This window comes from Hyphomonas oceanitis SCH89, assembly GCF_000685295.1.
GTDB lineage: Bacteria > Pseudomonadota > Alphaproteobacteria > Caulobacterales > Hyphomonadaceae > Hyphomonas > Hyphomonas oceanitis.
The window spans coordinates 1-41,071 of sequence record NZ_ARYL01000033.1; the positions used below are offsets into that span (position 1 = coordinate 1).

Below are 41,071 nucleotides of genomic sequence, written 5' to 3' on the forward strand. Positions count from 1 at the left end.
GACGTCCAAGTCCTTTCCTGACGACGAAAGAAGCAGCCGCCTATTTGCGCATCACGGTACGCACGATGGAGAACTGGCGCTGGTCGAACAATGGACCGAAATACCGGAAGCATGGCGGCACCGTCGTCTATCATGTCGATGACCTGAACGACTATTCGACCGTGTGGAACCGCGCGCGAGGATCAGGAAATGGCACGTAAATATTGGGCACTGAAGGCGGATTTAGTCGCATTTTCGAAAGAAAAGCGAATATCTTATTCGAGCGATGGGCGGGGCAATTCATGAGCCTTCGTGCAGCATTCTGGAGCGGGATTTCTGTGATTGGAGTGGCATTGATCAGTCTCCCAGCGACCGGGGTTTTACCGCCGCTCCTGCTTTACAATCCGAGCGAAAGTGCGCCACTTGGATGGTATCGCGTCGAACCTTTTAGCGTGATCTCGCGCGGTGATCTGGTTGTTTCGCACCTTCCGGAAGACGCTTCGATGTTTGCTGCGGAGCGGGGTTATTTGCCGTCTGGTATTCCCGTCATCAAGACCGTCCGGGCGCTAGAAGGGGATACGGTTTGTGCGGTCGACGGTGAGTTACTCATCAACGGGACGCCAGCTGTCCGCCTGCTATCGGACGATAGTCTGGGACGCACTCTGCCGTCGCCCTGGACTGCCTGCAGGCAGCTTCGGACGGGCGAGGTGCTGCTCCTTTCTGGTCGCACAGCGGACTCTTTTGATGGTCGGTATTTCGGAACTGTTTTGGAGGCGGACATTCTGGGCACGGCGATCCTACTGAAAGACGTTGATTTGGCTGCGGAAATTGGTGGTCAGGAGCGAATTGATGGCGAATTTGATTGCAAGATAAAAGCTCATGGAGCCAATGAGGGGTTATCGCCTTGTCTGCACATCGATTTTTATGGCTCCACAGATACTTACGCAGCTCTGTGGTCTGATGGAAGCCTCAATAAGGACAACAGGTTGGCATGGTTCCATGCGCGCAATCTTGCCTGTTTTCCGCCGGATCGGCCCGAATGAGCATGCCGCCGGACAATCCTTTCACCCCAAGACCTGGCAGGATTCGTTCCGCCGGTTTAGGGGGACGCACGAAGACGTACCTGACGCGCATGACGAAAGCGCTGTCGTCGGCTGGCGGCGTCAGGCGGACCACCCTGCCCGCCCGGCCCCGCACCGGCCTGCGCGGCGGACAGAGACGCGTGATCGTCAAGGCACGCATAGTGCGGATGTCGGCTTCCAGTGCAGCGGCCCTGGCAGCCCATATCGGATACATCCGGCGCGACGCGGCGCTGGAGGCGAAGGATCGCGGGAAACTCTTTGACGCCATGAGCGAGGATGCCAACGCATCAGGTCTGGTCAAATCCATCACGGATGACCGGCATCATTTCCGGTTCATCGTGTCGCCCGAAGACGGGACCGAAATGGCTGACCTAAAGCCGTTCGTTCGCGACTTGGTTTCGCAGATGGAATCTGACCTTGGCACGCGGCTCGAATGGGTCGGCGCAGTGCACCATGATACGGGACGGCCGCATGCGCACCTGGTCATCCGCGGACGCCGAGACGATGGCTCGGACCTTGTCATGCCACGGGCGTATATTTCCCATGGGATCCGCGAGCGTGCCGAGGACCTGGTCACGCTGGAGCTCGGCCCGGAGACAAGGCTTGAACAGGAGCGGAAACTCCAATCGGATATCGCTGCCGAGCGTGTGACGCGGATCGATCATTTTATCGCGCGTCAGGTAAGTCCCGAACATGAGTTCCGGTTGAAGGAAAGCCCCTCGCACTATCGCACGCTCCATGCCGCCCGGTTGCGGACGCTGGAGCGGCTTGGGCTCGCCCAGAAACTCGGTGCTGGACGCTGGCAGATGCGGGAGAGCTTCCGCGACACGCTGAGGGGGCTTTCTGAGCGCCACGACATCATCAAGACGATGAACCGCGCACTCGCGGGACGCGAGGACCGGCGGTTGGATGCGGATGCGATCTTCGACAAATCCGATCCGGACGGACGAAGTGTGACGGGTGCGGTTCTACAGACGGGTCTCACCGGTGAAGCCCATGAAAGGGCCTACGCCATCATCGACAGTCTCGATGGCCGCGCGGTTTTTGTGGAGCTAGGTGTCGCGGGCGAAGTGGAGGAAGTAAAGCGCGGGGCGATCGTTACCGTGTCGCCGTCAAACCTTGAGCCGAAAGCATCGGACATCACGATCGACCGGATTGCGCGGGCGAATGCCGGGATCTATTCGGCGAGCCTGCACCAGGCCGATGACCCGCGATCCAGTCCGGAATTTGTTGCGGCGCATGTGAGAAGACTGGAAGCCTTGAGGCGCGCCGGTCATGTTGAGCGGACAGCCGAAGCTGACTGGAAAATCCCACCGGACTATCTGGATCGCGCGAAAGCGTACGAACGGGCACAAGCACGGTTCAGATCAGCGCAACTGCTCGTGCGATCTGAGCTTGGGCTGAAGGATCAGGAATCTGCGCTTGGTGTAACCTGGCTGGATGAGACGCCTCCTCCATCCGGTGTGCCGATTGGGTTTGGCGAGGAGGTCGCTGAGGCGCAGGTCAAACGGCGTGCGTTTCTGGCGGGGATTGGAATGAAGTTGGAGTCGGGCACTGGGCTTTCTGCGGCACAGAAGTCCGAGCTGTTGAAGCGCGACCTGACACAGGCTGGACGGACGTTGAGTGAAAAGATCAGGAAGCCGTATTCGCCGGCGCCCGAACGTGGTCGTGTCGATGGCACCTACCGCGAGCCCGTGTCGCGGGTGAGCGGGAAGTTTGCGCTCATTGAACGGCAGCGGGATTTTACGATTGTGCCTTGGCGGCACGTGCTGGAGAAGCGGCGTGGGATGGCGGTGTCTGGGCTGGTGCGTGGGGGTAGGATTTCGTGGACGCTGGAGCGCGGGATTGGAATGGCGGATTGATCTCAAGAGCGACGTGCAACCCGGTCAAGCGGCGTCTTGCGAGATCGTTTCACGGGTGCGCTATTCAGTCTCCTCGCGGAGCCTGAATCCATTGCTGGCATCCACACTGAATATTCGCGTCGGCACATAAAGATACGCATAGACTGCAGACAAGCGTTTCCGGAAACGGATATCATTTGAAACAATCGCATCACACAGGCTGCCATAGGCGGCATGGCCGAGATCCGATTGACTTGAGATGAATTTGTCGGACCGAGAGAGTTTCTTGTCGGACTGATACCCGATCAGGTTTAGAATCAGCATCATGCTCCTGACCTTGTCTGGGATGGTGTAGGGCTTGCCTGTAAATGGGCTCTCTCCCTCGACATTGCAAAAGGCCTCGAATGACCAGCCGCGCACCGTGTCATTGGTCGACTGGATGAGCGCCCAGATGCGTTCGATCACTTTGTCACCCTTAATAGAATTCAAGGTTTCCATGTCGAGACCAAGATCCCGCCGGAAATCTACACTCGTTACCTGCCTGCCGTTTGGCTGGAGATTTGTTGCCAAGGTCTTGGCTGTTGATGAGAGCGCGCCGGATGCCACGGAAATGATAGAGTCATGCAACTGGTCGAGGAGCTCCCGGAATGCCGCAGGCAGGTCAATCTGGTCCAGCTCGCTCTTCCACGCCCTTTGCATCTCTCCCACTTGGGCGGCAGAAATATCGGCATAGGAGCGATCAGCCTCGCCTCCGAACAGCTTGTGAAGGACGCCAAGGCCCTGAAGGTCGGGTGAGGCGAGCAATTGCTCTTCGAGCGTTACCCGATAGCGCTGTTGTGGACTCTCGACCCGGATCTTGAATCGGCCCGTCGGCCTCAACCGGTCATCCAGTTCGTCGAAGACGCGCGCCGTCACGAATTTGGAGAGATTGCCGAGAAACTCTGGCGCGAGTCCCTCTGAGCGCATAATCTCATTCATGGTCTCATTGGAATACACAAGTACGACCGTGTCGCGCCAGGCAGCAAAGGCCTCTGACTGAATAAGCGCCTCAAGAGGTGCCCCCAAAATGTTCTGGTCGACATAGATAAGGGGACGTGGAAGGCCGGATGGATTATCTTCTGCCATGATGACTGGTTTAGGGCCGTTCTCTCGAGATTGCGATCCGGACAGCTGCACGACGTTTACGACCAGCCGATTCAACTCTTCCGGCTGCGGGCTGTGTGATGTTCCCGCGTATGTCTTCAAGACGCTCACGCCAGTCCTCAGCCTCGGCAACATAGGCTTCTGTGAATCGGGCTTGTCAGGCAGGCCCAGAGCCTCAAGCGCGAGCAGTACCGTATGGCCCATCACTCAGGCTGCAAGATGAAGTCCGGAATGCCGCACTACGATCAGATGCTGGGCGGCGGCCTTCATCACCGTCTGGTCTTCGTCAGATGGGATGGATATTGCGAAGTTCCAGAGCCCGCTCTGTGAGGGCGCTGGCAATCTCCTGAAACAGCACTTTCGGCTACGCCGCAGCGACCGACACCCTGACCGCTTCATCCTGAGTACACGGAAAGCTGATCATCATCATGCCCCCTCCAATGGGATGGTCTTTTAGGGCGATTCCCTTCAGAGAAGGAGCTGTTTCTGGCCGTGGTGCGATTTGCGGACCGGAAGCGGCAAATCCTTAAGGATCTGCCTGCGGATTCAGCCATTCGGGCTATCTGAATATCAAAGGAGCCTCCGGGGGGTGACCGTGAAGCGGAATGACTTTGTCGACCTCGACCGCCGGTTCGAACCGGTTGGCGAACGCGACCGCAGCGAAAGCGACGGGGCAGGTCTCGGCATGTTCCTGCAGGACTCGGTTACCGGCCTTGCCTGGCCGGACGTGCTGGCCCTTCGCGCCGTCGTCATTCTGGGCCGTGCAGGCTCAGGCAAGACTAGGGAACTCCTGCATCAGCAGCAACGCCTTTCCGAAGAGGGCAATGCCGCCTTCTATGTCAGGCTGGAAGCGCTCACAGTCGGCAGCCTGGAAGCGGCACTAGGTGAGAAAGGCGATCCTGAATCTCTCGAGCAATTTCGCAAGTGGAAGCGCAACAAGGCCCACGGATACTTCTTCCTCGATGCCCTCGATGAAGCGCGACTGCCCCGCGGTCAGAACGGCATCGTCCTTGATGAGGCGCTGACCGCCTTCAAGCGTGCCATTGGAAAAGCCCGGAACCGCACATCCCTCATCCTGTCCACGCGCGGGAGCGAATGGCAGGACGAGACCGACCGGCCAAAATTGAAGGACCTCCTGGTTTGGCTGAGCGAGAAAGATGAAGACGCGTCGAAGGCGGACGGCGAGGATGGTGGGGGGCCGGGCGATACGGATGCCTTCGAAGCGGGCCTTGCAGACGCGCAGACGGATCCGGCAGACCTGAAAATCCTCGCTCTGTCTCCGCTGAGCCGCTCCCAGCTCATGAAGCTCGCAGGAGCGCAAGGCATAGACGCCGCAAGCTTTGTCGCAGCGGTCGAAACTGCAAAAGCCGTTGTGCTCGCCCAGACGCCGCTGGAAGCGCGCATGCTCATCGATGTCTGGAAAGGCAATCTCGATGCGGGCCTTCCTGGTGCCACCGGATTTGATAGCCGGCGCCGTCTCTTCAGGCGGGCGATTGACTATGCTCTTCGCCCACGATTGGATGCCGAGCGGCGCTCGGATCTCAGCCAGCCTGCTGCCATGGAAGGCCTGCAGGCTCTTGCTGCGGCCTGCACTTTGAGCGGAAAACGCGACTTCTCGCTTGCAGCCCATGACGCAGCCTGTCTCGATTCTCACTCAATCCTAGGCGCGCTCAGTGATGAATGGACGGATGCCAGCATCCGTCAACTCTTCAGCTATGGTTTTTTCGATCCGGCCTCTGCTGGCCGCATCCGCTTTGCCATCAGGGAAATCCAGGACTTCCTGGCAGCAGAATTCTTCAACCGCGCCATAGACAATCTCGGCGGCAATCTCGAGCCCATCTCGCCCCTGCTAGGCGAGTTCCAGACCCGCAAGCATGTCCCGCCGGATCTTTTGAACTTCTTCGGATGGCTCGCCACAATGAACCCGGCTGCAAGGCGGCTTGTGATCGACATCCACCCGACCCTGCTCATGGAAACCGGCGATCCCAGCCTCTACAGCCTCGACGAACGGGCCGGTGCCTTAGTCAGCCATGCAGCACAATATGAAACCCAGGTCTTCCGGGGCGAACATTTCTATCGCAACGACCTTGAGGCCTTCGCCCATCCGGACCTTGCACCCACGGTCGCAGACTTGCTCTCCTCGGTCACCTCACGCGAACTTCGAGAAAATCTTGTCGAACTCGCCCGCCATGGCAATATGGAAAGCATTGTCGGCCTGCTCTGCGACATCGCCTGTAACCCCGATGAAGCCCGCCAGGTCAGGACCGAAGCAAATCTCGCCCTCCAGGCGTTTGGCCCCGATAACCTGCACCAGCGGGTCCGCGACAGCCTGGTCGATGACATTGCCGCATCAGGGCAAATTGACCCGGAAGCAGCTTCGACCTGGAATGGCTGGCTCCTCTCGGGTCTCGGCTTCGTGGCGCCTGGCCTCGGCGCGATGAGCGACGTGATGGCCTATCTTGAACACCTCGCCCGCGAGCCACGAAACCTCGCATCGGCGAGCGGCTATTTTGCTGGCGATCTTGTCGCTACGGCGAAGCCAGCCCTGCCGGGCGACTGGCTCGGCGCCCTGCTCGACCTCATCATCGATCCGACAGCAACCCGGGACAATCACCTGCCTGTGCCCCTACCCTCGCGCCTGATGTTGCTCCAGCCGATATCTGATCTTGTCCTTAATGAGCTGCGTGAGGAAGGCGGTACACCGCCCTCGGCAAATCTCCTGAAGGCCGTAGAACTCTTCTGCGGACTCTCGCACCGCGATGGCAGTTTTGCCTTCTCGCAGAGGCTGAGTGAGATCGCAGCCCGGCTGCGCGCGGCACCGGAGATCAAGTTTGCCCTGCTGCGCCAGCGTCTCCACCTTGTCAAACCGGACAGGATCTGGGCCTATGAAGCTATCGCCTCGCTTACCCTGACCGACCGGAGAGACCAGGAAGGTCTCTGGACGACAGACGATATCATGCGTGCCCTCGACGAGGCCGAAACGGCTGAAACGAGAGACGAAATCCGGACTTGGTATGCGATTGCCCGGGGCCTCATTGGCGATGCCAGCCCGTTCACGGACCGGAAATCCGTCTTCAAACGGTTGAAGCGGTTCGAGCGCAGCAGCAATGACCCTGAAATCCGGCGCTATGCCCCAAAACGGCCAGAGGTCTGGCATCGGGCAAAGTACAGGTTCGTGCATGCCGGCGGCGGGCGCAGGCTCAAGCGGGCGCTTCTGGACAGGGTTTTGTGGCCTTGGCGGCAGGTTCGCCGCGCATGGCGCGTGCGCCGGATCCTGCCAGCGATCCGGTCAGGGGCTCACCTCAATTTTCTCCATACCGCCATGTTCGAAGCAACGCGCAATAACGAAGCCTGGAGCGTGCGGACCGTGCTCAGCCATATCGCGGAGACCGATGGCCGCATGGCCCGGAATGCCGCGGTAGCTGGTTACCGCGCCGTATGGCGCAGCTTTGACCCGGCCAGGCTGACCCATGCCGATGGCTGGGCCATTGCCGATGTCGCCTATGCCGGCCTGCAGCTGGACCGCATGTCCGGCGACCTTCTCCATGACGGGCCGGAAGCGGCCCGCTGGTGCGTGATCGCCCTTCTCAGCGAACACCGCAAGCTCCCCGACTTGGCGGGTCACTTCCTGCCCGCACATGACGCGGTCATTCGGCAGACTCTTGAGGCTCCGCTCCGGGAGGCGCTCGCGGCAAAGCCTCATCCCCAGAACATTCCTAACCGCCTCGTCTCCGCGCTTGCCTACGGCCCTGGCCCGCTCAAGGACGCCGCAGCGCCGCTTATCGCGAACCTCCTGACCGAACAGCCCATCATCCATACTGACGATCTTGCCTATCTGCTCTCCATCCTCCTGAATTGCGGTCAGGCCGATCAGCTCAGCCAGGCCTTCGTGCGCCGTCAGTTTGCAGAGGCCGCCGCAGAAGGCCAATATATGCGGGCCTGGGCCTGGCTTGAATTCCTATTCAGGACAGATCCGGATGAAGCCGTCCGCACGCTTGACCCTTGGACGCGCCATGTCTGGCCGCAAGATGGGACAAGCCCCTTCCTAGGCTTCATTGCCAACTATGGCAGACTGATGAACCGGTCACGTGAGGACCGCGACCGGCAGGCCGATGCCCTTCGCGCATCAGCCGCGGCGCTTGGCGTCCTTGTGCGGCTGGCCTGGCTTATCGCCCCGCCAGAAACCGATATTCGGCATGAAGACGTCTACTCTCCCGGCACGCGCGACAAGGCGGGTGAGCAGCGCCGTCACTGGACAGAAGACCTAGTCGGGCTGGCGAGTGAAATGGGCTATCAGGAACTCCTCCGCCTTGCCGCCCTCCCTGAACTTGCCGGCCAGCGCGACGTCTTCCTCTATCATGCCGAACGCCTCGTCAGGCTGGGAGCCAGCCGGCACCTCATCGGCAGTGAGGACATTCCACGCCTCATGTCCGGGCTCCGCGCCATTCCGCACACACGCGAGGAATTTGCGGCCTATGTGAATGGCATTCTGGACGGCCTCCTTGAGCGTTTTGTGAACTCCAACCATGACGAGGCGCGGCCCTATCGCAGGCCGGATGGAGAGCCTACCGAGCGGGATGAGGCAGATTTCCGGAACTGGCTGAGCGCGCGGCTGGAAGAAACCGGCCACGAGGTCTTCTCGGTCACGCGGGAGCCGGAAACCGCGGGTGAGAACAGGACCGATATCCTTGTCACGGCGAGACGCGCCGAGCTTGGCTGCGTGGTGGTCGAAGTAAAGCTCGCCGACCGCTCACACTGGTCCGGTGACGCACTTGTGCTCACACTGGAAACACAGGTGCGGGACAAATACCTGCGCGAAGCGGAGAAGCATGCGGGCACGCTGGTGCTGCTGAACACGAGAGGACCGGCGTTCAGGAAACGGGTTGGTGGGAGGCTCGTTGGGTTTGGGGCGTTGGTCGAGGCGTGCGAGGCGCATGCAGGCACGCTTGGAGGTGACAAGCGGTACAAAGTGCTTGCGCGGGAGATTTGAGGAGGCCGGGTTGTTCCATCAGATTTCATCACTGAGGCTGCTCTCGAAATTTGAGGGCTTCAAATGGAAAAGCCTTTCTGAGTAAGCCCCATTCAAAATGATCTGTGACGTTGCCGGGCTTATTCCAAAACACAAATATCCCGGACGCGCTTTAACATAGCCACTGAATTTTCTTGTCCCTACAAATTCTCCCCAATACTTCACTTGCACCGCTCGGCTGTTCCCGAACCTTCAGAATACCCCACATATTTCCCCCAATTCCCTCTCTGGAGACTGAGAGGCTGATTGGTCAGGTTCTGTGTCATGAAACATGGCACGCACCTCTTCTGGCAGATTATACTGGTCTTGCTCGTCGTCCTGGTAGCGCTCTGGTGCGCAACCGAGTGGACGGCCTGGTCCCTTGACTGGTCGCCTCGGCTGGGTGAGCCGCTCTTCGTTATCCTGGGCATGCCGGTCTATGTGCCCTGGGCCTTTTTCGGCTGGTGGTATTCCTTCGATGCCTATGCGCCGGATGTGTTTGAACGGGGCGGGATGATCGCAGGGTCTGGCGGGATTGCTGCCATCGTGATCGCGGTGACCGGATCGATCCTGCGGGCCCGGTGGGACAAGCGGGTTTCGACTTTCGGCTCAGCGCGCTGGGCTGAGAGCAAGGATCTCCGCAAGTCCGGACTGCTGAAGCCAGCCGGCGTATTCCTCGGCCAGGTAGAGGGTGCGTACCTGCGCCATGACGGGCCAGATCATGTCATGGCCTTTGCGCCGACGCGCTCCGGCAAGGGCGTGGGTTTAGTTGTGCCGACGCTCTTGTCCTGGCCGCATTCGGTTCTGGTGCATGACATCAAGGGCGAGAACTGGCAGCTGACCTCCGGCTGGCGCTCGGAGTTTTCACATTGTGTACGGTTCGATCCGACCGATATTGCCTCGGCTCATTTCAATCCGCTGATGGAAGTGCGCCGAGGCCTCAATGAAGCCCGCGATGTCCAGAACATTGTCGATATCCTCGTCGATCCGCGCGGTGTCGTCGAAGAACCAGGGCATTGGGTGGACAAGGCAAAGTCCCTCCTGACCGGCGCCATCCTGCACGTCCTTTACGCCGAGCCTGAGAAGACGCTCGCTCGGGTCGGCACATTCCTCGCCGACCCTGATCGTACGTTCCGGACGACAATCGAGATCATGAAGCGGACCAATCACCTCGGCACGAATGAAGCGCCACGCGTTCACCCGATTGTCGCGACCAAGGCAAGAGAAATGTCTAACCAGACTGAAAACGAGCTCTCAGGCGTGCTCTCCACGGCCTTGCGCTTTCTCGCCCTTTACGCCGATCCGGTCATTGCCGAAGTAACGTCGCGGAGCGATTTCCGGATTGATGACCTGGTGTCGGGTGATCGGCCCCTGTCGCTCTATCTCGTTGTACCGCCTTCGGATCTTTCGCGCACAAAACCGCTCATGCGCCTTATCCTGAACCAGGTGGGCCGACGCCTGACCGAGCATCTCGATGTCAGTCCATTCAAGGTCTCGCGCAGCAAATCGCTTGTGGCGAATATTCTTGGAGCCTGCGGGCTGCTCGCGCCTCTTGTGTCGGTGGCCGCGCCGAAATCCCGGCGGCGGGTCCTGTTCATGCTGGATGAGTTCCCGGCCCTCGGAAAGCTCGACTTTTTCGAAAGCGCACTGGCTTACATGGCTGGCTATGGTCTCAAGGCCTTCCTGATCGCGCAGTCGCTGAACCAGATCGAGAAGGCCTATGGCCCTTCGAACGCCATTCTCGACAATTGCCATGTCAGGGTCGCCTTCGCGACAAATGACGAGCGCACGGCGAAACGGATATCCGATGCGCTCGGCACCAAGACCGAACAGCGCGCCATGAAGAATTATGCAGGCCACCGGCTCGCCCCCTGGCTGTCGCACAAGATGGTGTCGCGCCAGGAGACTGCCCGCCAGCTGCTGACGCCAGGCGAAGTGATGCAGCTGCCGTCCGACCAGGAGCTCGTCCTTGTCGCGGGTTCCCCGCCCGTGCGGGCGCTGAAGCTTCGCTACTATGAAGACCGGAACTTTACCGAACGCCTTAAAGAAGCACCGGGTGCAGCGGCCTGTATTCCGGAGGTACGGGAGAATGACTGGGGCAGAGACGTTCGTACCATCCATGAGGGCCTGATGCAGGCTGACGATCTGGGGCCGGAAGCCGATGGCCTGAGCCGGCGACAAGCGCGCAGTGTGGCTGAAGACCGGGCCCGCTCTGCCGGCCCCGTGAAGTCCGGGGGTTTGCGAGCGAGAACGCGCGCTCCCCTGCAGGCCAGTCTCTTCGATGCGCTCGTACAGGCCGACAGTCTCGAACAGGCGACCGGCATTGACCTGAAGGGGAATGGCGAATGAAACCCCGCATCCAGCCCTATATCTCGCCAGAGAACTATCACTCGCTCAAGGCCATGGCCAAGCGCCCGGGTCTTTCTGAAAGCGTCATCGTTGACCGGGCGCTGACGGCCTACAGGGCGGGCGAAGCGGATAACAAGCGTGAAGCCGCCATCAATCGCCGGCTCGACCGGCTGACGCGCCAGTTCGGGCGGATCGAACGGGACAATTTGGTCCTTGCCGAAACGCTCGCGACATTCGTCCATTACTTCCTGACCGTGACCCCGCCTGTTCCGGCCAACCAGGTGGAAGCCGCCCGGGCCAAGGGGGACCTGCGGTTCGATCTCTTCGTGCGGCAGGTCGCTGAAGCCCTCCGGTCGGGCCAGCGTATTCTCCAGAATGCCGTCGAAGACGTGACGGAAGAGGCTTCCGGATTTGATGGCGAGTCCGCCTCTGAACGTATGGGCGAGGTGCGGGCCGATGCGTGACGCGACAAGCCTGACACGGACACGCGCCATGCTGGTGACAGCGCTGGGCAGCGAGATCGTCGCGGCACTGGATGATCCTGCCGTTGTCGAAATCATGATCAATCCGGATGGCAGGCTCTGGGTCGAGCGGCATGGGAGCGGACGGGCCGAGTCTGGTGCGATGTCTTCCGCCGACAGCGAGCGTGTTATCCGCCTGGTCGCCAGCCATATGGGCCGGCGCGCAGACGTGGGATCGCCGATTGTTTCGGCCGAGCTGCCTATGGGTGGCGAACGGTTCGAAGGGGTGTTGCCGCCGGTGTCCCCCGGGCCGTGCTTTTCGATCCGCAAGCCGGCAGGCCGGGTGATCGCGCTGGATGCGTACGTCGCCTCAGGTGTGATGGCCGCCCACCATGCCGAAGCCTTGCGGCGAGCCGTGCTGGACCGCGAGAACATCCTCGTGGTTGGCGGCACGGGCTCGGGCAAGACGACGCTCGCCAATGCGCTGCTTGCCGAGATCGCGCGGACGGGTGACCGGCTCGTCATCCTTGAAGATACGCGTGAGCTTGTCTCAGCAGCACAAGATTCCGTGCAGCTGCGCACGCAGCCAGGCTCTGTCACGCTCGCAGACCTTGTCCGCTCGACCCTGCGCCTCCGGCCTGACCGGATCATTATCGGCGAAGTCCGCGGCGCCGAAGCGCTCGACATGCTGAAGGCGTGGAATACCGGTCATCCGGGCGGCATTGCCACGCTGCATGCGAATTCCGCCCACGGCGGTCTCTCCCGGCTCGAACAGCTGATCGGAGAGACCTCTGCCCAGGTGCCGCATGATCTCATCGCCGAGACGATCGACTGCGTCGTCTACATCTCGCGGCGCGCCGGCCTGCATCGTGTCGAAACGGTCGCGCGCATGAACGGTCTGGGACGCGAGGGATACGACCTCGTGCCCGTCCAGCCGGACCTCCAGCTCGTCCTGCCGAGCCTGCCCTTTTCTGAACCGCTTCTCTCAACCGCACCTGAAAGGACACATCCGAAATGAACAGAAACACAATCAAGGCCCTGAGCCTGACGGCGATCACCGTGGCGCTCGCCTTTCCCGCCCATGCGGCCGGGTCGGGCATGCCCTGGGAAGCTCCGCTGCAATCGATCCTCGACTCCATCGAGGGCCCGGTCGCCAAGATCCTTGCGACCATCGTCATCATCCTGACCGGCCTGGGTCTTGCCTTCGGCGAGAGCGGCGGCGGGATGCGCAAACTGTTGCAGATCGTGTTCGGTCTCTCGATCGCCTTTGCCGCGACCTCGTTTTTCCTGTCCTTCTTCTCCTTCGGCGGCGGGGCGACGCTCTGATGGCTGACACGCGCCCCCTGCCCCATGGCTATAGCGTACCGGTGCACCGTTCGCTGACTTCGCCGATCCTGCTCGCCGGCGCGCCAAGACTGGCCACCATCGTCAATGGCACATTGGCGGCGGCGCTTGGACTGGGCCTCCAGCTCTGGATTGTCGGGCTCGTCTTCTGGATTGTCGTGCAGGGGATCTGCGTATTTGCCGCCCGGCGCGATCCGCAATTTACCGATGTGCTGATCCGGCACGTCCGGCACAGGGGCTATTACGCATGCTGAACCTACGTGAATATCGCCAGCGTCCGACAAGCCTGGCAGATCATCTCAAATGGGCCTGCCTGATTGCGCCGGGGATTGTCCTCAACAAGGATGGCAGCCTGCAGCGCACGATCCGCTATCGCGGACCCGACCTTGAAAGTGCGCCCCCCGAAGAACGGGTCGCCGTCACGGCGCGCATGAACAATATCCTGCGCCGGTTCGGATCGGGCTGGGCCCTGCACATAGAAGCCGACCGCAGGCCGTCCGTTACCTACCCGGAAAGCACCTGGCGCGACCCGGCAGCCTGGCTGGTCGATGAGGAACGCCGGGCGGCCTTCGAAGAAGACGGACGGCATTTCGAAACAGATTGCTACCTGACCCTCACATGGATGCCAACGGCCGACCGGACAGCCCGGATCGAGCAACTCTTCATCGACGATCCCGCAGATGCCCCGGCGGCGTTCTGGAGCGAGCATCTCGCCCATTTCGAAACCGAAACATCCCGGGCGCGCGACATGATGGCGGATCTCATGCCGGAGGCGCGGTTCCTGGATGATGATGAAACGCTGACCTATCTCCATGCCTGCATCTCTACGGCGCGCCAGAACGTAAATGCCCCTTCGCTACCAATGTGCCTCGATGCGCTCCTGGTCGATACGCCACTGACAGGCGGGCTCAGCCCACGCCTTGGCGAAGAGACATTGAAAGTCCTCACCATCAACGGGTTCCCGGCAACCGGCGAGCCGGGACTGCTCTCAGACCTCGACCATCTCGGCTTTGCCTACCGCTGGGTGACGCGGTTCCTGCCACTCGGCAAGCCGGAAGCGGAAAAAACGATTAATGCCTATGTCCGCAATTGGTTTGCAAAGCGCCGGTCGCTTACTTCATACTTACGCGAAATCCTCACCAATGAACCCGCAACGCTCCTCAATTCTGACGCCGACAACCAGGCAGCCGATGCTGATGAAGCGCTACAAGCCCTTGGCGCGGGTCATGTCGCCTTCGGATACTGTACGACGGCGATTGTCGTTCGGCATGCGGATGCATCTGTCGCTGAGGACCAGATCCGGGCCGTTGAGCGCGTGATCCGGGGGCGCGGGTTCACCTGTGTCTCAGAAAGCGTCAACGCCGTCGAAGCCTGGCTCGGCACGCTCCCTGGGGAAGCCTACGCCAATGTCCGCCAACCCCTGCTCAATACGATCAATCTTGCCCACATGGCGCCGCTCTCGGCGCTTTGGGCCGGACCAGAGCGCAACGCACACCTCGACGGTCCTTCACTCCTGATGGCGCGCTCGGCCAGTGCGACACCGTTCCGGCTGGTTACGCATCAGGGCGATGTCGGCCACATGATGGTGGTCGGGCCAACCGGGGCGGGCAAGTCGGTGCTCCTGTCGCTCCTAGCCTTGCAATTCCGGCGCTATGACGACGCGCAGGTTTTCATCTTCGACAAAGGCGGTTCAGCGCGCTGCGCGACGCTTGCCCTTGGCGGGACCTGGTATGAGCTTGGTCTTGATGGCGAGCTTGCGTTCCAGCCCTTGCGGCATCTGGACGGCGAAGCCGGGCTGGCCGCAGCACAGGCCTGGGTGCTCGGCCTGATCGCTCAGGAAAATGTCACGGTAACGCCAGAGGTGAAGCAGGCCGTCTGGACCGCGCTACAGAGCCTTGGCGCGGCACCCGTCTCGCAACGCACGCTCACGGGCCTCATGGCGCTGGTGCAATCCTCCGAGCTCAAGCAGGCGCTTGAGCCCTATACGCTCGCCGGCCCCTATGGCGCTTTGCTCGATGCAGACGAGGACAGTCTAGCGTCAGAGGACATGCTCTGTTTCGAAATGGACGCGCTGATGCAGGACAAGCGGCTCGCGGCGCCGGTCCTGGCGCACCTCTTTGCGAAGCTGGAAGCCCGGTTCGACGGAAAGCCTACCTTGCTCATTCTTGACGAGGCCTGGCTCTTTCTTGACCACCCAATGTTTGCAGGACGCTTGCGTGACTGGCTGAAGACCCTGCGCAAGAAGAATGTCTCAGTCATTTTCGCGACACAGAGCCTGTCGGACATTTCTTCCAGCACGATCGCTCCCAGTCTGATCGAAAGCGCACCCACTCGCATCTTTCTTGCCAATGCGCGCGCCGAAGAACCTGCGCAGCAAGAAACCTATGAAGCTTTCGGCCTCAATGCGCGCCAGGTGGAATTGATCGCAAGGGCGACCCCGAAGCGGGACTATTATGTTCAGTCGCCGGACGGCAACCGCCTGTTCGATCTCGAGCTCGGGCCAGTGGCGCTGGCCTTCTGCGCCGCAGGCTCGAAGGCCGACCAGAAGCTGATGTCGGAAATCCATGCATCTGCAGGACCGGACGCGTTTGCGCCAGTCTGGCTGGCGGCACGCGGTCTCCATTGGGCCGCGGACCTGATAGTGACCGAAGGAGACATGCCATGCGCCGCAGAATGATCGCCATTCTCCTTGGGACCGTGTCCTCGCTTGTCGTTATTGCGCCTCCTGCAGACGCGTTGTTCGGCGTGGGAGATGTCGTGATCGACCCGACAAATCTTGTCCAGAATATCCTGACCGCGACCAACACGCTCGAACAGATCAATAACCAGATCCAGCAGCTCCAGCATGAGGCGCAGATGCTGGTGAATCAGGCCGAAGACCTGAAACGTCTCGACTATGCCTCAATCGAACACCTGAAACGCGTACTCGAACGCATCGACACACTGATGCGCGAAGCGGGAGAGGTGACTTATGAAGTCGAAGCGTCCCGGCGCCAGTATGAAGAAGCCTTCCCGGACTCCTATGAGGACCTCTCAAATGCGGAGATCGTTGTTGAGGCCACCGATCAGTGGCGGATCAGCCGGGACGCCTTCCGGGCGTCCATCCAGGTCCAGTCCGGGATCGTGACCTCGATTGCGGAGTCCCGCGAGACACTGACGGATCTTGTCGGTGAGAGCCAGGCCGCGACCGGGAACCTGTCGGTCGCCCAGGCCGGCAACCAGCTCATTGCCCTCTCGGTCGAGCAACAGATGCAGATGCAGCAATTGATGGCGGCGCAATACCGGATGGTGGCGCTCGAAGAATCCCGCCGGGCGGCCATCGAGGAACAGGCCCGCATTCGTCACAAACGCTTCCGCGGCGACGGCGTCGCCTACAGGCGGGATTAGGGCCATGGAAGACCTCAGCGTCATAGACCAGTTTGTTGCGACCTTCTCGGCTTACATCGATAGCGGGTTCGGTCTCCTGCAGCCGGACGTCGCATTCCTGACAAGCGCCCTCATCGCGATTGACATCACGCTCGCCGGACTTTTCTGGGCAATGGGCCCCGATACCGACATTGTCGTCAGGTTCTTGAAGAAGGTCCTTTATGTAGGCGCCTTCGCGCTGATCCTCGGCAATTTTGCCCTTCTCTCGGACGTGGTGTTCACGAGTTTTGCGCAGCTGGGCCTTAACGCCACCGGCGGTACGATCACCGCCGACGATATCATGAAACCCGGTTTCGTCGCAGCGACCGGATTCGATGCCGGCCTGCCTCTTCTAGACGAGATCGAGAAGCTCACCGGACCGATCGCCTTCTTCCAGAACATTGTCATCATCGCGGTCCTGTTCCTCGCCTGGATCATCACGCTCCTCGCCTTCTTCTTCCTCGCGATCCAGCTCTTCGTGACCATCATCGAATTCAAGCTGACGACACTGGCCGGGTTCGTGCTGATCCCGTTCGCGCTCTGGAACAAGACCTCGTTCCTCGCCGAAAAAGTGCTCGGCAATGTTATCGCGTCGGGCATCAAGCTCATGGTGCTTGCCATCATCGTCGGCATTGGTTCGACCATTTTCTCCTCCATCACATCGACCTTCCAGCCAGACGAGGTGACCCTTGAACAGGCTGCCTCCGTCATCCTCGGATCGCTCTCGCTTCTGGCCCTCGGCCTGGTCGGACCCGGCATCGCCACAGGCCTCGTATCCGGGGCACCACAACTTGGGGCTGGGGCGGCCGTCGGCACCGCCGCCGGTGTGGCGGCCGGAACGGTTGCGGGTGGCAGCCTCGCCAAGGCAGGCATCGGCGCAACAGCCAGCGGTACGCGCAGCGCTGTTGGCACCGCGGCGTCCATGGCAGGCGGCGCTCGCACAGCCTACCAGATGAATGCGGCCGCTTCTGGCAAGACCGGTGCCGGCGCAACGATGGCGGGCATGAGCGGTGTCGCGGAAGCAGGTGTTCGCGCGGCAGCGTCTGGCGCGAAAGCCTTTGCCCGGCGGGCATTTGGAACCCCAGGCGAGCGTCATCAGGCCGGAGCACGCGCAGCGTTCGCGGCGACGGGTGGCACGGGCGCGCCGAACGCCGGTCCAACCAATGGACCGAATTCTTCCCCTGACTGGGCCAGGCGTATCCGGCGCGATCTGTCGACCCGCGATGCCGGCATGATGGCTGCCTCAGCTGTGCGCGACGGCGACCGGCCGGGCGGTGGCACTTCGATACAACTCAGAAATGACGAGGACTGACATGAATCTCTGGAAGCGAAATTCCACCCGCTATGGCGAGACACCGGAACCGGTCACGCCCTACCAGCGCGCCGCGCAGGCCTGGGACGACAGGATCGGCTCAGCCCGGGTGCAGGCGGCAAACTGGCGGCTGGCCGCACTGGGCAGTCTTGCCCTCTCGTTTGTCCTCGCGGGCGGCCTTGTCTGGCGCTCCACCCAGTCTTTCGTCACCCCCTATGTGGTCGAACTGACGGGCGAAGGCGCCGTGCGCGCCGTCGGCCCGGCCGACGGGCGCTATGAACCGACTGATGCGCAGATCGCGTTCCACCTCGCAGAATTTGTGAAGAACACGCGGTCCATCTCCATCGATCCGGTCGTTGTCAGGCAGAACTGGCTGACGGCCTATGCCTATGCGACCGACCGGGCCGCTGCGACGCTGAATGACTATGCCCGCGACAATGATCCTTTTGCCGACCTCGGGCGACGTTCGGTGTCGGTCGACGTGACGAGCGTCGTGCGCGCGTCCGACGAAAGCTTCACGGTGCGCTGGCGCGAGACTGCCTACCGAAATGGCACCGAGACCGGCCAGTCAAACCATACCGGCGTGTTCTCGATCGTCATCGACCCGCCACGCACGGAAGAGGCCCTGCGGGCCAATCCTCTCGGCCTCTACGTCCACGGCCTCAACTGGTCGAAAGACCACCAATAGGAGCACTCCCCCATGAAACGCCTTGCCCTGATCCTCCTCGCCTCAACCGCGCTTACGGCTTGCGAGTCTTTCCCTACCGCCGTCGGTCCCGACATCACACTCGATGAGCCGGATTATGTCGAAGATCTCTATCTCGCCCCTTACGCGGAAGAGATCAATATCGCCGACGCCGACCTTTCGCCAATGCCGGTCGCGTACCGTACTTATACACCGACACGTGTCACCGGCGCGATGCCCGGCCAGTTGAAACCAATGCCAACGGAGGCGGATGGGCCATCGCTCCAGCCCTACCAGGCCATAGAGACGGCAAACGGCAAGGCGGCGGTCGAACCCTCGCTCGACAATTACATGAACGCGATCCAAGTCTATCCCTATAGCGTGGGCGCGCTCTATCAGGTCTACTGCGCGCCGGAGCAGGTGACCGACATTGTCCTGCAGCCCGGCGAGGAGCTTGTCTCGGTCTCGGCAGGCGACACAGTGCGCTGGGTGTTGGGCGATACGGTGTCCGGGACGGGCACCGATGCCCAGGCGCATATCCTGATCAAGCCGACACAGGCCGGTCTCAAGACCAACCTCATTATCACGACCAGCCTGCGGGCCTATCATCTTGAACTCCGTGCGTTCGAAGAAACCTATATGGCGGCCGTGTCCTGGCGCTATGCTGACCAGCAATTAGTGACGCGGGTCGCGCGGTCGGGCGCGGTGTCCGCTTCAGCGTCTCCCGCCGGGTTGCAGCTGGACCGGCTGAAGTTCAGGTACGATATGGATGGGGATTTCCCGCACTGGCGGCCGGATCGCGTGTTCGATGATGGCCGCAAGGTCTATATCCAGTTCCCCGCCCGGCTCGACCAGGGCGAGGCCCCGGCCCTCTTCGTAATTGGCCGGGACGGCAAGTCTCAGCTGGTCAACTATCGCATGTCCGGCGACTATTATGTCGTCGACCGGCTGTTCGCCCGCGCCGAACTGCGCCTAGGGGAAAAGCGACAGGATGTCGTGAGGATTGCGCGCAATGACCTTGGCAGTGCGCAGCCATGACAGAGACTGCTTCCCCACCAGCACAGCCGCTCGAAATCCGAGGGCGCCCGCGCCCGGTCAAACGGTTTTCGAAGCGGGCACTCATGATCCTGCTCGGGACCGGTAGTGCGATTGTACTCGGATCGCTCGCCTTTGCCCTGCAAGGCCCGAAGGATGATGCGGCTGGACCCGCGCGCGAACTTTACAATACCGGACACAATCCGGAGGCGGACGGCTTGGCTGCGCTTCCGAAATCCTATGGTGAGATTGCGCCGGAAGACGATGTGCTCGGGCCACCGCTTCCGGGAGACCTCGGCACGCCGATCCTGAAGGCGCAGCGCGAAGGACGGATGGTATTGCCGGCGGAGGATGCGCCTGAAGGTGATCCCATGCGTGAGCAATTGGCGGCACTGGAGGCAGAGCTGCGCGCGCGTGAAGCGGCGCTTTCTGATGCAGCGCGTGGGAGTGGGGTGTTCTTCCAGGTTGGATCGGGAACCGCGGCGAGGAGCATTGGAGAGAGTACTGCCAATCCCTCAGCGGCTTCGGTGAGTTTTCCGGACCTCTCGGCGTTTGCACCATCTGCAAACGGCGCATTCGGATCGTCGCTGAGCGAAGATCCCAACCGGCAGGTGCGCAAGCTTGATTTCCTAGGCACCGAGACCGACCCGTCGATCTACAATCCGCATCGGCTGGAGACACCGGTTTCTCCCTACCAGCTGATGGCGGGCGCGATCATTCCAGCAACCCTGCTGACGGGTGTAAACTCCGATCTTCCGGGTCAGGTCATCGCGCAGGTGACAAGCCCTGTCTATGACACCGTGACCGGCGAAATCGTGCTCGTGCCGCAGGGCGCGAGACTCATTGGCCGCTATGACAGCGTCATCGCGTTCGGCCAGTCCCGCGCACTGCTCGTCTGGAGCCGGATTGTGATGCCGGACGGCACGTCCATCCGGATCGACAATCTCGCCGGTGTCGATGCGCGTGGGTATGCAGGCCTGGAAGACAAGGTCGACTATCACTCCTGGAAGCTGCTCCAAGGCGTTGCACTCTCCACTCTGCTTGGCGTCGGGTCGGAACTCGCAAGCGATGACGAGGGAGACATTGCCCAGGCCCTTCGCCGTTCGGCGCAGACAGGCGCCAATGAAGCGGGCCAGGAGATCGTACGCCGCAGTCTCGACGTCCAGCCCTCGATCACCATCCGGCCCGGCTGGCGGCTCGGCGTGCTCGTCAACAAGGACATCGTTCTGAAACCCTATGAAGGAGGCAAGCGGCCATGAGTGAAGTAAGTTTGAAAATCGGGCCGCTGCCGGACCGGACGCCGCAGAAACTCGCCGTCCTAGTCGATCCTGCTTTGGCTACGGAGCTGGAGGACTATGCACGCATCCATTCGGAGATTCACGGGGTGGAGGTTCCGGCCTCGGCGCTGGTGCCACTGATGCTGGAAACCTTTCTGGCAAGTGACACCGGATTCCGAAAGGCAAAGAAATCTTGATTGCGGTGTCGCCGGATCAACATCAGATTGTGGAGTATGCCCAATGGCAAAGGGTAAGATTAGTGAAGCCGATTTCACCAGCGAGACAAGCTGGCTGACACCGAAACAGTGCGCCGACCTTACCGGGTGGACCGTGTCCGGTCTGGAAAAGCGTCGGGTACGCGGACAATGGCCGCCTTTCTCCGTTCGTGCCGGTCGTCCAAGGTACCCCGGAGATTATATTCGACAGCAATTCGCCGAGGCTGTGGTGACCAACACCGTTCAGGCGTCGACTACCAGCGACAAATTTTAGCAGAGGTATGGTCAAAATCACGGCCCGTGTGCTGGCCGCGGTTGAAAGTCTTCTAGTTACCATAAAGCGGTAGGTATTGACTTTTGCCGGCATTTTTATATTTTGCCGGTAAATGGCCATCCAGGAACTTCCCCTCGTCATCCAGACCAGTTACGCCGAGCTGATAGACCAGCTGCGGCTGGCTGCGGCTTCCGACTTTCCAGAGGGGTCGACGTTTCGCAAAAGAAGCATTTCCGGAAAGGACTACTGGTACGTACAGGAGCCGACGACACCGCAAGGGCGTCCGCCTGAACGGTATCTGGGCGCTGACACGCCAGAGCGCCAGACAGCCATCAAAAGTGCGATGAACGCGAAAGCGCATGCCGATACACGCAAGGCCATCCGGCGCTCACTCTCGGGCGCAGGCCTGCCTGAGCCAGATGGACTGACGGGAGCCGTGATCGAGGCATTCGCGGAGGCTGGCGTGTTCCGGCTAAGAGGCGTGATTGTCGGCACAATCGCATTCCAGACCTATTCCGGCCTTCTTGGTGTGAAGCTACCGAACGCCGCCATACGAACCGGTGATGTCGACCTCGCACAAGACTATGGCGTATCTGTCGCACTCAATGATGCACTTGGCGTCTCACTGATCGACGTCCTGAAGTCGGTCGACCCTGATTTTGCGCCGATCCCTTCCTTGGCAGGACCCAACATAGCAACAACATATGCACGCCCCGGAGGATACCGGGTAGACGTCCTTACAACAAATCGTGGGGCAGACCGGGACGCGCCGGTGAACCTTCCCAGCCTCAGATCCGATGCGCTGCCCTTGCGCTCTCTAGACTTCCTGCTGAGAGACACGGTCGAAGCAGCGATCCTCACGCGCTTCGGGGCACTCGTAAACGTTCCATCCCCGGAGCGGTATGCTGTCCACAAACTGATTGTTTCAACCACGCGGAAGGACACTGGCGAGAGTGCCGTGAAGTCCGACAAGGATATTATTCAGGCCGGCCTTCTCGTCGAAGCGCTCGTTGCCAAACGCCGACAAGACGATCTGATCGCCGCCCTCAACGAGGCCGCCGCGCGAGGACCGGCCTGGCAGGAAAGGCTCAGCCAGGGCGCTGCACGTCTTGGGAATGAATCACGGGAAATCATTCAAACACTCCTGGAAGCAAACAACTGACCTGCTCTGTCGAAAATTTCGCCTCATGCGGTGGAATTCATGGAGGGGGGCAATTCAATAGCCTAAAGCACCATAATGGTTGCGCATGGGGCCAAGCCTCGCTATTCCGGCTGCATTGTAACTCAGACGGTGGCTTATTGGTGGCTTGGCGTTTGGAGGTATTGCGGCAAGCGGGGTCCAAACCCACTTAATGCATTGTTTTTTCAGGGGTCTTGCGAAAGGCTCGTTCCACCAACTTTCTGGTTTGGGACCAGAGGGTCGGAGGTTCGAATCCTCTCGCTCCGACCAATAACTTCTCGACGAAACGAGGCGGTCATATGGAAGCGCGGATCTACAGACCCAGCAAAAGCGCCATGACGTCCGGTCGCGGCAATACCAAGGCTTGGGTCCTCGAATTCGTAAAACCCGGTGCACATCGCAGTGCCGACCCCGTAATGGGCTGGACCAGCATCGACGACACATCAGGTCAGATCCGCCTCGAATTTGATACCCAGGATGAAGCCGTCGAATATGCGCAGCGCGAAGGCATGACATTCCGTGTCGAAGAATCACGTGAGCGCAAACGTCTGGTAAAGACGTACAGCGAGAATTTCGCGTTTGACCGCAAGCAACCCTGGACGCACTAAGGCGCGTCACTAGCGTGGCCCCTTAGCTCAACTGGATAGAGCACCGGACTTCTAATCCGACGGTTGCAGGTTCAAGTCCTGCAGGGGTCACCACTGATTCGAAGTTTAGCGACACACCTCCCCGTCCCCCAACGAAAAAGACCGGAGCTTTCGCCCCGGTCTTTCAGTCGCTTCAAAGCAGATGGCGATCAGACGCCAACGACTTCCGGCAGCGCCTTGCAGAAGCGCTCCACATCTTCGATCTTGCCCATCGAAACGCGGGTCCAATCTGTGTAATCCATGTACTGGCCGCGGATATAGATGCCACGATCCTTCATGGCCTTGGCCACTTCGTTCGCCGGCTTGCCTGACTTGAAGTAGACGAAGTTCGTCTGCGACGGCAGGTATTCCAGGTCGAGCGCATCGAGCGTGGTGAGAACCATCTTGCGGCCCTCAACAATTTTGCCCTTCGAGAAGGCGAGGAAGGCGGTGTCATTGTAGCTGCCGATTGCAGCAGCAAGACCGACGCCGGAAATCCATGACATGGCGGTGGACTGGATCTTGGCGGCAATTTCTGGCGACGAGATAGTGTAGCCAACGCGAATACCGGCCATGCCGTAAATCTTCGAGAAGGTACGCGACACGATGACATTGTGTCCTGCCTTCACAAGGCCAATACAGGTGTTGCCATCAGGATCGTCAGCCAGTTCCATATAGGCTTCGTCAACGAGCACAGTCGTGAGCTTGGACATGCGCACCACGGCCGCTTTCAAGGCAACCGGATCAGCAACCAGGCCGGTCGGGTTATTCGGGTTGCAAAGCTGCACGAGGCCGGTGCTCGTCGTGACCTTCGCTTCGATTGCAGCCAGGTCGGTGCTCATGTCAGGCGCAAGCGCAACACGATCAATTTCCGCCATACCGAGGTTCACGGCATAAAGTGCCGTCGTGTCCCAGAATAGGCGCGGCGCAACGATAGGGCCGTTCTTGCCATAGATCAGGGCGATGGCGCTGAGCGCTTCGCCCGAACCCGTTGTGATGGCGATCATGTCAGACGTCACGCCGTGACGCTCAGCGATCATTTCGGCCAGTTTTGCGCCGGCGATGTCCGGATAATACGCGCCTTTCTTACCAGCATATTCGATCATTTTCAGCGCTGATGGCGCCGGACCATAAGGGTTTTCATTACGCGACAGGAGGGCCACCCCCCCGCGCGGGCCAAGCAGTTCCGGATCAGGATCAGCAGACGGAGCGTTTGCTGGAAAAGCACCTTGGGCTGATGCGGATTGTGCTGTCGTGCACGCCGTTGCGCACGCGACGGTAGCGCCGACGGCTCCCGTCAGAACTAAGCGTCGTGAAATATCAAATGCCATTTTATTTCCCCAGTCGTTGGTTGTTTATAAATGGGATGTTCCCCGGCAGGCGTTCCGAGGCTCCCAATGAAGGATCAGGAAGTGAACGAATTGTACAGGACGATCGCAGACGTTGCGACGAGATAAATCCCGAATATACGCTTCAGTGCTACGGCGTTGAGACTGTGCGCGGCGCGCGCTCCGAGAGGCGCGGTAATGAAAGACATAGCAGTAATTGCCAGAACGGCAATCACGTTGACGTAGCCAATCGAACCGAATGGCAAGCCCGCCTCGCCAAGACCGAGTATCGCAAAACCGATCGCCCCCGGCACGGCAATGATCACGCCAAAACCAGCTGCCGTTGCGACAGCCTGGTGAATCGGACGACCACATGCCGTCATGACGAGCACGGCAATCGTACCGCCACCAATGCCGAGCAGAGCCGAGAACCCGCCCAGGAATGTCGCAATGGCCGCAAGAAGTGGCCCCTTAGGCATATCCGTCGTAATCGCCTTTTTCGGCTGCATGACGGGTGCGATGAAGTGCACGCCCATCAGGAAGACACCGAGGGAAAAAATCCATTTCAGCGAACGGCCGTCCATGTAGCGGGCAATGAGAATGCCGATCACTGCGCCGACCACGAGCCAGACTGTCCAGTCCTTAATGATCTGAAAATCGACGGCACCGCGCTTGTTGTGCGCATGCAGCGAGCGCAGAGAGGTGACAATGATGGTCGCGAGAGAGGTGCCGATTGCCAGGTGAGTGATCACATCACTGTCAACATTGAAGACGTTGAAAGTGAGCAGAAGGGCCGGAACGACAACGAAGCCGCCTCCGATACCAAAAAGTCCTGCGACGAATCCTGCAACAAGGCCTGCAGCAAGCAAAACGGCGATCAGCTGGCTGATGTGAGCCAGATCGAGATTTGATAATGACATGTAATTGAGTGCTTCTATTTGATGATGAGGGGCTCGCAAGGACGATAAGCACAGTCCTGAAAGCGAAGCAGGGAGCGAGTTGCCTCGCTCCCTGTATTTTTTGTCATCTGCCTAAAGGACAGTCAGATTGTACTCATAAGCATCAGAAGCTCTTGGTTGCCTTCAAATAGACAAAACCACCTTGCCAATCGACAATTGAGTCAGAGCGGTAGATCCGGCCATTTCCGGTCTCCCGTAGGTTGTTGTAATCGGGTTCGTAAGGATATTCGTTCGTTACGTTACGCGCACCGACCGTGAACTTGGTCGTGTCGTCATAGGCATAAGTCGCCTCGATATCGAACAGGACCTCGCTGCCTGAATCTTCAGTAAGCAATCCGCCTGGGCAGCTATAACCATCTGCTGCCGCGCCCGTGAGGCACTGTGATGGATTATACTCGCCGAAATAGTTCGCCCGGCCAAGGAAAGTGTAAGCCCCGATCGTGTGCGATACCGTGAACGTCGTCCGATAGTTAGGCGTGCCATTCTCGAAGTCATACACATCTTCCTCGAGGAACAGACCGTCAATGTTGACCTTCTCAACCGAGAACGTGTTGTAGTTCGAGCTCAGCGTGAAGGCCGTCGAACCCGCCGTGCCCCAATCAGCGAGATAGGTCATGACCAGATCGACCCCTTCTGTTGAGGAGTCAAACGCGTTCTGGAAGAATTGAACAGCACCGATCGTATCAGCGCCCGGTACGCCTGCCGCAATCAGCTGATCCCGGATTTCCGGCGTCACGGTGATAGAGCGCGATGCATAGAACTGGTCACTGATGTCAATCTTGTAGAGGTCAAGCGTTACGCTCAACGGGCCAAAGGTGCCCGTTGCACCAAGGGAGTAGTTCGTCGACTTTTCAGGCTTCAGCTCTTCGGCCCCAAGGAATTGCGACACAGGGTTGGAGGCCGGGAAAAGACCGGATGCGACCGGTTCACCGGCCGGGAAGCGTGTTGACACGTTCGTCGTGGCCAGCTGGCCTGGCGTTGGTGCCCTGAATCCTGTGCCGACCGAGCCACGGATATTGACGTTCGGGGTAACCGACCAACGCGCGGCAATCTTGCCATTGGTCGTTTCGCCAAAGTCGGAATAGTTCTCGAACCGGCCAGCAACCTCCACGAACAGAGCGTCCGTAAGGTCAGCTGCGGCGCCAGCATAGATGCCGTAGCTGTCGCGATTGAGCGAACCCGAATAATCCGGCGAGTAGCCCGGGAAGCCGTTCGAACCGACACCATTGAGTGTATACACCGGGTCCGAAGGATCGGCACAATCGAGCGTTGAGCCATCGGCAATGACGCCTAGTCCCGCTGCTGTCGGAGCCGCGCCGTCGCAGAAATTCCATGGATCTGCAAAGGCATACGGGCCGGCAATGTAGGAGGCTACGTCACCCGCAACAGCCTCATAGCCCTCGTCCCGCCATTCAGCACCGAAGCTGAAATCGACTGGGCTGGCGAAGCCGCCCATCTCGTAGGAATAGACAAAGTCAGCAGCAACCGCGACTTCATCCGAAATCAGATCGCCCGGATGGAAGACTGTTGGAGAGCTGTCACCCAGCGACGGGTTGACCGTGTTGCCTAGCTTGTAGTTGATCTGGTTCTTGCCGTAACGAGCCGAGAAATCATACGTGAAGTCTGGCGTGAATTCGCCACGGATACCGCCCGTTGTTGAATAGTCGACAACGTTCCCGAAGAAGCGTGGCGTAAAGCCCGCCGGGAAAAGGCTGTCAAACTTATATGTCGAACCGTCCTGCAGACGGATCAGCGGGCCGTTCACAGAGTTGCCGGGGAAGCGATAGTTGAAATCACCATCGGCCGATGAGTTCGAGTAGTTGGCGAAAGCGTAAAGTTCCTGCCCGCCTGGAAGCGTATAGCCCATGTTCACGAACGAACGGAATGCTTCCGATTCAGGCTGTCCCCATATCTGAACGTTGCTTGAGTCATAGTCGCCGCCGGGGCCATAGAGATAGGCTTTGTCCGGATTTGCGGCCACATAGGCATCGACATCGAATGACGTGGTTTCGTCCCATTGTTTGCCGCGGCTCGTAGGCTGAGCACTTGTACCTTCAAGGCTGATATTGATGAAGCCGTTCTCGCCGAGCGGCAAACCGATATTGCCTGCAATCAGAAGGTCTTCGCCGTCGCCTTCATAATATTGTCCCCCTTGGACTGTAATTTCTGCGCCTTCTGCCGAGTCCTTGAGGATGAAGTTGATAACACCGGCGATTGCGTCGGAACCGTATTGGGCCGCAGCACCATCGCGCAGGATTTCAACTGTCTTCAAAGCGGACGCGGGAATGGTCGCAACGTCAGGACCCTGTGTACCTGACCCACCAATAGACACGAGCGCAGCACGATGGCGGCGCTTTGAGTTTACGAGAACCAGAGTTTTGTCGGACGAGAGACCACGAAGTGCGGCTGGGCGCACGAATGTAGATCCATCAGAAATCGGCTCACGGCCAATCGTGTAGGATGGCACGAGTGTTTTGAGCACGTCATTCGTATCAGTGAACGAGACGTCTTTAATAGTGGCTTCGTCGAGTACATCGATAGGAACAGCAGAATCGGCGACCGTCCTTGGTTTGCCGCGAGAACCTGTCACCGTAATGGTCTGCTGGACCGACACCGAATCTGTGACGGCAAGCTCCTGCGCGGCGGCAATTTCCTGTGCGGTTGCCGTCAGCCCGCCTGCTGCAAGAAAGACACCAGACATCAAATATGTTCGAAAAGAATTTTTCATTTTTACTACTCCGTTTTGTTACGCTGCTTGTCGGGCAGCGCGACCCCATCCGCAGAGCGGACAAATTCAGTACTTCTCCGCATGCGTCGCAAAGCGTCACACTGGATAAGTCGATAAGAGATCCCGAAGACCTCACGATATGTGGAAAAGTCGCTGTCGCCAGGCGACCGCATTACGGGCCCAACATCGAGCCGCATTATCGGTTCTACATTGAACCAGTTCTCAGCAGAGCCGGAGCAAGGACTTGTTCATACTGAAATCTATATGCTTCTGGCTCTACTATGGGTGGCCGCACAGGAATGATGCACCGCAACATGCGGGAAGCTTAATGTCGGTGCACTAACACGTGCTGAGTATGGGTAAGGTGAAAGCGCTGTAGGCTAAGCAAATCAGCCTTCACCGCACGAAACGCATATTGTTCACGGAAGCATGTTCGAGATGGCGACAATTGTTTCTGCAATCTCGCGCACAGGCTTTCCTCGCGACATGGCCATCTTGCGAAGCGCTTCATAAGCAGCATGTTCTGTGACGCCTCGCTGCTCCATCAGTAACCCCTTGGCCCGCTCGATCAGCTTGCGGGCTTCCAGGTCGCTCTTGGACCGTGACAGTTCCTTATGAAGCGCATCCATCAGCCGGAACCGCTCCATCGCAACGTCAAGCACCGGCCCAACCCGCGCAGCAGACAGGCCGCTGACAATGTACCCGCTGGCACCTGCCCTAATTGCCCGTCGCGCGAGATCGCCTTGGTCAGCCTCCACAAATACGACAATCGGCATCGGGCGCTTGCCGGAAAGCTCTTCCACAACGCGGATCATGTCGCCATCGGGCACATGACGGCTAATAATAAGTAGATCGGCTTTATGAATATCAGTCGCGGCGATAATGGATTGCATGGATAGCTCGCCTATGCGGCGCACATTTGCCGTATTGCCGAGCCCTTCATCGAATATTGCCGCTCTGGCAACATCATCCTCGACGAGCAGAATCTCCAGCGGAATAACAGGTGGATCGTAATTCGGCACGTTCATGGTGTGCTTCTCGATAGTTGAGAAACGCTCCGCAGCCACTGGCATGACCATGAGGCCAAAACCAGGCTACCGGGTCCAATTAGCAATGATCGTGTCTTAGGTATTGCCATAAAGCAGAATATCGCCGAGCCCCTGATTGCTACTAGATTTGAGGTAGCTTCAGGGGCACGTCGCCCTGAATACAAGGCGAATCGCCGCTCGGCGCGACCGGAAGCCTGGCGAGATGCAACCTTGGGCACACAAATTGGGTTTCTGCCCACAACGTGGCAGTTCCGAGTAACTATCTGGCATCTTGCGACTCCACCCGTAACGAGTAGGTAGAAAGCCTATTCAGCAGGCGCAGGAACCAAATCGGCCTCTTTTTCCTCGGCCTCAAGCCGCCGGGCCACGTCATTCGGTGAACCCGATTTCCGTGCAATCAGCGCATAAGCCGTCGGCACAAATAATACGGTAATGAACGCCGCCGTGATAACGCCGAACAAGATAACGACGCCGATGGCTTGACGAGTTTCAGCCCCTGCCCCTTCCGACAAAATGAGAGGCACAGCACCAGCGGCCGTGGTGAGGCTGGTCATCACGATTGGCCGGAAGCGTGCCAGAGCCGCTTCTCGTAGTGCCACATCAAACTCTTCACCCTCATCGCGCAGCTGGTTAGCGAATTCCACGATTAGGATGCCGTTCTTTGCGGCAAGGCCGACCAGCATTATCAATCCGATCTGCGTATAGATATTCAGTGTATTGCCCGTGAGCCATAGGCCCAGCAAACCGCCAGCAATCGTTGCCGGCACACAGAGCATAATAATGATAGGATGCCGGTAGCTTTCAAACTGGGCGGCCAAGACCAGGAACACAATAACCAGACCGATCGCAAACACGAACAGGATGGAACCTCCGGACGACTTGAAGTCCAGCGACTGGCCCTTGTAGTCAATCGTGGCCTCTGTCGGCAGAACTTCCTTCGCGATACGCTCCATGCCGCTCAACGCCGTACCTAGCGAGACTCCTTGTGCAAGCCCCGCTTCGATGGTGATGGATCGGACGCGATTGTAGCGGTTGAGGCTGGGACTATCGGCGATGGACTCGATCTTGGTCAGACTGGACAGTGGAACAAGCTGCCCCGAGCGCGATGACCGCACATAGATGTTCTGCACGTCCGTGGGCGTATTCTGGTCCGACCGCAGCCCCTCGAGGATGACATCATATTCCTCGCCCTGGTCGGTATAAGTAGTCACGCGGCGCGATCCGAGCATGGTTTGCAAGGTATTGCCGATATCGGCGACGGTCACGCCCAAGTCGGCGGCTCTGTCATAATCGATCGAGATACGGAACTGTGGCTGAGTTTCCTTATAGTCCCAGTCGATATCAACAAGGCCCGGGTTATTGTCTTCCAGAGCCGCCACAAATGTATCGCGCCACTGCGTTAGCTGCTCATAGGACGGCCCGCCAAGCACGAACTGAACGGGCTTTCCATTGCCCCCGCCGAGCCCCTGCCGCATAACCGCAAAGGCCCTAATACCAGGCATGTCAGACAGTTTGCGATTTATCTCCGCAATGATCTCGTCACCGGAGCGCCGCTTCGACCAGTCATCCAGCACGACCACAACAAAGCCCTGGTTGAAGCTCGAACTGCCAAATCCCGGCGCCCGAACCAGAAGGCGGGTTGCCTCTCCAGACTCCGTATAAGGTAGCAGGCGCTGCTCGATCTCATCGAGATAGGTCGCCATATAATCAAACGATGCGCCTTCCTCACCGCGAATGCTGATGAAGAATGTACCGCGATCCTCCTGAGGCACGAATTCTTCGTCGATATTCTGGTAAAGCCAGGCAGCGCCTCCGAAAATACCCAACAGTATGAGCATCACAAAGATCGGCCGGTAGATGAGTTTACTCAGAATCCAGCCATAACCAGTCCTTAGCCGAGCAAAGACGCTATCGATCGCCAACGGGATGTAACGCGTAACGCCCGTCCTCGCCTTGGGCTTCAAAAGCTTTGACGACATCATCGGCACGATCGTCAGGGACAATATGCTGGAGAAGAAAACGGCGGCGGCCATCGTCAGCGCGAACTCGGTGAACAGGCGGCCGACATTGCCTTGCAGGAACGTGATAGGAAGGAATACCGCGATCAGCACCATCGTTGTCGCAACTACGGCAAAGCCCACCTGACGCGTGCCGCGATAGGCAGCCACAAGCGGTGTTTCACCATACTCGTCCATCCGCCGGTGGATGTTCTCTAGCACAACGATGGCATCATCCACGACAAGGCCGATGGCCAGAACCAGCGCAAGCAGCGTGAGCAGGTTGATCGATAGGCCGAGCGCTAACAGAACGATGAACGTAGAAATAATCGAGATCGGCACCGTAATGGCCGGGATTATCGTCGATCGCAGGCTGCCTAGAAACATGAAGATGACGACTGTCACCAGCCCAACAGCGATGAATAGTGTATTGTAGACTTCGCGAATGGACGCATCGATGAAGATCGAGGAATCAGACCCCCGCGCGATCACCATGCCTTCCGGCAATGTCTTGCTGATCTCGTCGGCCAGATCCCTCGCCGCGGCGGCCACTTCCACAGTGTTGGCCGTTGACTGTTTGATGATGCCCAGTCCGACCATGGGAACGCCATTGCCCCGGAAGGTCGTCCTGTCTTCGGCCGTACCGCGTTCAACGCGCGCAACGTCGCCAAGGCGCACAAGATAGCCGTCATCTCCCTGTGCAATGACCAGTCCGGCAAAGTCCTGCGGTGTCTTGAAGGCCCGCTCAATCCGGACCGTGAAGTTACGGGAATCAGACTCCAGACTGCCGGCTGGGGCTTCGATATTCTCCCGCCTTAGCGCATTCTCAATGTCACTTACTGCTAGGCCACGGGAGGCCAGCGCCCGCCGATCGATCCATATGCGCAGCGCATAGTCGCGCGCGCCGCCGACCTGTACACGCGCAACGCCATCGAGGGCAGAGAAACGGTCAACGATGTACCGGTCCGCATAATCGGTCAGTTCAGGCGTTGTCATGCGATCGCTGCCGAAGTTCAGCCAGATAATGACGTCATCATTCGCGTCCGCCTTCTCGATCTCGGGGGGATCGGCTTCCGGCGGCAAATTGTTCAGTACACCTGATACGCGGTCGCGAATATCATTGGCCGCCGCGTCAATGTCCTGGTCGATGCTGAACTCAATACTGATGCGCGAGCGGCCATCAGTGGAATTCGAATTAATAAAGCGGATGCCGGAGACGCCGGCGATACGGTCTTCAATTACTCGCGTGATGCGCGTCTCAATCACATTGGCCGAGGCACCGGGATAACGCGTGCTGATCGTCACGATTGGCGCGTCAATGTCCGGGTATTCGCGCAGCGCCAGCCTATTATAGGCGACGAGGCCGAAAATGATCAGGATAAGCGACAGGACAGATGCGAAGACCGGACGCTTGACGGAGACGTCTGACAGCAACATCCGGGCTATTGTGCGTTGAGGGCAGCGCCGTTGCCGGACGCGCCAGGGAAAACAGCAGAACGCTCACGCACAAGGACTTCACCCCCATCGCGCGCCTTGATCGCTCCCTCGGTAATAATGAGATCGCCCTGTGACAGTCCGGAAAGGACTTCAACATTCCCGCCCTGGCGAAGGCCAATCTGGACCTTTCGCTTTCGCGCGATTTTCTTGCCATTTTCTTCCATGGCGACGAAAACGAAGTTATCAGGTCCAAGTGGCTGTATTGCCCCTTCAGGAATCGATAGGGCGGTGCGAGCGTCGACCAGAATGGTGACACGCATGAACATGCCAGCCTTCAGGTCACGGTCAGGGTTTGGGAGAACGGCACGTACGCGTACCGATCGCGTGACGGGGTCAATTGTATTGTCGACGCTGTCGATCTTCCCGGCAAATTCCATGCCGGGCAGGTCATCGGTCGTCGCCGTAACAGTCACACCAGCCCTAAGTGACAAAAGGAAGTTCGAGGGGACGCCGAAATCGAGGTTCATTTCGCTATCGTCGACCAGTGTCGCAACCACATCACCCGGTTTGACGTAGGAGCCGACGCTGACCATCCGGAACCCGAGAACGCCATCAAATGGCGCAACCAGGACGCGGTCCTTCTGGCGAACTTGAACTGCGCGAAGCTGAGCCGTAGCGCTGTCGAGATCACGGCGGGCTGCATCAAGAGATGTCTGGGCGATCGCATCCTGGCTCGCGAGTTGCTGGGCGCGCTCATACTGCCGACGCGCTTCATCAGCTGTGGCCTGGGCAGATTCGACCAGAGCGACCTGCTCACGTTGCGCGAGGGAGAGAAGGGTCTTGCCAGCCGTTACGCGCTCACCGTCGTCAAAATAGATCGCAGTTACGCGGTCGGCGACATTGAGCGTGAGTTCCACGCGCTCATTTGCCTTCAACGTACCCAGCGCCTCGATCCGCATGGCAAAATCCTGTTTACCCACTTCCGCGACGAACACGCTGGAGGGCCCCCGCCCCTGAGCGAATGCATGCGCTGTGAGAAGCGTCATGACAGCAACGGCCGCGCCAAGCGCGCGCGGCAGAGTCAGCTTGCTCCAGATACGGCCAGTATGTGCCATTCAAATGCCTTATGATGTTCCGTCATCTGCGAGACTTCCGCACGAATGCCCGGAAACAAGCGCCGACATGGCTTTGTCCCTGCACTTCACGAAGTAGTTCGCCAAGTCCAATAGGCAATACCATGTTGAGCGTCTCGCTTAGCATCAAAAAACAAACAGTTTCCCAATGGTAACGAGAAATTTATCGGTTAAGAGCCGCTTTCAATCCTTGGAATCTGTTTTTGAAGCAGCAGTGAGACCGATTTCAGCAAAAACCTCGTCTGTATGCTCGCCTATGAGGGGAGCCGGGCGGATTGTACGGGCCGACTCGTCTCTGAAAATCACCGGGGGTTGCGTCTCCCAATAATTCCCCTCGGTGGGATGCGCACGTTTCTGGAAGAAACCGACCGCCCTCAGATGCGGGTCATCCCTTAGCTCTGTAATATCATTTACGCGTGCCGCTGGAATGTCCGCCGCAGAGAATGCCTCAAGCCAATGCTGAGTCGGTTTAGCGGTGAGATAAGACTGAACTCGCTCCATCATGTAGGGCATGTTGTGATAACGCCCCCGCCGGTCATTGAGGCGTTCGTCCTTTAGCTCGTCCGGCGCTCCCAGCACGTCAAACAGGCGAATCCAACGCGCGTCGACATAAGGCGCAATAGTGATCCAGCCGTCTTCTGTTTCCAGCGGTTGCCGTGAGGGGTCGACCTGCCGCTGGTAGCAGGCTGGACCATTCGGGGGATCGAACGTCTCGCCGTAAAGGTGCTCTTCCAGCAGGAAATGGGTCATACATTCGAACATAGGCACTTCGACATGCACGGCTTCCCCGGTCCGGTCGCGCTTACGCAGCGCCGCGAGCGTGGCATAGACAGCGTGCAGGCCGGACACCTTGTCTGCAATGGCCGTCGGCAGGAAGCGCGGTGCAGGATTGCCGTCCACGCGTGGCAGCAGGCTGGCCGTGCCAGAAAGACCCTGAATCAGGTCATCATAGGCCGGACGCCCGGCATAGGGACCGCTCGATCCGAAGCCCGTGCAATGCACATAGACAATATCCGGCTTGATCGCCTTGACCTCCTCATAGGTCAGCCCGATCCGCGCCACCGCATCCTCCCTGACATTATGGATGAACACATCGCTCTGCTGGATAAGCTTGGTGATAGCCGCCTTGCCCTCGTCCGATTTGAGATCCCAGACAACCGAGCGCTTGCCGCGATTGATGGTAAGGTGGCACGGGCCCATGCTTTTCGTGTTCACAGGCTTGCCGACGTTACGGAAATCATCTCCTGCCGCCGGCTCGACCTTCACGACATCTGCGCCCATGTCAGCAAGGGTCTGCGTGCAATAGGGACCGAAAATGACCGTCGTCATGTCAGCGATGCGGATATCGGAGAGTACATTGGTGCCGGGCATGGGCATTTCCTCGATCATTCTATCAACGGCTTCACGTCCTTGCGGACGGGATTCCGACGGGTTTCTCAGGGGTTTGCTACGGGTTTGAGTGGGGGTTTTCAATGCGGAGAGGAGACTTCCAATCCCCTTCCCCGGCGGCACTCAGCCAGTTTTTTGACTTCGGCTCGGCGCGTCCCCAAGTAACCTGCTCACCGTTGCTGCCTGATCGCGCGACGCCATTCCGGAGCGCTGACTGATGCCCAAACTGTCCATACTTGATCTTGTCCGAGTGACCGAAGGCACTGATGCTCGCACCGCCATGGACAATGCGCGCGACCTCGCCGCACACGCCGAAAACTGGGATTACAACCGCATCTGGGTGGCTGAACACCATAACATGGCCGGTATCGCCAGTGCTGCGACGTCGCTGGTTATCTCCCACATGGCTGCAGGCTCTAAGAAAATCCGGGTCGGCGCAGGTGGCATCATGCTACCGAACCATGCGCCGATCGTGATCGCCGAGCAGTTCGGTACCCTTGAACGACTCTATCCCGGACGCATCGATCTCGGCCTCGGCCGTGCTCCCGGCACCGACCAGATCACCGTACGCGCCCTGCGCACAACCCAGGAAGCGGCCGAACGTTTCCCTCAGGACGTCATGGAACTGCAAGCCTTCTTCAAACCTGTCCAACCGGGCCAACGCGTCCAGGCCGTACCCGCCGCAGGCACAAACGTGCCACTTTGGATCCTCGGCTCCAGTCATTTCGGCGCCATGCTGGCAGCAGAGCTTGGCCTGCCATACGCCTTCGCCTCACACTTTGCGCCTGCGCATCTCATGGCCGCGCTCGAAATCTACCGCAGCCGTTTCAAGCCATCTGAACAGCTGGGCAAGCCATACGCCATGGTCGGCGTGAACATCATCGCTGCCGAAACAGATGCCGAGGCCCAGCGCCTTTCGACCACGCAGAAGATGTCATTTGCCAACCTGTTGCGCGGCACACGCTCTTTCAGCCAACCTCCCATCGATAATATCGACGATTACTGGTCCCCTGCGGAAAAAGCACAGGCCCAGAACATGCTGGCCCGCTCCATTGTCGGGTCACCGGACACCGTCGGCAAAGGCATTGAAACCCTCGTCTCCGAAACCGGCGCTGAAGAGCTTATCATTGTATCCGACGTATATGATCACGGCGCACGCCTACGCTCTTTCGAACTGATCGCCAGCACGCAAAATTAATCCCCCCGCCTCCGGGATTGCATAACACCGCCAAGATAGGTGATGTTGCTGCAGAAAATAAAATCGGAGGAAATGACTTTGAACTTTGATGATACAGATTTTACCGGAAAACGCGTACTCGTCGTTGGAGGGTCTAGCGGCATCGGCAATGGCATCGCACAGGCCTTCCGCGCCCGCGGCGCTGAAGTACATGTCTGGGGAACACGCGCCAAGGCGTCTGACTATGATCCAGCCGATGGCAGCGATCTCGAAGGCCTCCTCTATCAGCAGGTTGATGTCGGAAGCCCCGACGAAATTGAATCTGCACAGCTTGACTTCGACACCCTCGATTGCCTCGTCCTCAGCCAGGGCATCGTCGTCTACAAACGCGGAGAATTCGAAAACCCCGGATGGGACAAGGTCATGGCCGTCAATCTCGACAGCCTGATGCACTGCTCCCGCGTCTGCAAACCCATGCTCGCAAAGACACAGGGTTCGGTCATTATCGTCAGCTCGATCTCAGGCCTGTCGGCCAATGTCGGCAACCCGGCCTATGCCGCCTCAAAAGCTGGCGCCATCAGCCTCACAAAGACGCTGGGCCAAGCTTGGGCGCCTGACGGTATCCGCGTCAACGGCCTCGCTCCGGGCCTTGTCGATACGAAGCTCACCAAGGTAACGACCGAAAACCCAAAACGCCTTGAGGGCGCTTTGCGGGCCATACCGGTAGGCCGTATGGGCACCCCCGGAGACATGGCCGGTGCCGCGATCTTCCTCGCAAGCCCCTTAGCCGCCTATGTCTGCGGCCAGACGCTCATCGTCGATGGCGGCCTATCCCTCTAGAAGACAAGCGAAAGTCGCGGCACGCAATCGGACCAGAAAACTGCTTGTGTAGCAGTACCATGCCCGGCATTACCCCACCCTTAAAGATGAGAGATAACGGCAAATTCCGAAACCAGGTCGTCAAGCTAAGACCTGAGAGAGATCGACCTCAGAATAGAGATGCGCCGATATGATTCAGACATAATATAGATAATTTATTTACCAATGCCACATGCATATGGCGGATCTGGAAGTATATGAGCATTATCTATCTTGCTTTATCGCACTTTTGCTTGCATTCTACCCCGATGACAGATCCTCTATCGACATTTGACATCAAAATCCTCGAACAGCTCCAGAAGGACTGCTCCGTTTCAACAGTTGAGCTGGCGGAAATAGTCGGACTTTCCCAATCACCCTGTTGGCGCCGACTGCAGCGCCTGAAGGACGAAGGGTACATCAAGAGGCAGGTCGCCATCCTCGACCGCGAAAAACTTGGGTTCGGCCTGCATATATTCGCGTACCTTAAGGTACAGCGACTGTCAGAAAAGGACCGCGCGACGTTCAGTCGGAAAGTGGAGAACACACCGGAAATCCTGGAATGCTATTCCATCTTCGGCGAGATGGACATCATGATGAAAATACAGGCCAAATCGATGAGCTGGTACCAAGACTTCCTGATGAATTTCCTGATGAACCTGCCCGGTGTGGATAATGTGAACTCCACAGCCACTCTTGGCGAGATCAAATCCACAACCGCTGTACCGGTACGAGGCAATTTGGCGCTTTAGGCGCCTTAACCACATGGCAAGGGGGCAAAGCCCGGCCCGCTTTTCGCCTTACGAAAAGTGGCCGACCTTTCATGCGCATCTTGGAGCTTACTCAGAAGTAGCGCCACCGTTCAGAACCGCCGGCGGAGAAGCAAATGATTTAATTGCCAATGCTTCGTATATCTCGCTTGGAAAGTAGACATCCCCATTCTTCACGACCATTCTTGGCGCCTTGATGGCTTTTAGATCAGCCAGCGGATTGCCTGCAAGCAGGACAAAGTCGGCGAACTTGCCAACCTCGATCGTTCCAAGTGTATCGCCATAGCCAAGATACTCGGCCGGCCCTTGTGTACCGATCGCCAGAACGTCAGCGACCGGGATGCCAGCCTTGTTATAGAGCTCAAGTTCACGATGAACCGTAAATCCCGTTCCATCATCTGTTCCGGGCAGTATCCGGATACCAGAATCATAGAGCAGCTTGAGCGTAGCCAGCGTCTTCTGGAAGCCTTCGACATAAGCCCGATCCGCAGCAGCATCCTCAAGCGTCACGAAAGTGCGCTTGCGGTATCGCTGGTAGCCGATTGGCATGTGGTCAAGATAGTCGACGTCACCGGGTGGAGTGGCACCCGCGCGGCTCAGCATCAGCCGCTCGAGGATGACGGCCGTCGGGTCGATACCCACATTGTTAGTTTTCATGAGCGATATGGTCGTATGCACCTGCTCGGAATTTAGGTCCAACTTCGCGCCACGCGCCATGCCCGTGAGACGCAGCGGCGTACGCGTATCTTCATCAGGTGCCAGCAACCAGCCGAGCATCAGCTGGTTGATATGCGTGATCTCGTCGTAGCCAGCTTTGATCATGTTGTCCGCATTGGTGAAAGCTGGCACGTGCCCAATAACGCGCATGCCATGACCGTGCGCCAGCGTCGCCATGGCGGGCACCCATGCGGGATTCATAGAGTTATAGATCTTGATGAACGGGTACTTGCGATCCGCATACCAATTGACGGCATCAAGCGCTTCCTGTTCTGTTGACGCAATGATGCCAACGCGCGCAGAAAACGGGCTGCGGCCTTCAATGAAGCCCGCCGGGGTAATGCGTGGTCCGACGACAGTTCCTGCGTCCAGCTTGGCCATGAGGTCTGTGAGGAAGTCATTGTCGTTGCCCATGTCGCGCGTAGAAGTCACGCCAGCGGCAATGTAATATAAACCCGAGTCTAGCGACGCGTGGGAATGGACATCGTACATGCCGGGCATCAACGTTCCGCCCTGCCCATCGAACACAGTCATGCTCTCGGTCAGATCGTCGCCCGAGGGATAAGACTCTATCTTTTCGATTTGAGAATTGTGCACGATGACTGTCAATGGCTCGCTAAGCGTGCCTGCGCTGGGCGTGAGAATGCGCACATTCGCAATTGCAAAGGCGCCGCCATAGGTGTGGCGTAGTTGCTTGGCCAGATTTTCTGCGCGTGCCACCTTGAGCGTGCGAGCCAGTTCCATGAGCGGCGTAACAAGATCCTCATGGCCGGTCTGAACAATGGCTGATGATTCTGAAAAATCAGCAAAGAACGCACCGGACTTGTCAAGCGCAATAAGACTTGGCGCCATGTCGATGCCCGACAAGAGATAGATGTCGAGGGCGATCTCGGAATCTCCGGACACAAGCGCGACGCCGTCCAGCTCTTCAAGACGCAGCTGTCCGGAAGGTATAACGGCCATCGAGTGATCTGGGTCGGCCAACAGGGCTTTCACATAGACATAGTTCGCCCACGGACTGCCGTCGTTCACGGCATAAAGGGCTGGAGCATCCTGGTTTTGGACACCGGAATCTGCCTGGCTTTTCCATGTCGCAATGCCGTCGTGAAATTCAAATGTCTCGCTAACATCTCCGCCCATGAGCGAAGTGCCGGCAATGGTCCATTCGGTTGGAATGCCCTGCGCATCAACGACAAGATGCTCGGAATGTTTCGGGCCTCGGCCATTGCTGTCGACATAGTATTCAACATCCGTGGCATCGCCTTTTCCGGTCGCCTTCACGTAGCCAACGTTCTCGCCATTCTGGATGATGCTGAGCGACTGCGTCTCAGGCAGCGCCGATTCCTTACCGGCCACCTCTGCGGTGCCGCATGCAGTGAGTACAGTAACGGCTGCTGTCAGCATGAGCGTCCACTTTATTGGCTTCATTGGGATTGCTCTCCTTTGGTAGCCATGGTGGCCGTGTGGGTCTGTATGAAAGTATAGATACTGTCTGCGAACGGCGCCCTGAGCGCGTCCTCATCAAAAGGCGAATGCCCGGAAGCAAGTATCTTTAGTTCGACGCGCTCCTGAGGCAGCCCGGCATGGGTCAGTGCATATCGTGTCGCGAGCAACGGCGTCGCGAGATCGCGGTAGCCACCAAAAACGAGCAGCCGCGCATCCGTCTTCACGTTCATGAAATCAGCAACACGGGGCGTGGCGTCAGCATAGAAGAGCTCCAGGCTAGCGCCTGACCAGTCCCATGCAAAGTTGGCGTCGAGATTGAGTGACCTGTAGTCTTCACCCTGATCAAGCCCGGTCATGTCCGTAAGGTAGGCCGCAATATCCGAAGCAAGGATCTTGTTGGATCGTCCCAGTCCCAAAGATGGGTCATTTGCGGCGGCCGGTCGGTCTGTATTAGTCGCGATAGGCTTTACAGATTGAGTTTTTGCCGTGTTGAGGCGGCTGATGAGAAGATTATCGCCCGCGAGAAGTGTTTCAAGAAAGTCCTGGATACCGACGCGCAAGTTGGCCTGAAGCACAAGGTCCGATGGCAAGCCCGTCATCGCGGCTACTTCGCTAGCGAGGCTCTGCTTTTCCGATTCATCAAGCAGATCGCCCTGCTCCAGTGCGACGAGCAACTCCGTTTCGCTGAACCGACGGGCGATTTCCCAAGCCTCTGCTTCACCTGATGCCTCAATGGATGACTTGCCGAAACGCCATGCCGTCGCCACCATGGTCGGCAACGCAAAGACGTTGCCGAGATCGCTGGCACTAGCGCTGGCATTGAGCAGGGGTGAGACCTGTTCGTCGTCAGGTATTTTGAGACAGAAG

31 protein-coding genes and 1 tRNA gene are annotated in these 41,071 nt (G+C 58.8%); 22 read left to right on the forward strand and 10 right to left on the reverse strand.

Annotated elements, in window-relative coordinates; all coding sequences use genetic code 11:
* The 3 genes from HOC_RS16500 to HOC_RS16510 form a co-directional block, all read left to right on the forward strand.
* On the forward strand, positions 1–200 hold a 200-nt coding region (locus HOC_RS16500; protein ID WP_035540636.1), incomplete at its 5' end, for a helix-turn-helix domain-containing protein.
* Positions 201–281: 81 nt separating this feature from the next.
* Positions 282–1,022, forward strand: coding sequence for a S26 family signal peptidase (locus tag HOC_RS21490; RefSeq protein WP_156950518.1), 741 nt, complete (start codon positions 282–284; stop codon positions 1,020–1,022).
* Between the two features lie 89 nt (positions 1,023–1,111).
* Positions 1,112–2,923, forward strand: a complete 1,812-nt coding sequence (locus tag HOC_RS16510; protein ID WP_051625018.1) for a DUF3363 domain-containing protein — start codon at positions 1,112–1,114, stop codon at positions 2,921–2,923.
* Between the two features lie 60 nt (positions 2,924–2,983).
* Here HOC_RS16510 and HOC_RS16515 read toward each other — a convergent pair whose 3' ends face one another.
* The gene (locus HOC_RS16515; protein ID WP_035540637.1) at positions 2,984–4,027 is read right to left on the reverse strand and encodes a hypothetical protein; all 1,044 of its coding nucleotides are present in this window, start codon (positions 4,025–4,027) and stop codon (positions 2,984–2,986) included.
* A gap of 607 nt (positions 4,028–4,634) precedes the next feature.
* On the opposite strand from HOC_RS16515, the gene HOC_RS16520 reads away from it, so the two are divergent.
* The 16 genes from HOC_RS16520 to HOC_RS16595 all read left to right on the forward strand — a co-directional run bounded on the left by HOC_RS16520 (position 4,635) and on the right by HOC_RS16595 (position 23,291).
* Positions 4,635–9,035: an NACHT domain-containing protein gene (locus HOC_RS16520; protein WP_035540638.1), complete on the forward strand. Its 4,401-nt coding sequence runs from the start codon at positions 4,635–4,637 to the stop codon at positions 9,033–9,035.
* 303 nt (positions 9,036–9,338) lie between these two features.
* Positions 9,339–11,402 carry an IncP-type conjugal transfer protein TraG gene (traG, locus tag HOC_RS16525; protein WP_051625019.1) on the forward strand — a complete coding sequence of 688 codons (2,064 nt, stop codon included), beginning with the start codon at positions 9,339–9,341 and terminating at the stop codon, positions 11,400–11,402.
* Positions 11,399–11,866, forward strand: a complete 468-nt coding sequence (locus HOC_RS16530) for a hypothetical protein (protein ID WP_035540640.1) — start codon at positions 11,399–11,401, stop codon at positions 11,864–11,866. The genes traG and HOC_RS16530 overlap by 4 nt, the downstream gene beginning before the upstream one ends.
* The gene (trbB, locus tag HOC_RS16535) at positions 11,859–12,881 is read left to right on the forward strand and encodes a P-type conjugative transfer ATPase TrbB (RefSeq protein WP_051625020.1); all 1,023 of its coding nucleotides are present in this window, start codon (positions 11,859–11,861) and stop codon (positions 12,879–12,881) included. Before HOC_RS16530 ends, trbB begins: the two co-directional genes overlap by 8 nt.
* A complete protein-coding gene (locus tag HOC_RS16540) occupies positions 12,878–13,189 on the forward strand; it encodes a TrbC/VirB2 family type IV secretion system protein (RefSeq protein WP_035540641.1) in 312 nt (103 codons plus the stop codon). Before trbB ends, HOC_RS16540 begins: the two co-directional genes overlap by 4 nt.
* Positions 13,189–13,461 (forward strand): VirB3 family type IV secretion system protein, encoded by a 273-nt coding sequence (locus HOC_RS16545; protein ID WP_035540642.1) that lies wholly within the window; start codon positions 13,189–13,191, stop codon positions 13,459–13,461. Before HOC_RS16540 ends, HOC_RS16545 begins: the two co-directional genes overlap by 1 nt.
* Entirely contained in the window at positions 13,455–15,884 is a 2,430-nt protein-coding gene (gene trbE, locus HOC_RS16550) for a conjugal transfer protein TrbE (protein WP_035540645.1), read from the forward strand. Before HOC_RS16545 ends, trbE begins: the two co-directional genes overlap by 7 nt.
* The gene (gene trbJ, locus HOC_RS16555; RefSeq protein WP_051625021.1) at positions 15,869–16,594 is read left to right on the forward strand and encodes a P-type conjugative transfer protein TrbJ; all 726 of its coding nucleotides are present in this window, start codon (positions 15,869–15,871) and stop codon (positions 16,592–16,594) included. The genes trbE and trbJ overlap by 16 nt, the downstream gene beginning before the upstream one ends.
* A 4-nt stretch (positions 16,595–16,598) precedes the next feature.
* On the forward strand, positions 16,599–17,924 hold the full coding sequence (trbL, locus tag HOC_RS16560) for a P-type conjugative transfer protein TrbL (RefSeq protein ID WP_035540647.1): 1,326 nt from the start codon (positions 16,599–16,601) through the stop codon (positions 17,922–17,924).
* 1 nt (position 17,925) lies between these two features.
* Entirely contained in the window at positions 17,926–18,612 is a 687-nt protein-coding gene (gene trbF / locus HOC_RS16565) for a conjugal transfer protein TrbF (RefSeq protein WP_035540649.1), read from the forward strand.
* A 12-nt stretch (positions 18,613–18,624) separates the two neighbouring features.
* Positions 18,625–19,647, forward strand: a complete 1,023-nt coding sequence (gene trbG, locus HOC_RS16570; RefSeq protein WP_035540650.1) for a P-type conjugative transfer protein TrbG — start codon at positions 18,625–18,627, stop codon at positions 19,645–19,647.
* Positions 19,644–20,903 carry a TraB/TrbI/VirB10 family type IV secretion system protein gene (locus tag HOC_RS16575; protein WP_035540652.1) on the forward strand — a complete coding sequence of 420 codons (1,260 nt, stop codon included), beginning with the start codon at positions 19,644–19,646 and terminating at the stop codon, positions 20,901–20,903. The genes trbG and HOC_RS16575 overlap by 4 nt, the downstream gene beginning before the upstream one ends.
* The gene (locus HOC_RS16580; protein ID WP_035540654.1) at positions 20,900–21,118 is read left to right on the forward strand and encodes a DUF2274 domain-containing protein; all 219 of its coding nucleotides are present in this window, start codon (positions 20,900–20,902) and stop codon (positions 21,116–21,118) included. The genes HOC_RS16575 and HOC_RS16580 overlap by 4 nt, the downstream gene beginning before the upstream one ends.
* Positions 21,119–21,522: 404 nt before the next feature.
* The gene (locus HOC_RS16585) at positions 21,523–22,572 is read left to right on the forward strand and encodes a nucleotidyltransferase family protein (RefSeq protein ID WP_035540657.1); all 1,050 of its coding nucleotides are present in this window, start codon (positions 21,523–21,525) and stop codon (positions 22,570–22,572) included.
* Positions 22,573–22,889: 317 nt separating this feature from the next.
* On the forward strand, positions 22,890–23,198 hold the full coding sequence (locus HOC_RS16590; RefSeq protein WP_035540660.1) for an ETC complex I subunit: 309 nt from the start codon (positions 22,890–22,892) through the stop codon (positions 23,196–23,198).
* A 16-nt stretch (positions 23,199–23,214) separates the two neighbouring features.
* A tRNA-Arg gene (locus tag HOC_RS16595) sits at positions 23,215–23,291 on the forward strand.
* Between the two features lie 95 nt (positions 23,292–23,386).
* Here the strand turns inward: HOC_RS16595 and HOC_RS16600 are convergent.
* From HOC_RS16600 to HOC_RS16630, 7 genes are all read right to left on the reverse strand, one after another.
* Positions 23,387–24,547 carry a pyridoxal phosphate-dependent aminotransferase gene (locus HOC_RS16600; RefSeq protein ID WP_035540663.1) on the reverse strand — a complete coding sequence of 387 codons (1,161 nt, stop codon included), beginning with the start codon at positions 24,545–24,547 and terminating at the stop codon, positions 23,387–23,389.
* Positions 24,548–24,621: 74 nt separating this feature from the next.
* Positions 24,622–25,464 (reverse strand): sulfite exporter TauE/SafE family protein, encoded by an 843-nt coding sequence (locus tag HOC_RS16605; RefSeq protein ID WP_051625022.1) that lies wholly within the window; start codon positions 25,462–25,464, stop codon positions 24,622–24,624.
* Positions 25,465–25,606: 142 nt separating this feature from the next.
* Positions 25,607–28,204, reverse strand: a complete 2,598-nt coding sequence (locus HOC_RS16610; RefSeq protein ID WP_241767069.1) for a TonB-dependent receptor plug domain-containing protein — start codon at positions 28,202–28,204, stop codon at positions 25,607–25,609.
* 446 nt (positions 28,205–28,650) lie between these two features.
* Entirely contained in the window at positions 28,651–29,259 is a 609-nt protein-coding gene (locus tag HOC_RS16615; RefSeq protein ID WP_162174883.1) for an ANTAR domain-containing response regulator, read from the reverse strand.
* Between the two features lie 326 nt (positions 29,260–29,585).
* The gene (locus HOC_RS16620) at positions 29,586–32,714 is read right to left on the reverse strand and encodes an efflux RND transporter permease subunit (RefSeq protein WP_035540667.1); all 3,129 of its coding nucleotides are present in this window, start codon (positions 32,712–32,714) and stop codon (positions 29,586–29,588) included.
* Between the two features lie 5 nt (positions 32,715–32,719).
* Entirely contained in the window at positions 32,720–33,829 is a 1,110-nt protein-coding gene (locus tag HOC_RS16625) for an efflux RND transporter periplasmic adaptor subunit (RefSeq protein WP_241767070.1), read from the reverse strand.
* 201 nt (positions 33,830–34,030) lie between these two features.
* A complete protein-coding gene (locus HOC_RS16630; RefSeq protein WP_035540689.1) occupies positions 34,031–35,218 on the reverse strand; it encodes a CaiB/BaiF CoA transferase family protein in 1,188 nt (395 codons plus the stop codon).
* Positions 35,219–35,453: 235 nt separating this feature from the next.
* On the opposite strand from HOC_RS16630, the gene HOC_RS16635 reads away from it, so the two are divergent.
* From HOC_RS16635 to HOC_RS16645, 3 genes are all read left to right on the forward strand, one after another.
* Positions 35,454–36,434, forward strand: a complete 981-nt coding sequence (locus HOC_RS16635) for an LLM class flavin-dependent oxidoreductase (RefSeq protein WP_035540669.1) — start codon at positions 35,454–35,456, stop codon at positions 36,432–36,434.
* Between the two features lie 72 nt (positions 36,435–36,506).
* Complete coding sequence (locus HOC_RS16640) at positions 36,507–37,253, forward strand: SDR family NAD(P)-dependent oxidoreductase (protein ID WP_035540671.1); 747 nt, start codon at positions 36,507–36,509, stop codon at positions 37,251–37,253.
* Between the two features lie 236 nt (positions 37,254–37,489).
* Positions 37,490–38,023, forward strand: coding sequence for an Lrp/AsnC family transcriptional regulator (locus tag HOC_RS16645; RefSeq protein ID WP_241767071.1), 534 nt, complete (start codon positions 37,490–37,492; stop codon positions 38,021–38,023).
* 87 nt (positions 38,024–38,110) lie between these two features.
* Here HOC_RS16645 and HOC_RS16650 read toward each other — a convergent pair whose 3' ends face one another.
* Both HOC_RS16650 and HOC_RS22420 read right to left on the reverse strand, forming a co-directional pair.
* Positions 38,111–40,186, reverse strand: a complete 2,076-nt coding sequence (locus HOC_RS16650; protein ID WP_051625024.1) for an amidohydrolase family protein — start codon at positions 40,184–40,186, stop codon at positions 38,111–38,113.
* Positions 40,183–41,071, reverse strand: an 889-nt coding sequence (locus HOC_RS22420) for a hypothetical protein (protein ID WP_035540676.1), incomplete at its 5' end; no start/stop codon positions are given. The genes HOC_RS16650 and HOC_RS22420, both read right to left, overlap by 4 nt.

What these genes read in the sequence shown, in the direction of transcription:
- HOC_RS21490 (WP_156950518.1), top strand. Translation starts at nt 282, where the DNA reads ATGAGCCTTCGTGCAGCATTCTGGAGCGGGATTTCTGTGATTGGAGTG.
- HOC_RS16510 (WP_051625018.1), top strand. Translation starts at nt 1,112, where the DNA reads ATGACGAAAGCGCTGTCGTCGGCTGGCGGCGTCAGGCGGACCACCCTG.
- HOC_RS16515 (WP_035540637.1), bottom strand. Translation starts at nt 4,027, where the DNA reads ATGGCAGAAGATAATCCATCCGGCCTTCCACGTCCCCTTATCTATGTC.
- traG (WP_051625019.1), top strand. Translation starts at nt 9,339, where the DNA reads ATGAAACATGGCACGCACCTCTTCTGGCAGATTATACTGGTCTTGCTC.
- HOC_RS16530 (WP_035540640.1), top strand. Translation starts at nt 11,399, where the DNA reads ATGAAACCCCGCATCCAGCCCTATATCTCGCCAGAGAACTATCACTCG.
- trbB (WP_051625020.1), top strand. Translation starts at nt 11,859, where the DNA reads ATGCGTGACGCGACAAGCCTGACACGGACACGCGCCATGCTGGTGACA.
- HOC_RS16540 (WP_035540641.1), top strand. Translation starts at nt 12,878, where the DNA reads ATGAACAGAAACACAATCAAGGCCCTGAGCCTGACGGCGATCACCGTG.
- HOC_RS16545 (WP_035540642.1), top strand. Translation starts at nt 13,189, where the DNA reads ATGGCTGACACGCGCCCCCTGCCCCATGGCTATAGCGTACCGGTGCAC.
- trbE (WP_035540645.1), top strand. Translation starts at nt 13,455, where the DNA reads ATGCTGAACCTACGTGAATATCGCCAGCGTCCGACAAGCCTGGCAGAT.
- trbJ (WP_051625021.1), top strand. Translation starts at nt 15,869, where the DNA reads ATGCGCCGCAGAATGATCGCCATTCTCCTTGGGACCGTGTCCTCGCTT.
- trbL (WP_035540647.1), top strand. Translation starts at nt 16,599, where the DNA reads ATGGAAGACCTCAGCGTCATAGACCAGTTTGTTGCGACCTTCTCGGCT.
- trbF (WP_035540649.1), top strand. Translation starts at nt 17,926, where the DNA reads ATGAATCTCTGGAAGCGAAATTCCACCCGCTATGGCGAGACACCGGAA.
- trbG (WP_035540650.1), top strand. Translation starts at nt 18,625, where the DNA reads ATGAAACGCCTTGCCCTGATCCTCCTCGCCTCAACCGCGCTTACGGCT.
- HOC_RS16575 (WP_035540652.1), top strand. Translation starts at nt 19,644, where the DNA reads ATGACAGAGACTGCTTCCCCACCAGCACAGCCGCTCGAAATCCGAGGG.
- HOC_RS16580 (WP_035540654.1), top strand. Translation starts at nt 20,900, where the DNA reads ATGAGTGAAGTAAGTTTGAAAATCGGGCCGCTGCCGGACCGGACGCCG.
- HOC_RS16585 (WP_035540657.1), top strand. Translation starts at nt 21,523, where the DNA reads ATGGCCATCCAGGAACTTCCCCTCGTCATCCAGACCAGTTACGCCGAG.
- HOC_RS16590 (WP_035540660.1), top strand. Translation starts at nt 22,890, where the DNA reads ATGGAAGCGCGGATCTACAGACCCAGCAAAAGCGCCATGACGTCCGGT.
- HOC_RS16600 (WP_035540663.1), bottom strand. Translation starts at nt 24,547, where the DNA reads ATGGCATTTGATATTTCACGACGCTTAGTTCTGACGGGAGCCGTCGGC.
- HOC_RS16605 (WP_051625022.1), bottom strand. Translation starts at nt 25,464, where the DNA reads ATGTCATTATCAAATCTCGATCTGGCTCACATCAGCCAGCTGATCGCC.
- HOC_RS16610 (WP_241767069.1), bottom strand. Translation starts at nt 28,204, where the DNA reads ATGTCTGGTGTCTTTCTTGCAGCAGGCGGGCTGACGGCAACCGCACAG.
- HOC_RS16615 (WP_162174883.1), bottom strand. Translation starts at nt 29,259, where the DNA reads ATGAACGTGCCGAATTACGATCCACCTGTTATTCCGCTGGAGATTCTG.
- HOC_RS16620 (WP_035540667.1), bottom strand. Translation starts at nt 32,714, where the DNA reads ATGTTGCTGTCAGACGTCTCCGTCAAGCGTCCGGTCTTCGCATCTGTC.
- HOC_RS16625 (WP_241767070.1), bottom strand. Translation starts at nt 33,829, where the DNA reads ATGGCACATACTGGCCGTATCTGGAGCAAGCTGACTCTGCCGCGCGCG.
- HOC_RS16630 (WP_035540689.1), bottom strand. Translation starts at nt 35,218, where the DNA reads ATGCCCGGCACCAATGTACTCTCCGATATCCGCATCGCTGACATGACG.
- HOC_RS16635 (WP_035540669.1), top strand. Translation starts at nt 35,454, where the DNA reads ATGCCCAAACTGTCCATACTTGATCTTGTCCGAGTGACCGAAGGCACT.
- HOC_RS16640 (WP_035540671.1), top strand. Translation starts at nt 36,507, where the DNA reads ATGACTTTGAACTTTGATGATACAGATTTTACCGGAAAACGCGTACTC.
- HOC_RS16645 (WP_241767071.1), top strand. Translation starts at nt 37,490, where the DNA reads ATGAGCATTATCTATCTTGCTTTATCGCACTTTTGCTTGCATTCTACC.
- HOC_RS16650 (WP_051625024.1), bottom strand. Translation starts at nt 40,186, where the DNA reads ATGAAGCCAATAAAGTGGACGCTCATGCTGACAGCAGCCGTTACTGTA.